This window comes from Sphingoaurantiacus capsulatus (genome assembly GCF_042648405.1).
GTDB lineage: Bacteria > Pseudomonadota > Alphaproteobacteria > Sphingomonadales > Sphingomonadaceae > Sphingoaurantiacus > Sphingoaurantiacus capsulatus.
In genome coordinates, this window is record NZ_JBHRXV010000010.1 from 217,852 (window position 1) to 273,547 (window position 55,696).

General features: G+C 67.7%; 51 protein-coding genes and 1 tRNA gene (2 of these 52 running past the window's edge). 26 read left to right on the forward strand and 26 right to left on the reverse strand.

Features of this window, described 5'->3' with window-relative positions; all coding sequences use genetic code 11:
- On the reverse strand, positions 1-783 hold the 5' portion of the coding sequence (gene lgt, locus ACFOMD_RS11735; RefSeq protein ID WP_380861549.1) for a prolipoprotein diacylglyceryl transferase. Its footprint begins 84 nt before the window's first position; 783 of the gene's 867 nt are visible here — the first part of the coding sequence; its start codon is at positions 781-783; its stop codon lies off the left edge, out of view.
- A gap of 72 nt (positions 784-855) precedes the next feature.
- Between lgt and ACFOMD_RS11740 the strand changes: the two genes are divergently transcribed.
- The 6 genes from ACFOMD_RS11740 to ACFOMD_RS11765 all read left to right on the forward strand — a co-directional run bounded on the left by ACFOMD_RS11740 (position 856) and on the right by ACFOMD_RS11765 (position 9,154).
- Positions 856-2,040 carry an acyl-CoA dehydrogenase family protein gene (locus ACFOMD_RS11740; protein ID WP_380861551.1) on the forward strand — a complete coding sequence of 395 codons (1,185 nt, stop codon included), beginning with the start codon at positions 856-858 and terminating at the stop codon, positions 2,038-2,040.
- Positions 2,041-2,192: 152 nt separating this feature from the next.
- On the forward strand, positions 2,193-3,329 hold the full coding sequence (locus ACFOMD_RS11745) for an acyl-CoA dehydrogenase family protein (protein ID WP_380861553.1): 1,137 nt from the start codon (positions 2,193-2,195) through the stop codon (positions 3,327-3,329).
- 167 nt (positions 3,330-3,496) lie between these two features.
- Positions 3,497-5,224: a class I adenylate-forming enzyme family protein gene (locus ACFOMD_RS11750; protein ID WP_380861555.1), complete on the forward strand. Its 1,728-nt coding sequence runs from the start codon at positions 3,497-3,499 to the stop codon at positions 5,222-5,224.
- A gap of 232 nt (positions 5,225-5,456) precedes the next feature.
- Positions 5,457-7,181 (forward strand): DUF1800 domain-containing protein, encoded by a 1,725-nt coding sequence (locus ACFOMD_RS11755; RefSeq protein ID WP_380861557.1) that lies wholly within the window; start codon positions 5,457-5,459, stop codon positions 7,179-7,181.
- A gap of 12 nt (positions 7,182-7,193) precedes the next feature.
- Positions 7,194-8,564 carry a DUF1501 domain-containing protein gene (locus ACFOMD_RS11760; protein ID WP_380861558.1) on the forward strand — a complete coding sequence of 457 codons (1,371 nt, stop codon included), beginning with the start codon at positions 7,194-7,196 and terminating at the stop codon, positions 8,562-8,564.
- Between the two features lie 47 nt (positions 8,565-8,611).
- Positions 8,612-9,154: an HD domain-containing protein gene (locus ACFOMD_RS11765; RefSeq protein WP_380861560.1), complete on the forward strand. Its 543-nt coding sequence runs from the start codon at positions 8,612-8,614 to the stop codon at positions 9,152-9,154.
- A gap of 256 nt (positions 9,155-9,410) precedes the next feature.
- On the opposite strand, the gene ACFOMD_RS11770 is transcribed toward ACFOMD_RS11765, so the two are convergent.
- The gene (locus ACFOMD_RS11770) at positions 9,411-10,751 is read right to left on the reverse strand and encodes a metal-dependent hydrolase family protein (RefSeq protein WP_380861562.1); all 1,341 of its coding nucleotides are present in this window, start codon (positions 10,749-10,751) and stop codon (positions 9,411-9,413) included.
- 185 nt (positions 10,752-10,936) lie between these two features.
- Entirely contained in the window at positions 10,937-11,326 is a 390-nt protein-coding gene (locus ACFOMD_RS11775; protein ID WP_380861564.1) for a DUF1244 domain-containing protein, read from the reverse strand.
- Positions 11,327-11,402: 76 nt separating this feature from the next.
- On the opposite strand from ACFOMD_RS11775, the gene pyk reads away from it, so the two are divergent.
- Positions 11,403-12,857: a pyruvate kinase gene (gene pyk / locus ACFOMD_RS11780; protein ID WP_380861566.1), complete on the forward strand. Its 1,455-nt coding sequence runs from the start codon at positions 11,403-11,405 to the stop codon at positions 12,855-12,857.
- Between the two features lie 123 nt (positions 12,858-12,980).
- Here the strand turns inward: pyk and ACFOMD_RS11785 are convergent, their stop codons facing one another.
- On the reverse strand, positions 12,981-14,954 hold the full coding sequence (locus ACFOMD_RS11785) for a serine hydrolase domain-containing protein (protein ID WP_380861568.1): 1,974 nt from the start codon (positions 14,952-14,954) through the stop codon (positions 12,981-12,983).
- Between the two features lie 176 nt (positions 14,955-15,130).
- On the opposite strand from ACFOMD_RS11785, the gene ACFOMD_RS11790 reads away from it, so the two are divergent.
- Positions 15,131-15,307 (forward strand): hypothetical protein, encoded by a 177-nt coding sequence (locus tag ACFOMD_RS11790; RefSeq protein WP_380861570.1) that lies wholly within the window; start codon positions 15,131-15,133, stop codon positions 15,305-15,307.
- On the opposite strand, the gene ACFOMD_RS11795 is transcribed toward ACFOMD_RS11790, so the two are convergent.
- Together ACFOMD_RS11795 and ykgO are read right to left on the reverse strand one after the other, a co-directional pair.
- Complete coding sequence (locus tag ACFOMD_RS11795) at positions 15,304-15,942, reverse strand: HAD family hydrolase (RefSeq protein ID WP_380861572.1); 639 nt, start codon at positions 15,940-15,942, stop codon at positions 15,304-15,306. The genes ACFOMD_RS11790 and ACFOMD_RS11795 overlap by 4 nt on opposite strands.
- A 5-nt stretch (positions 15,943-15,947) precedes the next feature.
- Positions 15,948-16,073 carry a type B 50S ribosomal protein L36 gene (ykgO, locus tag ACFOMD_RS11800; RefSeq protein WP_050599643.1) on the reverse strand — a complete coding sequence of 42 codons (126 nt, stop codon included), beginning with the start codon at positions 16,071-16,073 and terminating at the stop codon, positions 15,948-15,950.
- A 149-nt stretch (positions 16,074-16,222) separates the two neighbouring features.
- Here ykgO and ACFOMD_RS11805 point away from each other — a divergent pair, with 149 nt between their 5' ends.
- Positions 16,223-16,993: a metallophosphoesterase family protein gene (locus ACFOMD_RS11805; protein WP_380861575.1), complete on the forward strand. Its 771-nt coding sequence runs from the start codon at positions 16,223-16,225 to the stop codon at positions 16,991-16,993.
- 99 nt (positions 16,994-17,092) lie between these two features.
- On the opposite strand, the gene galE is transcribed toward ACFOMD_RS11805, so the two are convergent.
- The gene (gene galE, locus ACFOMD_RS11810; RefSeq protein ID WP_380861577.1) at positions 17,093-18,091 is read right to left on the reverse strand and encodes a UDP-glucose 4-epimerase GalE; all 999 of its coding nucleotides are present in this window, start codon (positions 18,089-18,091) and stop codon (positions 17,093-17,095) included.
- A 110-nt stretch (positions 18,092-18,201) separates the two neighbouring features.
- On the opposite strand from galE, the gene ACFOMD_RS11815 reads away from it, so the two are divergent.
- The 3 genes from ACFOMD_RS11815 (at position 18,202) to gpmA (ending at position 20,767) form a co-directional block, all read left to right on the forward strand.
- Complete coding sequence (locus ACFOMD_RS11815) at positions 18,202-18,810, forward strand: DUF4136 domain-containing protein (protein WP_380861579.1); 609 nt, start codon at positions 18,202-18,204, stop codon at positions 18,808-18,810.
- Positions 18,811-18,847: 37 nt separating this feature from the next.
- Positions 18,848-19,972 (forward strand): M14 family metallopeptidase, encoded by a 1,125-nt coding sequence (locus ACFOMD_RS11820; RefSeq protein ID WP_380861581.1) that lies wholly within the window; start codon positions 18,848-18,850, stop codon positions 19,970-19,972.
- Positions 19,973-20,080: 108 nt separating this feature from the next.
- Positions 20,081-20,767: a 2,3-diphosphoglycerate-dependent phosphoglycerate mutase gene (gene gpmA, locus ACFOMD_RS11825; RefSeq protein WP_380861708.1), complete on the forward strand. Its 687-nt coding sequence runs from the start codon at positions 20,081-20,083 to the stop codon at positions 20,765-20,767.
- Positions 20,768-20,915: 148 nt separating this feature from the next.
- Here gpmA and ACFOMD_RS11830 read toward each other — a convergent pair whose 3' ends face one another.
- The 5 genes from ACFOMD_RS11830 to ACFOMD_RS11850 form a co-directional block, all read right to left on the reverse strand.
- Complete coding sequence (locus ACFOMD_RS11830; protein ID WP_380861583.1) at positions 20,916-21,638, reverse strand: hypothetical protein; 723 nt, start codon at positions 21,636-21,638, stop codon at positions 20,916-20,918.
- Positions 21,639-21,684: 46 nt separating this feature from the next.
- Positions 21,685-22,137 (reverse strand): DUF983 domain-containing protein, encoded by a 453-nt coding sequence (locus ACFOMD_RS11835; RefSeq protein ID WP_380861585.1) that lies wholly within the window; start codon positions 22,135-22,137, stop codon positions 21,685-21,687.
- Positions 22,138-22,218: 81 nt separating this feature from the next.
- Positions 22,219-22,470 carry a hypothetical protein gene (locus tag ACFOMD_RS11840; RefSeq protein ID WP_380861587.1) on the reverse strand — a complete coding sequence of 84 codons (252 nt, stop codon included), beginning with the start codon at positions 22,468-22,470 and terminating at the stop codon, positions 22,219-22,221.
- A gap of 57 nt (positions 22,471-22,527) precedes the next feature.
- Complete coding sequence (locus ACFOMD_RS11845; protein WP_380861589.1) at positions 22,528-23,313, reverse strand: LytR/AlgR family response regulator transcription factor; 786 nt, start codon at positions 23,311-23,313, stop codon at positions 22,528-22,530.
- Entirely contained in the window at positions 23,310-24,908 is a 1,599-nt protein-coding gene (locus ACFOMD_RS11850; protein WP_380861591.1) for a glycosyl hydrolase family 18 protein, read from the reverse strand. The genes ACFOMD_RS11845 and ACFOMD_RS11850 overlap by 4 nt, the downstream gene beginning before the upstream one ends.
- Positions 24,909-25,298: 390 nt before the next feature.
- Here ACFOMD_RS11850 and ACFOMD_RS11855 point away from each other — a divergent pair, with 390 nt between their 5' ends.
- Entirely contained in the window at positions 25,299-25,652 is a 354-nt protein-coding gene (locus ACFOMD_RS11855; RefSeq protein WP_380861593.1) for a hypothetical protein, read from the forward strand.
- Here the strand turns inward: ACFOMD_RS11855 and parE are convergent.
- A complete protein-coding gene (gene parE / locus ACFOMD_RS11860) occupies positions 25,649-27,649 on the reverse strand; it encodes a DNA topoisomerase IV subunit B (RefSeq protein WP_380861595.1) in 2,001 nt (666 codons plus the stop codon). The genes ACFOMD_RS11855 and parE overlap by 4 nt on opposite strands.
- A 68-nt stretch (positions 27,650-27,717) precedes the next feature.
- On the reverse strand, positions 27,718-28,278 hold the full coding sequence (locus tag ACFOMD_RS11865) for a hypothetical protein (protein WP_380861597.1): 561 nt from the start codon (positions 28,276-28,278) through the stop codon (positions 27,718-27,720).
- Positions 28,279-28,565: 287 nt separating this feature from the next.
- Between ACFOMD_RS11865 and ACFOMD_RS11870 the strand changes: the two genes are divergently transcribed.
- Positions 28,566-29,309 carry a class I SAM-dependent methyltransferase gene (locus ACFOMD_RS11870; RefSeq protein ID WP_380861599.1) on the forward strand — a complete coding sequence of 248 codons (744 nt, stop codon included), beginning with the start codon at positions 28,566-28,568 and terminating at the stop codon, positions 29,307-29,309.
- 83 nt (positions 29,310-29,392) lie between these two features.
- Here the strand turns inward: ACFOMD_RS11870 and glnA are convergent, their stop codons facing one another.
- A complete protein-coding gene (glnA, locus tag ACFOMD_RS11875; protein ID WP_380861601.1) occupies positions 29,393-30,805 on the reverse strand; it encodes a type I glutamate--ammonia ligase in 1,413 nt (470 codons plus the stop codon).
- 44 nt (positions 30,806-30,849) lie between these two features.
- A complete protein-coding gene (locus tag ACFOMD_RS11880; RefSeq protein WP_380861603.1) occupies positions 30,850-31,188 on the reverse strand; it encodes a P-II family nitrogen regulator in 339 nt (112 codons plus the stop codon).
- 226 nt (positions 31,189-31,414) lie between these two features.
- On the opposite strand from ACFOMD_RS11880, the gene ACFOMD_RS11885 reads away from it, so the two are divergent.
- Positions 31,415-32,182 (forward strand): phosphocholine cytidylyltransferase family protein, encoded by a 768-nt coding sequence (locus ACFOMD_RS11885; RefSeq protein WP_380861605.1) that lies wholly within the window; start codon positions 31,415-31,417, stop codon positions 32,180-32,182.
- On the opposite strand, the gene ACFOMD_RS11890 is transcribed toward ACFOMD_RS11885, so the two are convergent.
- A complete protein-coding gene (locus tag ACFOMD_RS11890) occupies positions 32,179-32,625 on the reverse strand; it encodes an HIT family protein (RefSeq protein ID WP_380861607.1) in 447 nt (148 codons plus the stop codon). The two genes, ACFOMD_RS11885 and ACFOMD_RS11890, sit on opposite strands and share 4 nt — an antisense overlap.
- 56 nt (positions 32,626-32,681) lie before the next feature.
- Between ACFOMD_RS11890 and ACFOMD_RS11895 the strand changes: the two genes are divergently transcribed.
- Positions 32,682-32,758 (forward strand) — tRNA-His (locus ACFOMD_RS11895).
- Between the two features lie 173 nt (positions 32,759-32,931).
- A complete protein-coding gene (locus ACFOMD_RS11900) occupies positions 32,932-33,972 on the forward strand; it encodes a Leu/Phe/Val dehydrogenase (protein ID WP_380861609.1) in 1,041 nt (346 codons plus the stop codon).
- Positions 33,973-34,139: 167 nt separating this feature from the next.
- Here ACFOMD_RS11900 and ACFOMD_RS11905 read toward each other — a convergent pair whose 3' ends face one another.
- The 3 genes from ACFOMD_RS11905 to ACFOMD_RS11915 all read right to left on the reverse strand — a co-directional run bounded on the left by ACFOMD_RS11905 (position 34,140) and on the right by ACFOMD_RS11915 (position 40,551).
- Complete coding sequence (locus ACFOMD_RS11905; protein WP_380861611.1) at positions 34,140-38,336, reverse strand: translocation/assembly module TamB domain-containing protein; 4,197 nt, start codon at positions 38,334-38,336, stop codon at positions 34,140-34,142.
- On the reverse strand, positions 38,336-40,285 hold the full coding sequence (locus tag ACFOMD_RS11910) for an autotransporter assembly complex protein TamA (protein ID WP_380861613.1): 1,950 nt from the start codon (positions 40,283-40,285) through the stop codon (positions 38,336-38,338). The genes ACFOMD_RS11905 and ACFOMD_RS11910 overlap by 1 nt, the downstream gene beginning before the upstream one ends.
- Positions 40,286-40,347: 62 nt before the next feature.
- Positions 40,348-40,551, reverse strand: coding sequence for a hypothetical protein (locus ACFOMD_RS11915; protein ID WP_380861615.1), 204 nt, complete (start codon positions 40,549-40,551; stop codon positions 40,348-40,350).
- A gap of 194 nt (positions 40,552-40,745) precedes the next feature.
- Between ACFOMD_RS11915 and ACFOMD_RS11920 the strand changes: the two genes are divergently transcribed.
- Complete coding sequence (locus tag ACFOMD_RS11920) at positions 40,746-40,907, forward strand: hypothetical protein (protein ID WP_380861617.1); 162 nt, start codon at positions 40,746-40,748, stop codon at positions 40,905-40,907.
- Positions 40,908-40,914: 7 nt separating this feature from the next.
- On the opposite strand, the gene ACFOMD_RS11925 is transcribed toward ACFOMD_RS11920, so the two are convergent.
- The 3 genes from ACFOMD_RS11925 to wecB are packed head-to-tail and all read right to left on the reverse strand — an operon-like array spanning position 40,915 to position 43,873.
- Positions 40,915-41,562 carry a hypothetical protein gene (locus ACFOMD_RS11925; protein WP_380861619.1) on the reverse strand — a complete coding sequence of 216 codons (648 nt, stop codon included), beginning with the start codon at positions 41,560-41,562 and terminating at the stop codon, positions 40,915-40,917.
- A gap of 12 nt (positions 41,563-41,574) precedes the next feature.
- Positions 41,575-42,774, reverse strand: a complete 1,200-nt coding sequence (locus tag ACFOMD_RS11930; RefSeq protein ID WP_380861621.1) for a TIGR04063 family PEP-CTERM/XrtA system glycosyltransferase — start codon at positions 42,772-42,774, stop codon at positions 41,575-41,577.
- 7 nt (positions 42,775-42,781) lie between these two features.
- A complete protein-coding gene (wecB, locus tag ACFOMD_RS11935; RefSeq protein ID WP_380861623.1) occupies positions 42,782-43,873 on the reverse strand; it encodes a non-hydrolyzing UDP-N-acetylglucosamine 2-epimerase in 1,092 nt (363 codons plus the stop codon).
- 136 nt (positions 43,874-44,009) lie between these two features.
- Here wecB and ACFOMD_RS11940 point away from each other — a divergent pair, with 136 nt between their 5' ends.
- Both ACFOMD_RS11940 and ACFOMD_RS11945 read left to right on the forward strand, forming a co-directional pair.
- Positions 44,010-44,156 (forward strand): hypothetical protein, encoded by a 147-nt coding sequence (locus ACFOMD_RS11940; protein ID WP_380861625.1) that lies wholly within the window; start codon positions 44,010-44,012, stop codon positions 44,154-44,156.
- The gene (locus ACFOMD_RS11945) at positions 44,149-45,534 is read left to right on the forward strand and encodes a putative O-glycosylation ligase, exosortase A system-associated (RefSeq protein ID WP_380861627.1); all 1,386 of its coding nucleotides are present in this window, start codon (positions 44,149-44,151) and stop codon (positions 45,532-45,534) included. Before ACFOMD_RS11940 ends, ACFOMD_RS11945 begins: the two co-directional genes overlap by 8 nt.
- On the opposite strand, the gene ACFOMD_RS11950 is transcribed toward ACFOMD_RS11945, so the two are convergent.
- Positions 45,505-46,143, reverse strand: coding sequence for a TetR/AcrR family transcriptional regulator (locus ACFOMD_RS11950; protein WP_380861629.1), 639 nt, complete (start codon positions 46,141-46,143; stop codon positions 45,505-45,507). The two genes, ACFOMD_RS11945 and ACFOMD_RS11950, sit on opposite strands and share 30 nt — an antisense overlap.
- A gap of 74 nt (positions 46,144-46,217) precedes the next feature.
- Between ACFOMD_RS11950 and ACFOMD_RS11955 the strand changes: the two genes are divergently transcribed.
- Genes ACFOMD_RS11955 through ACFOMD_RS11970 form a run of 4 tightly spaced genes read left to right on the forward strand, consistent with a single transcriptional unit; the run spans position 46,218 to position 52,414 of the window.
- Positions 46,218-47,258, forward strand: coding sequence for an efflux RND transporter periplasmic adaptor subunit (locus tag ACFOMD_RS11955; protein WP_380861631.1), 1,041 nt, complete (start codon positions 46,218-46,220; stop codon positions 47,256-47,258).
- Positions 47,255-50,341 (forward strand): efflux RND transporter permease subunit, encoded by a 3,087-nt coding sequence (locus ACFOMD_RS11960; RefSeq protein ID WP_380861633.1) that lies wholly within the window; start codon positions 47,255-47,257, stop codon positions 50,339-50,341. The genes ACFOMD_RS11955 and ACFOMD_RS11960 overlap by 4 nt, the downstream gene beginning before the upstream one ends.
- A 38-nt stretch (positions 50,342-50,379) precedes the next feature.
- On the forward strand, positions 50,380-51,465 hold the full coding sequence (locus ACFOMD_RS11965) for a mechanosensitive ion channel family protein (RefSeq protein WP_380861635.1): 1,086 nt from the start codon (positions 50,380-50,382) through the stop codon (positions 51,463-51,465).
- A 58-nt stretch (positions 51,466-51,523) separates the two neighbouring features.
- Positions 51,524-52,414: an SDR family oxidoreductase gene (locus ACFOMD_RS11970; protein WP_380861637.1), complete on the forward strand. Its 891-nt coding sequence runs from the start codon at positions 51,524-51,526 to the stop codon at positions 52,412-52,414.
- 75 nt (positions 52,415-52,489) lie between these two features.
- Here the strand turns inward: ACFOMD_RS11970 and ACFOMD_RS11975 are convergent, their stop codons facing one another.
- Entirely contained in the window at positions 52,490-53,728 is a 1,239-nt protein-coding gene (locus ACFOMD_RS11975) for a tetratricopeptide repeat protein (protein WP_380861639.1), read from the reverse strand.
- Positions 53,729-53,907: 179 nt separating this feature from the next.
- Here ACFOMD_RS11975 and ACFOMD_RS11980 point away from each other — a divergent pair, with 179 nt between their 5' ends.
- Both ACFOMD_RS11980 and ACFOMD_RS11985 read left to right on the forward strand, forming a co-directional pair.
- Positions 53,908-54,363 carry a DUF488 domain-containing protein gene (locus tag ACFOMD_RS11980; RefSeq protein ID WP_380861641.1) on the forward strand — a complete coding sequence of 152 codons (456 nt, stop codon included), beginning with the start codon at positions 53,908-53,910 and terminating at the stop codon, positions 54,361-54,363.
- The gene (locus tag ACFOMD_RS11985; RefSeq protein ID WP_380861643.1) at positions 54,360-55,025 is read left to right on the forward strand and encodes a lysoplasmalogenase family protein; all 666 of its coding nucleotides are present in this window, start codon (positions 54,360-54,362) and stop codon (positions 55,023-55,025) included. The genes ACFOMD_RS11980 and ACFOMD_RS11985 overlap by 4 nt, the downstream gene beginning before the upstream one ends.
- A gap of 10 nt (positions 55,026-55,035) precedes the next feature.
- On the opposite strand, the gene ACFOMD_RS11990 is transcribed toward ACFOMD_RS11985, so the two are convergent.
- Positions 55,036-55,696, reverse strand: the final stretch of a protein-coding gene (locus tag ACFOMD_RS11990; protein WP_380861645.1) for a hypothetical protein. Its footprint extends 851 nt past the window's final position; the window shows 661 of its 1,512 coding nt (coding positions 852-1,512); its start codon lies beyond the right edge, outside the window; the stop codon is at positions 55,036-55,038.

Here is a 55,696-nt window from a genome sequence, read left to right on the forward strand (position 1 = left end):
GATCAGCGGCAGGCTCAGCCACTGGCCCATGTGGAGACCGGTGCTCGCGGCGAACTCCACGAGTTGCGAATCGGACTCGCGGTAGAACTCGACGAAGAAGCGGAAGGCGCCATAGCCGAGCGCGAACGTCCCCATCAGCTTGCCGGGCTGGTAGCGCGCATCGGTCTTCCAGAACATCCACCACAGGATGACGAACAGCACCAACCCCTCGAGGATCGCCTCGTAAAGCTGGCTCGGGTGACGCGGCAGGTCGCCGCCGGTCGGGAAGATCACGCCCCACGGCACGTCGGTGGTGCGGCCCCACAGCTCGCCGTTGATGAAATTGGCGAGGCGGCCAAAGCCCAACCCGAAGGGAATGGTGACGGCGATATAGTCGGCGAAGCGCAGGAAGCTGAGGCCGTTCGATCGGGTGAACCCCCACATCGCGATCACGACGCCCAACAGGCCGCCGTGGAAGCTCATGCCGCCTTCCCAGACCTTGAGGATGTCCACCGGGTTCGCGAGATATTTCGCGGGTTCGTAGAACAGCACATAGCCGAGCCGTCCGCCGAGGATGATGCCGAGCGTGATCCAGGTGATGAAGCTGTCGATGTGCTTCGCCGAGGCCGGGGCGCCGGGCGCCTTCAGCATGCGCAATATGTACCACCAGGCGACGATGATGCCGCCGATATAGGCAAGGCTGTACCAGCGCAGCGCGAACGGACCGATCTCAAAGATGATCGGGTCGAGGCCCAGGTCGGTGAACTGGATCGCCGTCTGCGCGAAGTTGATAGGGTCCACCATTTCCCCCTTTGCCGGTCAGGTGCCGCGCACCATAGTTGCCCCCTGTCATTAAGCTAGTGGGGAGATGGAGCGATGACTGAATCGCTCGACGCGTTCCGCGCCGAAGTCCGTGATTATCTCGCGGCGAACTGCCCGCCCGAAATGCGGACGCCCTTCCAGTCGGAAGACGATGCGCCCTGGGGCGGCCGCCACTTCAAATGGACCGCGCCGCAGAAGGCGTGGCTCGACGCGATGGCCGCGAAGGGCTGGACGGTGCCGACCTGGCCGAAGGAATATGGCGGCGGCGGCCTGTCGAAGGAGGAGGCCAAGGTGCTCGCCGACGAAATGCGCCGCCTCAAGGCCCGCCCGCCGCTGCAGTCGTTCGGCATCTGGATGCTCGGGCCGGCGCTGCTCAAATATGGCACCCACGAACAGAAGCTCGAATATCTCCCCCCCATCGCGCGCGGCGAGATTCGCTGGTGCCAGGGCTATTCGGAGCCGGGCGCGGGGTCGGACCTCGCCAGCCTCAAGACCCGCGCCGACGATCATGGCGATCACTGGATCGTCAACGGGTCGAAGGTGTGGACCAGCTATGCCGATCAGGCCGACTGGATCTTCTGCCTCGTCCGCACCGACTTCACCGCGACCAAGCACAACGGCATCAGCTTCGTGCTGTTCGACATGACCACGCCGGGCGTCACCACCAAGCCGATCAAGCTGATCTCCGGCTACTCGCCCTTCTGCGAAACCTTCTTCGACGATGTGAAGGTGCCGAAGGCGCACCTCGTCGGCGATCTCAATCGCGGCTGGGACATCGCCAAATATCTGCTCACCCACGAGCGCGAGATGATCGGTGCGATGGACACCGGCGGCAGCGGGCCGGGCCTCGGCCAGCTCGCCGGCAAGCTGATCGGCGCCGATGCCGAAGGGCGGATGAACGACCCGATCCTGCGCGGCGATATCCTGCGCGCCGACATGGACGGGCTCGCCTTCATGCTGACGATGGAGCGGGTGAAGGACGAGGCGAAGGCCGGGCAGGGCGTCGGCGCGCTGTCCTCGATGCTCAAATATTATGGCACCGAGCTCAACAAGCGCCGGCAGGAGCTGTTCATGTCGGTGCGCGGTACCGACGGGCTGATGTGGGAAGGCGAGGAGAGCAAGAACGGCGCACAGCCGCGCAACTGGCTCCGCAGCCGCGCCAACTCGATCGAGGGCGGCACCAGCGAGGTGCAGCTCAACATCATCGCCAAGCGCGTGCTGGAATTGCCGGGGGCGTAGTTTCTTTCCCTCTCCCTGGAGGGGAGAGGGAGGGGCCCATGAAATGGGAGGGAGAGGGTGGTCGCAGGGACGCCACGGCGCGCGTACCGACCACCCTCTCCCCGGCCCTCTCCCCTCTAGGGAGAGGGAGAAGAGACGGGGAGAATATCGAAGTGGCACTCGTACTGACCGACGAGCAGGCGATGATCCGCGACAGCGCGGACGGCTTCTTTGCCGAGAAGGCGCCGGTATCCGAACTGCGGCGCCTGCGCGATGCGAACGATGCGACCGGCTTCAGCCGTGAGTTGTGGAAGGCGATGGCGGAGATGGGCTTTGCCGGCATCCTCGTGCCCGAGGAGCAGGGCGGCGTCGGCCTCGGCTACGTCGCCGCCGGCCTCGTGCAGGAGGCGATCGGCCGGAACCTCAGCGTCACGCCGATGCTGTCGACCGCCGTGCTCGGCGCCACCGCGGTGATCGCGGCGGGTACCGACGAGCAGAAGGCGGCGCTGCTGCCGAAGCTGGCGAGCGGTGACCTGCTGCTCGCGCTCGCCGCCGAAGAGAAGTCGCGCCACACGCCCAACCAGGTCGAAACCCGCGCCGAGGCGTCGGGCAACGGTTTCAGGCTGACCGGCCGCAAGAATTTCGTGCTCGACGGCCATGTCGCCGACAAGCTGATCATCGTTGCCCGTACCGACGGCGAGATCGACGACACCAAGGGCCTGACCCTGTTCCTCGTCGACCGCGAGGCCGCGGGTGTTACGGTCGACCGCACGGTTATGGTCGACAGCCGCAACGCCGCGCGCGTCACGCTCGAGGCCGTTCAGGTCGATGGCGCCGACGTGCTCGGCGAGGTCGGTGGCGGCTGGGCGGTGCTCGAGAAGGTGCTCGACGCCGGCCGCGCGTGCCTTGCCGCCGAACTGCTCGGCGTGTCGGGGGAGAGCTTCCGCCAGACGGTCGATTATCTGAAGCAGCGCGAGCAGTTCGGCGTGAAGATCGGCAGCTTCCAGGCGCTGCAGCACCGCGCCGCGCACCTGTTCTGCGAGATCGAGCTGGTGCGATCGGCGACCCTCCGCGCGCTGCAGGCGCTCGACGAGGGCGGCAATCCGGCGCTGTTCGTCAGCCTCGCCAAGGGCAAGGCCGGCGAAGTGGCGAAGCTCGCCACCAACGAGGCGGTGCAGATGTACGGCGGCATCGGCATGACCGACGAGTTCGACATCGGCTTCTACATGAAGCGCGCCCGCGCCGGCATGGAGACCTTCGGCGACATCGCCTTCCATGGCGATCGCATGGCGCGGTTGATGGGGTACTGACGCCGCCCTCTCTTTTGCGTCATCCCCGCGAAGGCGGGGACCCAGCCCTTCAATGAGCGCCCGCCAGCGGCGGGCAATATTGTCGCTGGACTGGGTCCCCGCCTTCGCGGGGATGACGATCAGGTGTAGCGTGGTGAAACGATAAAGGACCGGGGGAGGGACTGGGGATGCTGAGCGAGCTCGACAAGGCGCTTGATGCCACCGTGGAGGTGCTGATCGCGCCGGGCGCGCAGCTCGAGGTGACGACCGCCACCGTGCGCGGCGTAGACCTGCCGGTCTTCAAGGGCGCGCCGCCGTCGATGCGCGAATATCTCGGCTTCTTCCTTCAGGCGAACGCCGACAAGGAGTTCGTCGTCTATCGCGACGAGCGCTACACCTTCGCTGACATCTACCAGCAGGGCATTCGCATCGCCGCGGCGGTCCAGCACAAATATGGCATCGCCAAGGGCGACCGCGTCGCCATCGCGATGCGCAACTATCCCGAATGGATCGCCGCCTTCGTCGGCCTGCTGCACCTCGGCGCCGTGGTGGTGCCGATGAACGCCTGGTGGCAGCCGGAAGAGCTGCGCTACGGCGCCGAGGATTCGGGGACGCGCCTCATCATCGCCGACGAGGAGCGCGCCCGCCGCTTCGCCACGCTCGATAAATTCAGCACGCCCGTCGTCACCGTGCGCACCGGCGCTGGTGTCGCCGACGAGCTGGGCGATTGCCGGCTGGAGGATCTGCTCGCCAGCTCGCCGCCGACGCCCTGGTATCTGTCGCCGATCGCCCCGTCGGACGATGCGACGATCATGTACACCTCGGGCTCGACGGGTTTCCCGAAGGGCGCGGTCGCGACGCATCAGGGCGTCGTCCACGGCGCGATGAACTACCTCGTGCAGGGCCTCGCCATGCTGCAGCTGGCGCAGACGGCGGGCGTGTCGCTGCCCGAACAGCAGGTGATGCTGCTAAACGTGCCGCTGTTCCACATCACCGGGTCGGTGCCGATCCTGCTGGTGTCGATCGCCATCGGCCGCCGCATGGTGATCATGCACAAATGGGACGCGGGCGATGCGCTGAAGCTGATCGAGAAGGAGCGCGCGACCTATTTCGTCGGCGTGCCGACGATGAGCCTTGAGCTGATGCAGCATCCCGACCGCGACAAATATGACATCTCGACGCTGCTCGACATCGCCGGTGGCGGCGCCGCCCGCCCGGCGGAGCATGTCGAGCGGCTGGCCGAGGCCTTCCCGGGGAAGCATCCGGCGATCGGCTATGGCCTCACCGAAACCAACGGCGTCGGCGCCGGCAATCTGCGCGAGAATTATCGCGCCAAGCCCGCCTCCACGGGGCGCGCCTCGAAGCCGATGGTCGAGATCAAAATCGCCGATGATGACGGCAATGCGCTGGCGGCGGGTGAGATCGGCGAGGTGTGCATCCGCTCGGTCGCCAACGTCCGCGGCTATTGGGGCAAGCCCGTCGAGACGGCGAAGGCGTTCACCGCCGACGGCTGGTTCCTCACCGGCGATCTCGGGCGCCTCGACGAGGACGGCTACCTCTATATTGTCGACCGCAAGAAGGACATCATCATCCGCGGCGGCGAGAATATCTCCTGCCAGGAAGTCGAAGCCGCGATCTACGGCCACCCGGCCGTTGCCGAGGCCTGCGTGTTCGGCCTGCCCGACGAGCGGCTGGGCGAGATCGTGGGCGCAGTCGTCTATCTGAAGCCAGGCGAGATGGTCGAGCCGGCGGCGCTCATCGACTTCACCCGTGACAGCCTCGCCGCCTTCAAGGTGCCGGCAAAGCTCTGGGTCTCGGCGGAGCCGCTGCCCAAGCTCGGTTCGGCGAAGATCGACAAGGTGTCGCTGCGCAAGCAGTACCGCGAACTCGTCGTTGAGCGTTCGGCGGCGGAATGAATCTCGTTTCGAGGCGATAACAAGTAATCGTTCATTTTCGATTAAGTAAAAACGCCTCCGAAACGAATTGTGGCTTGACAGTCACGCGAGATCGACTTGATCGATCGTGACATCAACACACCGTAATTCCACCTATTGTCTAAAAATCCCGAATCTGGTTAGTGCTTAACCCTGGTTAACAGCCGGGCGGGGTGCGCCGGCGTTTGCCTGGACCATCGGGGGGTCCCTCAACATGAACGAGCTTCTCCTTGATCAGGAGTCGCTGACGGCTGTGCCGTCGGCAGCGGCGGACATGACCGCCGACAGTGCAACCTTGTCCGCTTCGCCGGCCGCGGCGCTGACTGCGGCGGCGCTGATGCTTGCTGCCTGCGGTGGCGGCGGCGGTTCGAGCAGCGGGTCGAGCGGCCCGCAGGTCGCGGCGCCCACCGGCCCGCCGCCGCCCACGCCCGCCGACATGGGCCGCTTCCTCGGCCAGTCGGCGATGGGCGCCAACCGCGCCGAGGTCGACCGCGTGCTGTCGATCGGCATTCCCGCCTGGATCGACGAGCAGATCGCGATGGCGCGCCCCACCAGCCATTGGAACTGGCTGGTGGCGAACGGCTTCAACGTCATCGCCAACCAGGGCAACACCGCCGGCTTCGACCCGGCGATGTGGCAGCAGTTCATTTCCTCGCCCGATCAGCTGCGTCAGCGCGTCGGCCTCGCGCTCCTCGATTTCATCGTGGTCAGCATCGATCAGGTCGGCGGCAGCTGGCGCCAGTTCGCGATGGCCGCGTTCATCGACATTTTGTGGGACAACGCCTTCGGCAATTTCCGCACTCTGCTCGAGAAGATCTCGACCAACGCGGCGATGGCGCAGTTCCTCACCTTCCTCGGCAACAACAAGGCGAACACGCAGCGCGGCACGATTCCCGACGAGAATTATGCCCGTGAGCTGATGCAGCTGTTCGCGCTCGGGCCGCAGAAACTCAATTCGGACGGCAGCGTCCAGATGGAAGGCGACCGCGCCGCCGAGACCTACACGCAGGACGATGTCTCCGGCCTCGCCCGCGTGTTCACCGGCTGGAACCTCGATTCGACCGACAACACCATCCCCGACCGCTACGGCCGGCCGCTGGTACCGAACGCCAACCAGCATGAGATGGGCGTGAAGACCTTCCTCGGCACCACGATCCCGGCCGGGACGGCGGGCGCCGACAGCCTGCGGCTCGCGCTCGATGCGATCTTCGCGCATGCCAACTGCCCGCCCTTCGTGTCGAAGACGCTGATCCAGCGCCTCGTCACCAGCAACCCGTCGCCGGCCTATATCGCGCGCGTCTCGGCGAAGTTCGAGAATGACGGCGCCGGCGTGCGCGGCAACCTCGCCGCGGTGGTGAAGGCGATCCTCCTCGACGACGAGGCGCGCAGCAAGACGGCGATGGCGAGCGCGAACGCCGGCAAGTTGCGCGAACCGGTCACCCGCCTGACCGGCTGGGCGCGCGCCTTCGGCGTCACCTCGCCGTCGGGCGCCTGGGCGATCGGCGACACCAGCAACCCGACCAACCGGCTGGGGCAGGGCGCCGGTCATGCGCCGAGCGTGTTCAACTTCTTCCGGCCCGGCTACGCGCCGCCGAACAGCAGTCTCGCGACGCAGAAGATGGTCGCGCCGGAGATGCAGATCACCAACGAGCCGTCGGTGTTCGGCTATCTCAACTATATGATGGGGCTGATCCAGAACGGCACCGGCGACGTGAAGGCCGAGTATACCGACTGGCTGACGCGCACTGCCACCTCCGCCTCGCTGGTCAACGACATCAATATCGTGCTGGCCGGTGGGCAGGTGAACGCCACCACCGTCGCGCAGATCGTCCAGGCGGTCGACAGCATCGACAACACCACGCTGACCGGGCCGAACAACCGCCTCTACACCGCGATCATGCTGGTGATGGCGTCGCCCGAATATCTGGTCCTGAAGTAGGAAATCGCGGTCATGACCGACAATCAATCGCGGCGCGCCTTCCTGAAGCGCGCGGGCGCCTTCAGCCTGATGGGCACCGCCGGCTCGTTCGTCACCAACCTCGCCGGCATCGGCGAGGCGGCGGCGGCGACGGCGGCCGACTACAAGGCGCTGGTCTGCGTGTTCCTGTTCGGCGGCAACGACAACGGTAACACGCTCGTCCCGTACGACCAGACCAACTACAACAGCTACGCGACCTTGCGGCAGGGCCTCGCCACCGCGCGCGGCAGCCTGACGCCGACCTTGCTCAATCCGTCGACCGCGCTGCCGGGCGGCCTGCAGTTCGCGCTGGCGCCGGCGCTGGCGCCGCTGCTGCCGCTATTCGACGCCGGCAAGATGGCGGTGATGCTCAACACCGGCACGCTGATCGAGCCGCTGACCAAGCAGCAATATCAGGCCAAGAGCGCGCGCATCCCGCCGAAGCTGTTCTCGCACAACGACCAGACCAGCTACTGGCAGGCCGGCGCCGTCGAAGGCGCGCCGTCGGGCTGGGGTGGGCGCATGGGCGACCTGTTCCAGGCGGGCAACGGCACCTCGACGCTGACCTGCATCAACGCCAGCGGCAACGCGGTGTACCTGTCGGGCCAGACGGCGGTGCAGTACGCCGTGTCGACCGGCGGGCCGATCGCGCTCAATGGCAACCGCAGCCAGCTTTTCGGCTCGACGGTCGCCAATCAGGCGCTGCGCAACATCATGGCGGCGCCGACCGGAAATTTGATCGCCGACGAGCATGCCAAGGTCGCGAAGCGCTCGCTCGACGCCTACAGCCAGGTGACGTCGGCGCTGGGCGCTGCGCCCGCGATGACCGACATCTTCCCGACCAACAACTCGCTCGCCGACCAGCTCCGCGTCGTCGCGCGGCTGATCTCAGTCAGCCAGGAACTGGGCGCCAAGCGGCAGGTGTTCTTCGTGTCGATGGGCGGTTTCGATAACCATAGCGCCTTGAACGGCACTCATCCGACGCTGCTGGGGCGTGTCGCCGCGGGCATGAAGGCCTTCCATGACGCGACGGTGCAGCTGGGGGTCGCCGATAAGGTGACCGCATTCACCGCGTCGGACTTCGGCCGTACCATCTCGGTCAACGGCGACGGCTCCGACCATGGCTGGGGCGCGACGCACTTCGTCGTCGGCGGTGCGGTCAACGGCAAGCGCTTCTATGGCACCGCGCCGACGATGGCGCACAACGGCCCGGACGATCTCGGCCTCGGCCGCTTCATCCCGACGACGTCGGTCGACCAGTACGCCGCGACCCTGGCCAGCTGGTTCGGCGTCGCCGAAAGCGACCTGCCGACGGTGCTGCCGAACATCGTCAACTACACCAACAAAAATCTCGGGTTCGTCTGAGGCGCCGGCAGGCCTATATTGGGCCCGTTGCAGAGAGGGATGCGCCGATGTTCACGACGATGCTCGAAGGAACGCCGCAGGATTGGGCGCATATCGCGGCCGAACATGGCAAGCACCAGAAGTCGGCCGCGCCGCGGCAGATCATGGAAAGCCTTGCGCGGCTGAAGGACATCGAGGTCGGCTTCGCCGCCGACCAGCTGACCCACAGCCTGATGGCAGCGACCCTGGCGCGGCGGGCGGGGGCGAGCGACGAGGAGGTCGTCGCGGCCCTGTGTCACGACTTGGGAAAACTTTTCTCAATCCCTAACCACGGCCCGATCGCCGCCGAGATGCTGAAGCCCTACGTCTCGGAAGACCTGTACCACACCATCTACTGGCACCAGGATTTCCAGGGTCGCTATTATTACGAATATCTCGGCCAGCCGGCGAACAAGCGTGACCGCTTCAAGGACGAACCCTGGTTCGCCACCGCCGAGCGGCTGGTCGACGAATGGGACGCCCCGGCGTTTGATCCTGATTTCAACGTCGATCCGCTCGAAAGCTTCGAACCGGAGGTGACGCGGGTGTTCACCCAGCCGAAGCGGATGTAGCGGCGGCGCGAGGCAGCGCAGCGCCGCTTAGCCCCAAACCCAAAACATGCGTCATCCCGGCGAAGGCCGGGATCCACACCACCGTTGGTATGGATCCCGGCTTTCGCCGGGATGACGGCATTTGCGTGCGGAGAGCCCTGCTCCTTTTTTTCATCGTCATCCCCGCGAAGGCGGGGATCCATTAACTCAGGCGTCGGCGGTAATGGATCCCCGCCTTCGCGGGGATGACGATGTCATGTGCATTCAGGGCTGTTGATCAGTCCACCAGCACCTGCTTCCCCGTCAGCTTGTGCACCGTGCCGCGCTTCATCACGAAGTCGACGGTCTGCAGGCGCGTCACGTCGGCCACCGGGTCGCCGGTCACCGCGATGATGTCGGCGTCCTTGCCGACCTCGATGGTGCCGATCTGCGCCGACCGGCCGAGCAGGTCGGCGGCGTTGACGGTGGCGGACTTCACGGCCTCGGCGGGCGGCAGGCCGGCGTCGACCATCAGCTTGAACTCGCGCGCGTTGATGCCGTGGACGCCGACGCCGCTGTCGGTGCCGAAGGCGATGCGCACGCCCGACTTGATGGCGTGGCTGATGTTCTTGGTCGCGATCTTCTCGACCTCGAACGCCTTGTTGGCCGAGGCGACCGGCCGCTCGCCGCGCTTCGCCTGCTCGACCACCGACTGGAAGGCGAGCATCGTCGGCACGAAATAGGCCTTGCCCGACTTGAACATGCCGATGGCTTCGTCGTCGATGTAGGAGCCGTGCTCGATCGAATCGACGCCGGCCTTCAGCGCCGCCTTGACGCCGTCGGCGCCGTGCGCGTGCGCCGTCACCTTGCGGCCGAACAGCCGCGCGGTGTCGACGATCGCCTTCATCTCGTCATCGAACATCTGCCGGCCGAGGCCGCCCGCGACGTTCGATCCGACGCCGCCCGACGCGGCGAACTTGATCACTTCGGCACCGTGGCTGACCTGGCGGCGCACCGCGCGGCGGCAGTCGTCGGCGCCGTCGCAGACATTGTCGCGCTCGGCCATATAGGCCTTGGTCAGCGTGCGGTTGTAGCCGTTGACGTCGCCGTGGCCGCCCGACACCGAGACCATCCGCGCCGCCGGCACGATGGTCGGCCCGGGCAGGTCGCCGCTGGCGATGGTGTCGCGCAGCGCGATGATCGCCGGGCCTTCGCTGCCGAGGTCGCGCACGGTGGTGAAGCCCGCCATCAGGGTGCGCCTGGCGTTGCGCATGCCCTCGAACGCGTCGTCCTCATTGTCCTGCGACGAGGCGGCGAGGCGGCTCTCGAGCGGGCGACCGGTCGAGAACAGGTGCACGTGCATGTCGATGAGGCCGGGCAGCACGTACTTGTCGCGCAGGTCGACGACCTTCGACCCCGCTTCGCCGCCGACGAAGCCGTCGCGCACCTCGGCGATCTTGCCGCCGCGCACCACGATGGTGGAATTGCCGCGCGCTCGCGAGCCGGGTTTGTCGAGCAGCGCGCCCGCCTGAATATAGGTGACGACTTCGGCCGGTGCCGCCGCGGGCGCCTGTGCCCAGGCTGTCACGCCCGCCGCGATCGCCATCGCTGCTGCTGCGCCCAACATCATCCGCTTCATGCCCAACTCCCCTTGAGATTATGGTTTGGAGCGGACCTTAGCGGGGCGGGGGAGGGCGTCCATCCCCATTCATCGTCATCCCCGCGAAGGCGGGGATCCAGCCCATAAGGAATGCGCCGGCGAAGCCGACACGCTGTTTGACGGACTGGGTTCCCGCCTTCGCGGGAACGACGGAATGGAAGCGCTCAGCGCCCTGGCTGGGTCTGGCTGGGAGGATCACTGGCCGGGAAGCTCTCGTCCAGCTCCTCGTCGAGCAGCGCCTGCCGGTAGGCCTCGTTCTTCTGCAGGCTCTCGTCCATGCGGCGGAGCTGCTCGTCGGTCGCCGGCGCCTGATGCTTCGCCTTATAGTCGGCATAGGGCATGCCATAGACCCACTCGCGGGCCTCGTCCTTGGTCAGCGCCAGCCCGTCGGCCGAGGCGGCATCGAACAGCCAGTCGGACAGGCAGTTGCGGCAGAAGCCGCCGTGGCCCATCAGATCGATGTTCTGTACGTCGATGCGGCCGCGCAGATGGGCGACCAGCTGACGGAAAGCCGCCGCTTCGAGCCGTTCGCGGGTCGCTTCGTCGATGGGCATCACGTTCCTCCGGTTGCAAGCTTCGCTGAGCAGTATAGAGCTACGCCGCCCCCGAACCAGCCCGAGAGGCCATATCTTGCCCACCCATATCGAGCCGCGCCGTCGCAAGGTCCGCGTGCTGGCCACGCTGGGCCCCGCCTCGAACACGCCGGAAATGATCCGCGAGCTCTACCTCGCCGGCGCCGACGCGTTCCGCATCAACATGAGCCACGGCAGCCACGAGGGGCATGCCAAGGTGATCGGCCACATCCGCGCGCTCGAAAAGGAGCTCGGGCGGCCGATGACGATCCTCGTCGATCTGCAGGGGCCGAAGCTGCGCGTCGGCGCCTTCGCCAAGCCGGTGGTGCTGAAGAAGGGCGCGAAGTTCGTCCTCGACGACGACAAGACGCCGGGTGACGAGACGCGCGTGCACCTGCCGCACAAGGAGATTTTCGCCGCCCTGCGCCCCGGCGCGCGGTTGCTGCTCAACGACGGCAAGGTGGCGCTGCGCATCACCGCTGCCTCGCCGACGCGCATCGATACGGTGGTCGAGGCGGGCAGCGAGCTGTCGAGCAACAAGGGGCTGAACGTCCCCGACGTGGTGGTGCCGATGGCGGCGCTGACCGAGAAGGACCGCAAGGACCTCGCCTTCGCGCTCGAGCAGCATGCCGACTGGATCGCGCTGTCGTTCGTGCAGCGGCCCGAGGATGTGGCGGAGGCGCGGCGGCTGATCGCCGGGCGCGCCGCGCTGCTGGCGAAGATCGAGAAGCCGGCCGCCGTCGAGCGGCTGATCGAGATCGTCGAAATCTGCGACGCCGTCATGGTGGCGCGCGGCGACCTCGGCGTCGAGCTGCCGCCCGAGGAAGTGCCGCCGGTGCAGAAGCATATCGTGCAGACCGCGCGGCGGATGGGCCGGCCGGTGGTCGTCGCGACGCAGATGCTCGAATCGATGATCACCGCCCCGACGCCGACCCGCGCCGAGGTGTCCGACGTCGCCAACGCCATGTACGATGGCGCCGACGCGGTGATGCTGTCCGCCGAGAGCGCGGCGGGCGACTATCCGATCGAGGCGGTGACGATGATGGATGCCATCGCCCGGCAGGTGGAGGCGGACCCCTCCTATGCCGAGCGCGTCCACTTCACCGAAACGCTGCCCGAGGCGACCACCGCCGACGCGCTGTCGGCCGCCGCCGCCGACATCACCCGCACGATCGGCGCGCGCGCCATCTGCTGCTTCACCACCTCGGGCTCGACCGCCCGCCGCGCCAGCCGCGAGCGGCCGCCGGTGCCGATCCTCGTGCTGACGCCGAAGCTGGCGACGGCGCGGCGCCTCGGCCTGGTCTGGGGCGTGCACGCCGTCCACACCCGCGACGTCGACAGCTTCGAGGAGATGCTGTCGAAGTCGAAGCGCATGGCGCTGCGCACCGGCATGGCGGCGGCGGGCGACCGGCTGATCGTCATCGCCGGCGTGCCGTTCGGCACCCCGGGCTCGACAAACGTCCTCCACGCCGCCCGCCTGACGGGCGACGAGCTGAAGGGCTACAGCAAGTAGGGCGCGAGGCGCCGTTTCCTCACCATCGTCATACCGGCGAAAGCCGGTATCCAGACGGACGGTCGGATTGGATTCCGGCTTTCGCCGGAATGACGGATTGGGGTTGGAAGCGGGCGGTCGGCGCTAGAAGCTGAGCCCGAAGGTCAGCAGCTCGAACTGGACGATCGCCCACAGCAGCAGCACCGCCGATGCGCTGGTGGCGATGACGCCCAGCCGGCGCGGCCAGCCGCGCGTCGGGTCGCCCCAGGCGATGATGCCGTCGATCAGGATGATGACCAGCATCAGCGCACCAAGGCCGGTGGCGATGCGGAGCAGCAGCAGGTTGGTATCGGACGCGCTGGTCAGCAGCGCGATCTCCTGCTCGGCCCGGGTCAGGTAGACGATCCACGCCACCGCGACACCGACGACGATCCACACGCCGAGGCGGGCGAGCGGCAGCGTGCGGCGCGACAGGCCGTAACGTGGCAGTTGCGGCCGGCGGTAGCCGCTGCGCAGCAGCCAGCCGGCAGGCACGCTGAGCGCCGCCAGCACCATGACGCCCATCGCGGCGCCGAGGATGATGCTGGCCGAGCCGACCCAGTTGGGTGCGCGCTCCAGCACGGCGACGGGCGACAGCATCTCGCCGCCGATGCGCGTGACCCGGCCGTCGGCGCCGCGCACGAGGACAAGCGGCGAGCCGGTCTCCTCCTCGGCGAAGCGGTCGCGTGCGATCGGCACCCAGCGGCGCAGCGAGCCGTCGCTGCGCTTGGCGGTCGAGACGGTCAGCGCGCCGTCCTTCTCGGGCGTCACCTCGACATAGCCGAGCGCGTCGGCGAGCTTCAGGAAGCCGTGATGGATGCGCCGCGCCGACAGGTAGATGCCGGCAGCGTCCTTCGCGGTCGACTGCGCCGCGGGGATCGGGCGCAGCGGCACCTGCTGGCGGGCGAAGCGGTCGGCCATCAGGCGGCCGAGCTCGCCGCGCACGCGGTTGGCGGCGTTGCCGTTCGCGCCCTGGCCGTTGAACGCGACGTACCAGCCGATGCCGTGATCGGGCAGCACGCCGATATAGGTGGCGGTACCGGCGAGGTTGCCGCCGTGGCCCGCGTGGCGCACGCCCTTGTGCTCGCCGACCATGAAGCCGAGGCCATAGCCGCCCGAGGCGCCCGCCGCGACGGGGCGCTGCAGCCGCATCATCGTGGCGATCGACTGCGGCGACACGATGCGAACGTCGTTCAAGGCGCCGCCGCCCGCCAGCATGGCGAGGAAGCGGCCCATGTCGGCAGGCGTCGCCGACATGCCGCCCGCCGAGGTCGTCGCCACCCATTCGAAGTCGAGCGCCTCGCGGCTGCCGGGCAGATAGCCTTTCGCCACCGCGCCGCCCAATGAGGCAGGCACCGGCTGGCGGAAGGTCGATCGGGTCATGCGCAGCGGGCGGAAGATGCGATCTTCGACGAGCTGCTCGAACGGCACGCCCGCCGCCCGCTCGGCGATATAGCCGCCCAGCGCCGCGCCATAGTTGGAATAGGCCATGGTGGTGCCCGGCGCATATTCGCGGCTAGGGATGTTGCCGCTCATCGTCTGGCGGATCGGCTTCGGCACGCCGGGATCGAACACGCCGCGCAGCCGCTCGTCGAAGCCGGGGGTGTGGGTCATCAGGTCGCGCAGGGTGATCGGCTTGCCGAAGGCGGGCGGGATGCGGAAATCGAGATAGGTGTTCACATCGCGGTCGAGGTCGAGCTTGCCCTGCTCGACCAGCTGCATGACCAGCAGCCAGGTGAACAGCTTGGAGATCGAGGCCTGACGATAGAGCGTCGCGTCGGTGCTGGCGGCCAAGCGCTTCTCGAGGTCGGCATAGCCATAGGCTTTCGACAGGATGATGCGGCCGTCGCGGACCAGCACGATCGAGGCGCTGGGCAGGCCCTGCTGGTCGACGGCGGCGCGGATATAGCCATCGACGAAGCCGGCGATATCGTCCTGCGGCGGCGCGACGCTGACCTGCGCGGGGGCGGTGGTCGGGGCCGCGGCGGGCGGTGACAGCAAGGCCGGCTGCGTTTCCTGCGCCGGCGCGGCTGCGCCCGCCAGCCCGACCGCCACGATCGCTAACCGCCACCACCGCATGGCTGGACCCCTTTGTTTCCCCACCGGAACTATTGCAGCGCAGCAAGAGGTTGGGAAGGGGGAGACCGAAATGATTTCCGACACATCCGGCCGGCGGCCGGCTCAATCACACTTTGTTGCAAAAGCATGAACCGCTAGTTTAGTAGTTACTTCATAAGAAAATTCGGGGAGATTTCATGCTGAGGTGGACGATCGTCCTTGCCGGCGCCGCAGTGATCGCCGGCTGTGCGACTAAGCCCCAGTCGTTCGGCGAAGTGCCGCGCGATACGCGGGGACAGCCGATCTGGTCCGAGGTGATGAAGAAGGCCACGCGGCCCGATCTGGCGCCGCCGCAGGCCGACCCACAGAGTTAGCCGAGCAGCCTTAGCTCGCGCAGTCGGGCGCGGAGGTTGCTCGCCCCGTCAAACACATGACCGACGAAGCCGGCGGCTTCCGACGCGGCGACATTGTCGGCGCGGTCGTCGATGAACAGCGCCTCGCCGTCGCTCACGCCGAAGCGCGCCTTCGCCAGCGCGAAGATGCGCGGGTCGGGCTTCACCATGCGCTCGTCGCCCGACACCACGATTTCGCGGAAATGGCGGAACACCGGCGCGGTCGCGATGAAACGCGGCCAGAATTCATGGCTGAAGTTGGTGATGGCGTAGAGCGGGATGCCGGCGGCGGCGATCTCGTCGACCAGGTCGATCATGCCGGGGATGGGGCCGGGAATCGTCTCCAGCCAGCGCGGGTTATATGCCTCGATCAGTTCGCGATGTTCGGGAAAGCGCGCGATCAGTTCGGCGCTGGTCTCCGCAACCGGCCGGCCTTCGTCGTGCTGGAAATGCCACTCATGCGTGACAACCCGGCTGAGGAAATCCTCGAGCCGGGCCGGATCGTCGATCAGCTTTTCGTAGAGATAGCGCGGGTGCCAGTCATAGAGCACCCCGCCGACGTCGAAGACGATGCTGGTCGGTGCCGCGGCCGCATGCACGGCCAGGGCGTCCGACACGCGCTTTAGCCCTGGCGGGCCTTGAAGCGGCGGTTCGTCTTGTTGATGACGTAGGTGCGCCCGCGACGGCGGATCACGCGGCAATCGCGGTGACGGCCCTTGAGCGACTTCAGTGAATTGCGGATCTTCATGGTCCGTCCTGATCGGTAAGCGGTTATTCCGGAAAGCGCGGCTACCTACGGTCGGGCCGGGGGGAAGTCAAGGCGCGCGGGCGGGAATCTCGGGTGTTTCGCCGGGCTTTTTGCCTTTTCGCCGCCGCTTCGCCAAGCTGGCGGCGCCCATGATCGCCCGAACGTTGCAGAAACTCCTCGGTCGCGCCCCGGCGAGCGCCCGATCGGTGCCCGGCGGCACGCGAATCTACGCCGTTGGCGACATCCACGGCCGGCTCGACCTGCTGTCGGCGCTGGTGAAGCGAATCGAGGCGGATCGGGCCGGGTTCGGCGGCGCGGTCGAGGTGGTGCTGCTCGGCGACTATATCGACCGCGGGCCGCGCTCGGCGGACGTGCTCGACTGGCTGGCGGCCGGCCTGCCCGACTGGGCCACCTGGACCCTGCTGCGCGGCAATCACGAACAGGCGATGCTCGATTCGATCGACGGCACCGGCGGCCAGCCCCGCCTCGACGCGTGGCTTGAATATGGTGGACGGGAGACGCTGCGCAGCTACGGCGTTTCGGCGCGTGTGGCGCTCGGCAACGACCGCGCGCCGATCGTCGCGGAGATGCACGCCCGCGTGCCGGCGGCGCACCTCGCGCTGATGCGCGCGATGCCGCTCAGCCGCCGCATCGGCGACTATCTGTTCGTCCACGCGGGCATCCGCCCCGGCGTGCCGATGGAGCAGCAGGAGGACCGCGACCTGATGTGGATTCGCGGCGAGTTCCTCGACTGCAAGGACGATCATGGCTGCATCGTCGTCCACGGCCACAGCATCACCCGCGACGTGACCGAGCGGCCCAACCGCATCGGCATCGACACCGGCGCCTATGCCACCGGCCGGCTGACCGCGCTGGTGCTGGAAGGCGACACGCGGCGCTACATGGCGACGGATGACTGATCCCACAGTTCCGTCATCCCGGCGAAGGCCGGGATCCATTCGAACCGCTGCGTGGATCCCGGCCTGCGCCGGGATGACGAATAAGGGGTGGGCGAAGGCTCAGCCCTTCGTCGCCAGCTTCTTCTCCCACGCCAGTGCATGGCTGACGATGGTGTCGAGGTTGCCGTAGCGCGGTTGCCAGCCGAAGGTTTCGACGATGCGGCGGTTGTCCGCCACCAGCGCGGGCGGGTCGCCGGCGCGGCGGTCGGCCATTACCCGCTTGACCGTCGCGCCCGCCGCCCGCTCGACGGCGTCGAGCACTTCCAGCACCGAGAAGCCGCGGTTGTAGCCGCAGTTGAGGGTCAGCGAGGTCTCGGGCGCCTCGATCAGGTGGCGCAGCGCGATGACATGCGCCTCGGCGAGGTCGGCGACGTGGATATAGTCGCGCACGCCGGTGCCGTCGGGCGTCGGGAAATCAGTGCCGAACACCGCGATGCTGTCACGCTGGCCGAGCGCGGTCTGCACCGCCACCTTGATCAGGTGGGTGGCGCCCGCCGTCGATTGGCCGACGCGGCCCTGCGGATCGGCGCCCGCGACGTTGAAATAGCGCAGGCAGCCATAGTTGATCGGATGCGCCGCCGCGACGTCGCGCAGCATCATCTCGGTCATCAGCTTGGAATTGCCATAGGGGTTGATCGGCGCGGGCGGCACGTCCTCGTCGACGGTCACCGTCTCCGGGATTCCGTAGATCGCGGCGGTCGAGGAGAAGATGAAGTGGCGGACGCCGTTGCGCACCGCCGATTCGATCAGCGACCGGCTCTTCACGGTATTGTTGTCGTAATATTTGAGCGGGTTCTCGACCGACTCCGGCACCACCACCGATCCGGCGAAGTGCATGATCGCGGCGATGCCCTGCTCGGCGACGATGCGGTCGAGCAGCGCGCCGTCGGCGATGTCGCCTTCATAGAAAGGCACCTCGTCGGGGATCGCCCAGCGAAAGCCGGTGACCAGATTGTCGATGACCGTGACGGGAAAGCCCGCGTCGCGCAGCGCCAGCACCGCGTGGCTGCCGATATAGCCGGCGCCGCCCGTGACCAGTACCGGTAGCTGATCGGCCATCGTCTTCTCCCCCACGCGCCGGCTCCATTATCCCTGACGCGCGTGAAGAACAAATGTAGCGTCGCGCGTTTCCATGGAAAGAAATACCAAGATCGAGGAAGATGCGCGCCATGAAGACCACCGCCCTCCGCACCGCCGCGCTCGCCGCCACCGCGCTGCTCGCCGCCTGTTCGACCACCGGCGGCAGCAACCGCGCCGACGTCACCCGCTTCCACCTCGGCCAGCCGGTCGCCCGCTCGACGGTGTTCGTGACGCCGGTGAACGCGGCGGACGCAAGCAGCCTCGAATTCCGCACCTATGCCGGCACCGTGACCTCGGCGCTGGGCCGCACCGGCTTCACCCCGGCCGCCGTCCTCGGCGAGGCGGAGATCGTCGCGGTGTTCGGCGCGACGCAGACGACGCGCGAGGCGCTGTCGGGCGGCGGCAGCGGGCTGTCGGTCGGTATCGGCGCCGGCACCTTCGGCCGCAACGTCGGCCTGGGCGGCAGCGTCAACATCCCGGTCGGCGAGCGCAAGCCCAACGAAGTCGTGGTCAGCCTGATCGAGCTTCAGTTGAAGCGGCGGTCGGACAACAGCGTCATCTGGGAAGGCCGCGCCATGACCGAGGCGCGCGGCGGCAGCGCCAATGCCTCGCTCGGAACGGTTGTGCCGGCGCTCACCGACGCGCTATTGCGCGACTTCCCTGGCCCGTCGGGCCAGACCGTTCGCGTCAAACTATAAGCGGCCGTTCCCAAGCGGCCCGAAGCGAGGCCCGCCAATGACCATCGCCGTCTCCGCCGCCTTCGACAGCGGCAACATCGTCGTCCACCGCGTCGACGGCCCGCAGGACATCGAACTTTCGATCCGCAAGGATCACCAGTCCGATTTCTTCCAGTGGTTCCACTTCCGGCTGACCGGCGCCGCCGATCAGGACGTGACGATCCGCATCGTCGGCCTCGATGCCAGCGCCTATCCGCTCGGCTGGCCGAACTATCGCGCCTGCGTGTCGGAAGACCGTATCCTGTGGACGCGCACCGAGACGAGCTATGCCAACGGCACGCTCACCATCCGCCACCGCCCGCATTCGAACGGCGTGTGGTTCGCCTATTTCGCGCCCTACAGCATGGAGCGGCACCACGACCTCATCGCCGAGGTCGCACAGGAGCCGGGCGTCGATGTCGAGGTGCTGGGGCAGACGCTCGACGGCCAGGACCTCGATCTGGTCACCTTGGGCGAGGGCGAGCGCAATGTGTGGCTCTATGCCCGCCAGCACCCCGGTGAATCGATGGCCGAATGGTGGATGGAGGGTGCGCTGGAGCGGCTCTGCGACCCGTCGGACCCGGTGGCGCGGCGGCTGCGCCAGAAGGCGCGTTTCTACATCGTGCCCAACATGAACCCCGACGGCTCGCGCCGCGGCCATCTGCGCACCAACGCCGCCGGCGTGAACCTCAACCGCGAATGGCATGAGCCGACGCCGGAGCGCAGCCCGGAAGTCCTCCATGTGCTCGAAAAGATGAAGGCGACCGGCGTCGACTTCGCGCTCGACGTGCATGGCGACGAGGCGATCCCGCACAATTTCATCGCCGGCTTCGAGGGCATCCCGTCGATCACCGACAAGCAGCTCGGCCTGCTCCACCGCTACAAGCAGGTGCTCGAGCGGATCACCCCCGACTTCCAGACCGAGAAGGGCTATGAGGTGGCGTCGGCCGGCACCGCCAACCTCACCATGAGCACCAACGCGGTGGCCGAACGCTTCGGTTGCCTCGCGATGACGCTCGAGATGCCGTTCAAGGACGAGGACAATCATCCCGACGAGCTGCAGGGCTGGTCGCCCGAACGCGCCAAGGCGCTGGGCCGCGACTGCCTCGCCGCGCTGCTTGAGGTGATGGACGAGCTTCGCTAAGCCCGCCTGCGATCTTCCAATCCGTCATACCGGCGAAAGCCGGTATCCAGACCGGCCGTTGGACTGGATACCGGCTTTCGCCGGTATGACAACTACAGGAGCAAGATGTTGCCGCAGCTCGTCCTCATCCGCCACGGCCAGAGCGCCTGGAACCTCGAGAACCGCTTCACCGGCTGGTGGGACGTCGACGTCACCGAGCAGGGCGTCGCCGAGGCGCGCGCGGCGGGCGAGCTGCTGAAGGCGAAGGGGTTCGACTTCGACCTCGGCTTCACCAGCTTCCAGACGCGGGCGATCAAGACGCTCAACCTGGTGCTGGAGGCGATGGATTCGCTGTGGATCCCGGTCACCAAGGACTGGCGGCTGAACGAGCGCCACTATGGCGGGCTCACCGGCCTCAACAAGGCCGAGACGGTGGCGAAGGTCGGCGAGGAGCAGGTGAAGATCTGGCGCCGCTCCTTCGACATCCCGCCGCCGCCGATCGAGGCGGGCACCGCCTTCGACCTGTCGAAGGATCGCCGCTACGCCGGTATCGCGATTCCGGGCACCGAGAGCCTGAAGGACACCATCGCGCGTGTGCTGCCCTATTGGAACAGCGCCATCGTCCCCGAACTGAAGGTGGGCAAGCGCGTGGTGATCTCGGCGCACGGCAATTCGCTGCGCGCGCTGGTGAAACATCTGTCGGGCATCTCCGACGAGGAAATCCCCACGCTCGAAATCCCGACCGGCCAGCCGCTGGTCTATGAGCTCGATGCCGAGCTGAACGCGACGGATCGCTACTACCTGAAGGACCGGTAGGGACCGGCGCCCGTTCTCCTTCTTTTATCGTCATCCCCGCGAAGGCGGGGATCCATTACGGCCGACGCTTCGGAGTATGGACCCCCGCCTGCGCGGGGGTGACGATGGTGGGGGTGGTGGCGCTCAGCGATGGGGCGGGTTGGAGGCGTCAGCCCTCCAGCTCGGCGGCGATCCCTTCGAGCACAGCCTGCACATCGCGCGTGATCGGGTCGCCGTGGCTGACGATGATGCGCGTCAGGTCCGGCTCCGCCGCCCACGCCCTGAACGCCGCCGCCAGCGCCTTTTCGTCCTCGACGAACATGCGCTTGCCGACCCACGGCATCTTCGGGCGCGACACGCCAAACCCCATCAGCCGCGCCAGGACATGCGCGCCGAGGCCGTGCGGGTGCTGGACGTTGGCGAGGATATCGTTGAGCAGCAGGCTGAGCTTGCCGCCGCGGCGGACATGCATCGCCAGCTCGCGTTCGCCGACGCCCGGCACTATTTCCAGCCGCACTTCCGCATCGTCGAAACTGTCGAGGCCGTCGGCGGGCAGCACTTCCTCGACCGCTTCGCGTGCACCTGGCGCGCAAACGATCTTTGCCGACGGGTAACGCTGCTTCCACGGCTTCAGGTCGAGCCGGTGCCCGACGCCGGGGACGATCAGGAATTTGGGGTCGCCCAGCGCCTCGATCTGCCGCATCTCGGGCTCGCGCAGCGGGATGCCGCTCCAGATCGCGGTGCCGCCGCCGGCCAGCCGCGCCACCGTCATGCGGCGCGGAAAGCGCCCCAGCGGCATCACGATCTCCCCCTCAACGGTCAGCAGCCCATCGTCGATCGCCTCCAGCGGGCCGTGCGGCCCCACCGTCCATTCCTCGTTGAATTTCGCCATCGCATCACCCGTGCATCGTGACTGCGGGTGAAAATGAGCGAGCCGGCTATTTGGCTCCGTCGTCGCGCTCGCTGCGCACCCGGTCGAGCTCGTCGAACAGCTCCTCGGTGCCCGCTTCCTGCGCCTTGTTGACGTATTGCGAGGCGACCAGCCAGCCCTTCAGCGGTCGCAAGCCCAGCACGCAGGCGCCGATCATCAGCGGGCCGGAGGTGGCGATATGCACCCAGAAGGGCGGCTCGAACGCCAGCTCGACCCACATGGTGAAGAAGATCAGCGGAAAGGTGATGAAGCAGAGCGCGAAGAAGGCGGGGCCGTCGTCGGGCGTCGCGTAGCCGAAGTCGAGCCCGCAGGCGTCGCAGGTCTTGGCGATGGACAGGAAACCGCTGAACATATGGCCCTTGCCGCAGCGCGGGCAGCGGCCCTTCAGGCCGGTGGCGGCGATCCAGCGCAGCCGGTCGTTGCCTTCGAGCTCACGGACGTTGACGGTGGGGTGATCCACAGCGGCTGTCCTTTCGGCGGCAGACGCGTGGCATGTAGGTCATTACGCCCGCGATTCCACAGCGCGCGTTGTCGCAGCCGCTCAGCCGCCTTGCTTGCTCGTCAGCTCGTCGATCATCCGCACGGTGCCGCGGCGCTGGGATTCCGCGATGCGGTCCCATTCGGCCTTGGTGAAGCAGTGCTTCTGCTTGCGCACCAGCGACCCGGTCTCGTCGATCTTCCGGCAGATGAGCCGATTGTCGTCGATGCCCGATGGCGAGGGCGGCTTGGTCTGGGCGATGGCCGGCGATGCAGCACCGAGGGCCAGGGCGGCGGCGAGGGCGTGGCGGATCATTTCGCCAGCGGATCGCGAAGACGCCATCGAGTCAATCACTGAGCGACGAACGGCCCATCACCGCATCGCGATCAGCGCGCGTAGCTGGCGAATGTAGGTCCGCCCGGCGCGCAGCTCGGCGGCGTTCGTCAGCTGCACGCGGAAGTCGCGGTAGCCGGGGCGGCGGATCGCGGCGATGCGGTCGCGGCGCACCAGCGCCGAGCGGCGGATGCGGATGAAGATTTCGGGGTCGAGCCGCGCCTCCATGTTGGAGATGGTCTCGCGCAGCAGGTAGGAAGCCTCGGCAGTGTGCAGCCGCACATAGTCGCGCTCCGCCTCCACCCAATAGATGTCCTCGACACGCACCGGCACGAAGTCGCCGTAACGCTCCGCCCAGATGTCGCGCTCATAGCGTTTGCCGGCGTTCTCGGGCGCCTGCTCGCGCAGCGCAGCCACGACCTGGCGAAGCTCGGCAATGCGCGTGTCGGCATCCTCGGCGACGATCGAGGCGCGGGCGCGGTCGAGCGCGCGCGACAGGCGATCGAGCTCGACCGGCTTCACCAGATAGTCGATTGCCGCCACCTCGAAGGCGCGGGTGGCGAAATGGTCGTAGGCGGTGACGAACACCACGCGCGGCATGTCAGGGCCGATCAGCGCCTCGACCAGCTCGAACCCGTCGATGCCGCCCATGCGGATGTCGAGCAGCAGCAGATCGGGCTTCAGCTTGGCGACGACGCCGATCGCCTCCTCACCGCTGCGCGCGGTGCCGACCAGTTCGGCGCCCGGGACATGGCGCAGCATGAGCTCGACACGGCGGAGCGCCAGCGCCTCGTCATCCACCGCCATGACCCGGAGCGGCCTCATCGCGCGAGGAAGTGACGCTTGACGCTGGCGAGCAGCGGGTTGGTCTTCGACGCCGGCAGATAGCCGTAATTGACCGTCCACAATATGGTGCCGCCGACGCCGGTGCTGCGCACCCATTCGCCCTTTGCCGCGATCGAGGCGTCGTCCTCGTAGGACAGGAAGCCCGCCGGGTTGCGGCGCGGATCAGCTGTGGGGATGTAGCCGCCCGCGCCATAGACTCGGTACGACGACTTCGCCGTATCGTCGAAGCGATAGGTGCCGTTCGACAGATAGCCCATCCGGTCCAGCTCGGCGTAGCGAAGGGCCACGTCGTCCACCTCGAAGATATTGTTGCGCTCGGTCGACTGGCGCGGGCCGGTGATCGAGGGGCCATAATAGATGCCGTAGAAGCCGATGCCGATGCCGATCTTCGAACGCGGCACGCCGGTCGCGACATAGGCCTTGATGCTGCTGTCGAGGTCGATCGGCGTCGCGCCGGTGGCGCCGAAGATCGGCCCGGTAAACCAGCTCGACCAGCCGGCGCCGTTGAAGGCGGTGCCGATGCCGTAGGACATGAGGTTATACTGGTCGACCATGTTGGCGACCTCGGCCTGCCATGCCTCGACCTTGCCGCCGGGCTCGAGGAAATTGATGCTGACCGCATAGCCGGGGAAGGTGACGAGCACCGGCGCGTTGCTGCCGCGATAGCGCGGGCGGGCATTGGCCTCGGCGCGCACCTCGGTGATCAGCGCCTTCAGGCGGCGCCGCGCCTCGGCGGCGCTGATATTCTGCTCGGGCCAGCCTTCCAGCCGGTTCTCCCAGTCGATGTCGACGCCGTCGTAATTGTGCAGCACGAGGTAATCGACGATGGCGCGGACGAAGCCGGGGCGCACGTCGTCGGCGGTCGAGCGCAGGAAGCCGTCGCCGTCGGCGCCGTCACCGCCGAGCATCAGCAGCGCCTTGATGCCGGCGTCATGCGCGCGCTTCACCAGATAATCCTCGACGCTGCGCGACCCGTCTGGCGACAGCCCGGACTGGTGCGCGGTGCCGGCGCCCTCGACGACCTGGCCGGGGCGGCCCTGCAGCGAGCCGCCGCCCGGCGCAACGCGGCCGAACACGAAATGAGTCATCGCGCTCATGTCGACTTCCTGCGGCGGGTACATCTGGTCCCAGAACCAGCCGGCGTAATAGCCGGTGACCCACGGCGTGCTGCCGCCCGGCGCGGGCGGTGGGACGGTGCCGCCGGCGACGCGCACCACCGCGCTGGCCGTCGCGCTCTGGTTGGCGACGGCGCGCACGGTGACACGATAGGTGCCGGCGGTGGCGGGCGCGGTGTAGACGCCGCCATCGGTGATCGAGCCGCCGCCGCTGTCGACCGACCACAGGCAGCCGGTCTGCGGGCTGTTGGTGACGGTGCAGGCGAAGGTCCGGCTTTCCCCTGTGGCCAGCGATACCTCGGTCGGCGCGATGCTGATCTGCACCGGCAGCGGATCGACGACCGGGCCGCCGCCAGCCCCGGTCGGCGTCGAGCCACCGTCCTCGCCGCCGCAGGCCGCGAGCAGCAGCGCGAGCGCGAGAGGGGTGGCGCGGGCGAGGGGGGAAAGCGCAAACAACATGGGACACCTCTGGGGGCAGTAACTACTGGACCCGCAGAAGCATGAGCGCCGAGGGGCAGGCGAGCGCTGCTCGACGAAGCGGCCAATCGGTCGACGAACGGACAGACGTTTCGGACGACCTTTCATCGGCGGATACCGCCCGTTTGTCGCAACCGGCGCCCGCTGAACAGACCGCCGGACGCGTCCGTCGCGCGTCGCTTTAGTAAGGGTCGGCGCGACCTAAAAGGAGGTGACGGAAGCCATCGGCCCAACGCTCCCGCAGCGGGTCGTCCCTCAGCTTCCGGCCGGGCGCCCACGCCCGGTCGGGGCCGCCGCCGGGTCCTGCTGCCGCGACAAACATCAGACCCCGGCGGCGGCCTCCGTCCCCAATCCTCACGGAGCTTTCGATCGATGCGGTGGATGACCGGCTGGTGGCAGGCGCTCAAACTGCGTCCCCGGCGGCCGTCGATCGAACTGCGGCCGATCGCGCTGACCGTCGCCGCACTGGAGGGGCCGGTCGCGGCTGCCTATCTGGTGATCGCCGACGGTCGCACCGTCGCCTACGCCGCGCGACGACGCGGGCAAGGCTGGAGCTTTTACTGCACGCGCCGGGTGCGGCTGACGCCCGAGATGGTGGCGCATCGCGTCGGCTTCGGAGAACCGGTCGGCCCCGTGGTGCGCGATTGCCTGCGGAGCGTCGGCGATTTCGTTGCCGCGGTTCCGGCGCTGCTCGCGCTGGGTGTAATTGAGGCCGTGGATACCTAGGCGTCGATCGCCTCGGCCTCGACCTTCTTGGCATTGGCCTGGATGAAGGTGAAGCGGTGCTCCGGGTTGCGGCCCATCAGCCGCTCGACGAGGTCCTTCACCTCGGCCCGTTCCTCATATTCCGACGGCAGCGTCACGCGGATCAAGGTGCGCCGCGCCGGGTCCATGGTGGTTTCCTTCAACTGGCCCGGGTTCATCTCGCCGAGGCCCTTGAAGCGCCCGATCTCCAGCTTGTTCTTGCCCTTGAAGATTGTGCGTTCCAGCTCCGCCTTGTGCGCGTCGTCGCGGGCGTAGGCGACGGTGCCGCCGCTTGCCAGCCGGTAGAGCGGCGGCTGCGCGACATAGAGGCGCCCGTCCTTCACGAGGCCGGGCATCTCCTGGAAGAAGAAGGTCATCAGCAGCGTGGCGATATGCGCGCCGTCGACGTCGGCGTCGGTCATGATGATGACCCGCTCATAGCGCAGCGCCTTCGGGTCGTAGCGGTCGCGGGTGCCCGAGCCGAGTGCCTGGATCAGGTCGGTGATTTCCTGGTTCGCCAGCACCTTCGCTGTGTTCGCGGAGGCGACGTTGAGGATCTTGCCGCGGATCGGCAGGATCGCCTGCGTCTTGCGCTCGCGCGCCTGCTTCGCTGAGCCGCCGGCCGAGTCACCCTCGACGATGAACAGTTCGGTGCCGTCGGCATCGTCCGAGGCGCAGTCGGTGAGCTTGCCGGGCAGGCGCAAATTGCGCTTGGAGGTGGCGGTCTTGCGCTTCACCTCCTTTTCAGCGCGGCGGCGCAGGCGCTCGTCCATCCGCTCCAGCACGAAGCCGAGCAGCGCCTTGCCGCGCTGCTGGTCGTCGGCGAGGAAATGGTCGAAATGGTCGCGCACCGCCGCCTCGACGAGGCGCGCGGCCTCGGGCGAGGTCAGCCGGTCCTTGGTCTGCGACTGGAACTGCGGCTCGCGGATGAACACCGACAGCATCACCTCGGCGCCGTTGAACACGTCGTCGGCGGCGATCTCGGTCGCCTTCTTGGCCTGCCCAACGAGGCCGGCGAAGCTCTTGATGCCCTTCGACAAGGCAGCGCGCAGGCCGCTTTCGTGGGTGCCACCGTCGGGCGTCGGGATGGTGTTGCAATAATAGCTGTAGGCGCCCTCGCCATAGAGCGGCCAGGCGACCGCCCATTCGACGGAACCCTGGCTGTCGGGGAACTCGGCGCGGCCGGCAAAGAAGTCGGTGGTCGCGCATTCGCGGTCGCCGATCTGCTCGCGCAGATGGTCGGCAAGACCGCCGGGGAACTGGAAGGTGGCGGTCGCCGGCGTGTCGTCGGTGATCAGCTCCGGCGCGCATTTCCAGCGGATCTCGACGCCGCGGAACAGATAGGCCTTCGAGCGCGCGAGCTTGTACAGCCGCGCCGGCTTGAACTTCGCGGTTTCGCCGAAAATCTCGGTGTCGGGAACGAAGCCGACGGTAGTGCCGCGCCGGTTCGGCGCCGCGCCGAGCTTTTCGAGCGACGAAGTGGTGATGCCGCGCGAGAAGGTCTGGCGGTACAATTCCTTGTTGCGCGCCACCTCGACGACGAGCTGTGAGGAAAGGGCGTTGACCACCGAGACGCCGACGCCGTGCAGGCCGCCCGAGGTCGCATAGGCCTTGCCGGAGAATTTGCCGCCCGAGTGCAAGGTGGTGAGGATGACCTCTAGCGCCGACTGGTTGGGGAATTTCGGATGCGGGTCGACCGGGATGCCGCGGCCGTTGTCCGAGATGATCAGCATGTTGTCGGCGGCGAGGCCGATCTCGATGCGCGTCGCGTGGCCGGCGACCGCTTCGTCCATCGCGTTATCGAGCACTTCGGCGGCGAGATGGTGCAGCGCGCGCTCGTCGGTGCCGCCGATATACATACCCGGGCGACGGCGTACCGGCTCCAGCCCTTCGAGGACCTCGATATGCTGGGCGTTATAGTCTTCAGGCGTCGCGTTCGCGGCGAACAGATCGATCATGCGCTTCTTATAGGGCTGCATCGGCTACTCGAATAGAGAACGAATAGCGAACGTATAGCGCGGAAGCGTCCGTCGGGAGTGGAAAAATCCTAGCGGAGGAACATCGAGTCGACGAAGCCCTGGCTCGGGCGGCGGCGACCGGCGTGGATCAGCGCGTCGAGCCGATCGAGATGCGACCGCAATTCCTGGCTCAGCGCCTCGGCGGCGGGGGCGACGGCGGCCTCGGCGCCGGCGGTGCGGCAGTTCGACAGAAAGGCGAGACCCTGTGCTAGAATGTCGGCCAACTCGCCGCACAGCGCATCGAAGCGGCGGCGGGTCAGCGGCGGCGACAGCTGATAGGCTTCGAGCACGAGGTGTCGGTCGGCAAAGCCGCTGGCCGCGAAATGGGCGATATAATCGCGTGACCGCCACGCCTCGAGATCATCGAGCAGCGATGCATCGCTGGCGATCATGTCGAGCAGCATCGACACTTCGTTGAACTGATTGAGGAAATCGGTGGCGAGGCCGGTGACCGAGTCGACGCCGATGCGCGCCTGTGCGGCAATCTCGGCCACACGCGACGGTGTCGGCGCGCGGCGCGGGCGGCTCTGGGAGGTGCCCGAAAGGCTGGCCCCCTCGCCGAGGAAAGTCTGGCTGAAACTGCTGTCCACGCCGCAAGGCTAGGGGGAAGAGGGTGAAGAAGCGGTTAAGATGTAAATTCGCCGCCGGACCTATCATTTTTTGCATTGCAACATCTTTGCTGCGGTGCAATAAGGGTTCTGCCATTTATGGCGATCCTCCCCAAGGATTTCAAACTTTAAGGGCCGCTCTTCGGGGCGGCCCTTTTTTCGTCCGCGCGCTTGCGTCCTATTGTGCGTCGCAGCGTTGCGCCGAATTCACCGATCCGCCCGTGTAACGCCGCTTGCCGTTGGTCGGCGGCTCGCCTATCGGCCAGCCGGTGATCGGCACCTATCCCCTCGCGCGCACGCTCGACATCGTCGGCAGCGTCGGCCACCGCTTCCAGGTCTGGGGGCGCTGGCTCTCCGCCGCAGCGGGCGGTGCCACGACGTTCCGCGCCCATCGCGAAGGTCAGGTCGCCCGCGCCAGCGCGCGCCGTGAGCTGCTGTCGCTGATCCGGCTTTCGGACGCGCAGGTGCCGCCAGACGGCGGCTGGGTCGCCGGTGCCGATTTCCTGCTGCTGCTCGCTCGCCAGGTGCTGGCGCAGAAGCCCGGCCTCGTCGTCGAGTTCGGCTCGGGCGTGTCGAGCGTCGTCATCGGCCGCTGTCTTCAACTGAACGGCCACGGCCGCCTTGTGAGCTTCGACCACGACGCGGGCTTTGCCGAGCTGACCCGCCGCCGCCTCGCGCGCGCCGGCGTGCCGGGCGAGGTGCATGCCGCGCCGCTGAAGCCCGGCGTCGATGGCTATGGCGGCAGCTGGTACGGCCATGGCGAGCTGCCCGATGGCATCGACCTCCTCGTCATCGACGGCCCGCCGGCGTGGCGCGAGGAGCAGGCGGAATCGCGCGGCAGCGCGGCGCCTGCGGCGTTCGGCAAGCTGGCGCCGGGCGGCATCGTCCTGCTCGACGACGCGGCCCGCCCCGGCGAGCAGCGCGTCGCGCAGCGCTGGCGCGCCGAGCATCCCGAGATCGCCTTCGAGGATGCCGTCACCCAGAAGGGCGTGCTGATCGGCGTGCGCGCCTAAAGAAAAAGCCCCCGCCGCGAACGGCAGGAGCTTGTTCTCGAACCGACCGGCCGACGCTTTTGCAAGCGCCGGCCGAGCTGGCCTCAGGCCGAATAATACATGTCGAATTCGACCGGCGCCGGGGTCATTTCCCAGCGCAGCACTTCCTGCATCTTCAGCTCGATGTAGGAGGTGATCTGGTCATCGGTGAACACGCCGCCCTTGGTGAAGACCGCGCGCGACTTGTCGAGGCTGGTCAGCGCTTCGCGAAGGCTGGCGCAAACGGTCGGGACCTTCTTCAGCTCCTTCGGCGGCAGGTCATAAAGGTTCTTGTCCATGGCCTGGCCCGGATGGATGCGGTTCTCGATCCCGTCGAGGCCGGCCATCAGCAGCGCCGAGTAGGCAAGGTACGGGTTCGCGGTCGCATCGGGGAAGCGGACCTCGACGCGCTTCGCCTTGGGCGAGCCGCCGTAGGGGATGCGGCACGAGGCCGAGCGGTTGCGGCTCGAGTAAGCCAGCAGCACCGGCGCCTCGAAGCCCGGCACCAGCCGCTTGTAGCTGTTGGTGCTCGGGTTGGTGAAGGCGTTGCAGGCCTTGGCGTGCTTGATGATGCCGCCGATGAAGAACAGCGCCATCTCCGACAGGCCGGCATAGCCGTTGCCGGCGAACAGCGGCTTGCCCTTGTTCCAGATCGACAAATGGGTGTGCATGCCCGAGCCATTGTCGTCCTTGATCGGCTTCGGCATGAAGGTCGCGGTCTTACCGTAGGCGTGCGCCACCTGGTGCACGACATATTTGTAGACCTGCATGCGGTCGGCGGTCTCGACGAGCGTACCGAAGGTCAGGCCCAGCTCGTGCTGGGCGGCGGCGACCTCATGGTGATGCTTGTCGCAGGGCAGGCCCATTTCGAGCATCGTCGCGACCATCTCGCCGCGCAGATCTACTGCCGAGTCGACCGGGGCGACGGGGAAATAGCCGCCCTTGGCGCGCGGGCGGTGGCCCATGTTGCCTTCGTCGTAGCGGCGGCCCGAGTTGCCCGGCAGCTCGATGTCGTCGAGGTGATAATAGCCGGCGCCATACTCGAGGCCGAAGCGCGCGTCGTCGAACACGAAGAACTCGGCTTCCGGCCCGATATAGGCGGTGTCGCCGATGCCGGTGTTCTGCAGATAGGCCTCGGCACGCTTCGCGGTCGAGCGGGGGTCGCGGCCGTAGAGTTCGCCGGTCGACGGCTCGACGACGTCGCAGACGAGGATCATCATCGGCGTCGCCGAGAAGGGATCGATGTAGGTCGCGTCCAGATCCGGCTTCAGGATCATGTCCGACTCGTTGATCGCCTTCCAGCCTTCGATCGACGAGCCGTCGAACATGAAGCCGTCATCGAGCATATCCTCGTCGATGACCTTCGAGACCATCGTCAGATGCTGCCACTTGCCCTTCGGATCGGTGAAGCGAAGATCGACCCATTCGATCTCCTTTTCCTTGATCTGCTTCAGGATATCGCTCGCAGTGGTCGCCATGAATTGTCCCCTGGCTCAGTTGATTTGCAGAAGTTGGTAGGTGGTTAGATCGCGTCGCTGTCGCGCTCGCCGGTGCGGATGCGCACCGCCATCTCGACGGGCGTGACGAAGATCTTGCCGTCGCCGATGCGGCCCGTGCGAGCGGCGCCGGCGATCGCCTCGACGGTGCGCTCGACGAGATTGTCCTCGACGACCACCTCGAGCTTCACCTTCGGCAGGAAGTCGACGACATATTCGGCGCCGCGGTAGAGTTCGGTATGGCCCTTCTGCCGCCCGAAGCCCTTGGCCTCGACGACGGTGATGCCCGACACACCGATCTCGTGCAGCGCTTCTTTCACTTCATCGAGCTTGAACGGCTTGATGATCGCTTCGATCTTTTTCACGTGAACCCCCGTGATGTCCTAAGCGCGCGTTCTGCATGAGCCGTGCCAGAAGCTCGCGTCAGGGGCGAGGGGCTTCGCGGCAGGCTGGATGCCCAAGCCGACAGCACGCATGCCCAAATTTTGGGCATCATACATGGGTATGATGTCACGGGATTGCCCTTTATCCGCCACAAACGGACCCGACATCGCACTCTCGGCGTTCGTGCCGGTTGTGAATTCGGAGAGTATGATGAAGGCGATCATTCTGAGTGCAGGTCAGGGCTCGCGGCTGCTGCCGTTGACGGCCGACCGCCCGAAGTGCCTCATCGACTTCAACGGCAAGACCCTGCTCGACTGGCAGCTCGACGCGCTGATCGCCAATGGCCTTACCGATATCCTTGTGGTCGTCGGCTTCAAGTCGGATGCGGTCGAGGCGCATCTCGCCGCGCGCGATGAGCGCCGCGCGATGATCCGCACGCTGTTCAATCCCTTCTTCCAGGTCGCCGACAATCTCGGCTCGGTGTGGCTGGCACGTCCGGAGATGGACGGCGACTTCCTCATCCTCAACGGCGACACGCTCGTCTCGCCGGCGCTCGTCGAGAAGGTGCTGCGCGACGCGCGTGCGCCGATCACCGTCACCGTCGACCAGAAGGCCGGCTATGATAGCGACGACATGAAGGTGCGCCGCGAAGGCCCGCGCCTCGTCGCCATCGGCAAGACCCTGCCGCTCGACGAGGTGAACGCTGAATCGATCGGCATGCTGGTGTTCCGCGGCGAAGGCGCCGGGATCTTCTCAAGCACGGTCGACGCGGTGATGCACACCGCCGAGGGCACCAAGAGCTGGTATCTGAAGGTGATCAACCGCATCGCCCAGGAAAGCTACGTTGGCACCGTGTCGATCAAGGGCCACGAGTGGGGCGAGGTCGACTTCCCCGCCGACGTGGTGAGCGCTCGCGCGCTGACCGCCGGCTGGGCGAACCCGGACGCCGAAACGGAAACCCGCCGCACCGCCTAGCGGGTCGCGGTCGGGTCCGGCCAGAATCTCTTCAGCCAGATCGCCAGATCGCTGATCTGCGCGGGCGTCAACGCGACGGCCTCGCCGAGCGCCGGCGCCTTCGGCCAACCCTTGTCGGGCACCTCGATGCCCACCTCGCTGCGGCCGCCTTCATAGCGCGGCAGCACATGGAAATGGACGTTCGGGTCGACCATCATCAGCATCAGATAGTTGATGCGCGCATAGCCGACCGCTCGCTCCAGCGCCGATTCGATATGCCAGGTGACGGTCGCCAGCTCGGCGAAGGCGGCGGGCTCCAGCGCGGAGAAGGCGGTGGCGTCCGACTTCGCCGCGAGCACGAGGCTGCCGAGCGTCGGCTGCTCGGGGCGGAGCAGCACGACCCAGTGCCGATAGTCGGCAATCAGCGTGTCGGGATGGCCGAAACGGCGGATGGTATCGTTCATCTTTGCACCTCCTTGACGCTCAACGCCCCTGCACGTATGTCCGCCCCCTCGTTGTGGCGACCTTAGCTCAATTGGTTAGAGCGCCGGTTTGTGGTACCGGAGGTTGCGGGTTCAATCCCCGTAGGTCGCCCCACTTCCCCCCTTGATAGACGTGTTTGCGCGGCGGCGCCCATCCAGTGCGTGTGATGACGCGTGGAGCCGGCTCAAGCGAGGGGCGTTCACCTCGGTACAGTACCCGGCGGTTGCAAATCGGCGCATTTCGTTTATTGCGCGACCCGGCAACATTATTACGCGAGGAGTCTCGGCATGGCGGTGTTCGACGCGGTCGATTTCGACGCGCACGAAGGCGTTCATTTCTTCGATGATCCGAAGACGGGGCTTCGCGCCATCATCGCCATTCACTCGACGCATCTCGGGCCGGCCGCCGGCGGCAGCCGCTACTGGACCTATGCCAGCGACGATGCCGCGGTGACCGACGCGCTGCGCCTGTCGCGCGGCATGAGCTACAAGAACGCCATGGCCGAGCTGCCGATGGGCGGCGGCAAGGCGGTGATCCTGAAGACCGCGGCGCCGAAGAACGACGCCTATCTCGAAACCTTCGGCCGCGCCGTCGACTCGCTCGGCGGCCGCTACGTCACCGCCGAGGACGTCGGTATCTCCGACGCCGACATGGTCGTTGTGTCACGCCAGACCCGGCACGTCTCGGGCCTGCCGGTCGCCGGCGGCGCCGCGGGCGGCAACCCGGGGCCGTCGACCGCCGAGGGCGTATTCCGCGGCATGCGCGCGGCGGTGAAGCACAAGCTCGGCCGTGACGGCTTTGCGGGTGTCCATGTCGCCATCCAGGGCCTCGGCTCGGTCGGCTATGCGCTGGCCGGCAAGCTGGCGGCTGCGGGTGCGAAGCTGACCGTCGCCGACATCGACGAGGCACGGGCGGCCAAGGCCGCCGCCGAATTCGCCGGTCGCCATGTGCCGGTCGACGAGATCATGGCGGTCGAGGCTGACGTGCTGTCGCCCTGCGCATTGGGCGCCACGCTCAACGCCACCTCGATCGAGGCGCTGAACGTCGCGATCGTCGCGGGCGCGGCAAACAACCAGCTTGCGACCCCGGCCGATGGCGCGCGCGTCCATGCGCGCGGCATTCTCTACGCGCCCGACTATGTCATCAACGCCGGCGGCATCATCAACGTCGCGACCGAATATCTCGGCAGCGGCGATGCCGAGGCGGTGACCAAGCTGATCGCCAAGATCGAAGGTCGCCTCGCCGACATCTTCGTCGAGAGCGACCGCACCGGCACGCCGACCGACGTCGTCGCCGACCGCATGGCGCAGAAGCTGATCGGCCGCTAAGCGCGGCCGGCTTCGCGCCAGCGCCGAAGTCGTCCGAACCGTCGCCTGCTATTCCATCTACATCGTCACCCCCGCGCAGGCGGGGGTCCATTAACGCCGACGCTTCGGAGTATGGATCCCCGCCTGCGCGGGGATGACGAGGTTGGAGGATGGTCTGCGGCGGGCTTCTAATAATCCTTTGACCAGCGCAGGTTGACGCTGGTGCCGCCCTGCGTTGCCACCTGGCTCAGGATCGACAGGCTGCGCGTCAGCTCGACCTCGATCTGCGTCGCGGTATAGCCCTGCGCATCTGTGGCGACCTCGACATAGACGCGGTCGCCCAGATACTCGCCCGCCGCCACCGAGGCGCCGCGGCCCGTCGTGGTGTTGCCGGGCAGGATACGCAGCCGGTCAACGCCGATGCCTTTCCTGAGCACGTTGAACACATCGAGGCTGGCGCCGCTGCCGCCGCGCAGGCTCGCGACGGCGCCGGCGAGCTGCAGCGCCTCCGGCGCCGACAGGTCGGTGATCGAGGCGCCGAACAGCACGCGCGACAGCACCTCGTCCTCGGGCAGCGCCGGGATCGAGCTGAAGGCGATCTCCGGCTGCTGCGCGGTGCCGGTGATGCGCAAGGTCGCGGTCAGCCCCTCGACGCGCGCCTCGGCGGCGATATCGACGATCGGGTCGGGCGGATAGGCGCCGCCGCCGGTGAAGCGGAGCAGGCCGCGCGTCAGTTCGAAGCGGCGGCCGGCGAACTCATAGGAGCCGCGGATCAGCTCGGCGCGGCCGGCGATGTTGAAGGCATCGGCCCGGCCGGTCAACTTCAGATCGGCCTGCCATTCGGACTCGAGCCCCATGCCGTCGACGTCGATCTTGTTGTCGGCGTCGATGCCCATGTCGAGCCGCCAGACGGTCGGTTTGACCGCGGCGGTGCTGGCACGGCGAACCAGCGCGGCGTTGCGCTCGGTCACGATCAGCTCGGGCACTTCCTCCACCGCTGTGCGGCCGATGCGGAAGCGGGCGCGGTCGATCTTCAGGTTGCCGGAAATGAGGCCGCCGTCCTCGCCGCTGCTGATGCGGATCGGGCCGGTGCCGGTCGCCGACAGGTCGTCGCGGCGCAGCAGTTGCGCATTCTGCGCCTGCAACCGGATGTCCATCGGGAAGCCGCGGACGATCGACAGGTCGATATAGCCGTTGCCGGTGACGGTGCCGCCATTGCCCGCCTGGCCGGTGAAGTTGGTGAACTCCAGCCGGGAGCCGGAGAAGCGGCTGTCGAGTTTGATGTTTTCGACGACGGTGCCGAGCAGCGTGCTCTCGAAGCGCAGATCCTCGCTGCGCATCACGCCGCGCACCGTCGGCTCGCCGAGCTTGCCGCCGAGGTCGGCGGAAATGGCGATCGGCCCGCGCACGTCGAACGCCTCGATGCCGGTCAGCGGCCATAGGGCGCCGGCAGGGCCGTTGAAGCGGAGCTGCGCGGTGAGCGGCGCGGCGAGCAGTCGGTCAACCCAGGGGTCCGACGCCTCGCCGGGAATCGGGCGGAGCTGCGCCTGCATGCGGCCGAGCACACGGTCGCGGCGCTGGAACACCGCCACCATCGCCGCCGAATTGCCCTCGATCGCGGCGGACAGCCCGACATTGACCGGCAGCGACACGGTGGCGAGGCCGCTACGCGTCAGCCGCGCGATCTGGAGGCGCGCGCGGCCGCGGGGCAGTGCGCCGCTGGCCGGGATGACGAGGTTGACGGTGCCGGTGGCGCGGCCGTCGATCTCCAGCGGCGAGATGATGTTGATGAGCTGGAGGCTGAGCCCGTCCAGCCGCGCATTGATTGCGGTGTCGGCGCCGAAGGTGCCCGACAGCTCGGCCGAGCCCTGTGCCAGCTGCAACGTCGTGGGCAGCAGGCGCCAGCCGCCGGTCACGGGTTCGAGGATCGCCGGCGCCGCCAGTTTCACCGCCTCGCGGTCGACCGAGCCGTTGCCGGTGACGGTGATCCGCTCGGGCTCGAAGCCGACGCGGCCGTCGAAGGTGAAGGGCGCGCCCTGCTGGCCGCGCGCCTTGATCGTGGCGCTGCCGCGGCCGGCACGATATTCGACATCGGCAGTGGCGGTCTCGATTTCGAGCCGCGCGCGCTGCACGCCGCGCATCGTCGTCTTCGCGGTGATCGCCGGCGCCGCTTCATAAAGGACCAGCGTCGCATCGAGATTGCCGCGCGCGATGCTGGTCGGCTCGCCCATGATCTGCAGTCGGCCGTTGCGCGCGGTAAGCTTCGCCTCCATCCGCTGCACATTCTCGAACGGCGACAGGCGGATGGCGCCGGTGACGCCGGGGCCGGCCACCGAGAGGATGCCGGTGAAGGCCGGGCCGGTCTGGGTCAGCGGCCCGTCGGCCGTCAGCCCGACCGCGTTCAGCTCGGTCACGTCGACGACCAGAGGTTGGCCGGGGCGGGTGATCAAGCGGGCGCGCATCGTCGTCGGGCCATAGGTCGTCTGCCCGTTGGCGACGACGGCCCAGCCTTCAGGCAGCGGGGTCACGCGGGCGCGGACATCGGCAAGGCCGACGCCGAAGCCCGGCGACAGGAGCCGCACATCGACATTTGGCTTGTCGATCGGCCCTTCGAGGCTGACTTCGAAAGGACCGTAGGGCACCGATCGCCCGCGCCCCTGCATCCGGAACAGGCCGTCGACGCGACGCGAGCCGCTGCCGGTCATCGTTACCGCCGGCGAGGTGAGGCGCGCGTTGCGGAAGCTGGTGTCGCCGTTCGGCGCCACCGCGATGTCGGCGGTGATCGTCGGTCGGCCCTCAAGCAGCCAGGCGAAGAAGCTATTGTCGAGCCGGGTGACGCGCGCCGTTGCCTTGCCCGCAACCTGCGGATTGCGGCCGTCGGCGGACGGCAGCACGCGCAGGTCGGCATCGACATCGACGAGGCCGAGGCCGGGCACCTCATAGCGCGGCAGCTTCCCCGCCAGCGCGACATTGTAGCGGCCGGTGGCGAGGTCGAGCGCGGCGATGGCACGCGCGTTGACCCTATCGGAGCGCAATAGCAGCGCGTTCGACGTGATGTTGAGCCCGTCCACGAACAACGGGCCTTCGACACGCACGTTGGTGAGCAGCGGCGTCAGGAAACCGCCGACGCCGGTGATCCGCCGCGCGGTCAGGGTCAGCGGAATGGTCAGCGGTCCCTCGCCGACCTCGATGCGCCCGCTGGCGCGCAGGTCGTCGAACACGGTGGCGGCGAGCGCCGCCTGCTTCGACGTCAGCAGATAATCGACCGTCGGCTGCGCGAACGCGCCTTCGAGGCGGGCGGTCAGCGCGAGGTCGCGGCTGGTGAGCCGCGCCATCAGCGCTTCCGGGCGCAGCAGGCGCGCGCTGACCGACACACCACCAAACTCGCCGGCGCCGAGGTCGATGACGCCGGTGGCGCCCAGCGCCAGCGCGCGGCTGTTGGCACTGATCGTGCCGTCGAAGCGACGCTCGGTGAAGGCGCCGTCGATGGTCAGGCGCAGTTGCGGCTCGGCCAGCGTGCGCACTACGCCGCCGACGACCAGACCCGGGGCGGCGGTGCCGGCGAGCGTGAAGCGGCCGTCGCGCACCGCGAGGTCGAGATCGGCGAGGCTGGCCCCGCCGAGGGTGCCGTCGACATTACCCTGCCAACGCGTCCAGTTGCCGTCGCCGACGACGCGCAGCGCCAGCGGCTGCTTGAGGCCGAGCATCGCGGTGACGACGCCGGTTGCGGGCGACTGCACGTTGGCGGCGATGTCGAACTGGTCGCGGTCGGGCGCGGCGTCGAGCTTCAGGATGACGCGGTCGCCACCGGTCGAGGTGGCGTTGGCGTCGACCAGCGCGCGCTGGTCATGGATATCGATCTTGCCCTCCAGCCGCGCGAGTTGGCGGCGGCCAGTGACCGGCGCCTCGATAATCACCCGCTCGAACAGCAGCTTGCCGATGTAGATATCGATGTCGGGCAGGATCGGCCCGGTGGGGTCGGTCTTGTTGAGCTGCGGCATGCGCAGCCAGCGCACCGTGTCGGCGGTCAGCGAGTTGATCTGTACGCGCCGCTGCACGAGCAGCGCCGGTCGCCAGTCGAGCTCGACGCGCGGCGCGGTGACGAAGGTTCCTTTCGGGTCGCCGACGCGCAGATCGTGAATGATCAGCCGCCCGTAGATCGAGCCCTCCAGCCGACCGACCGAGATGGTGAGGCCCGATTTCGGCGCGATACGGTCAAGCTGCGCGGCGAGGAAGCGCTGGCCGGGCGCGGTGTTGAGGACCTGCAGCCCGATCAGCGCCAGCGCGACGAGTCCAAACAGTCCGATACCGAGAATCGCGAGGATGCGCCGCAGCGGTGCGCCGCCGCCGGGGGTTTCCGAGACCGAGGTGGGCTCTTCAGCCATCAGAAGGCCTGACCGATCGACACATAGACACCGACCTTGGGGTCGCCGCTGCGCGGATCGAGCGGTGTTGCCACGTCGAAGCGGATCGGGCCGAAGGTCGTGTAGTAACGGGCGCCGATGCCGGCGCCGAAGCGGAAAGTGTCGAAGCGCGGCAGGGTCGAGGTGTAGATCTGGCCGGCATCGATGAACGGCACCACGCCGAAATCGCCGAAGCGGATGCGGGCCTCGATCGACGCTTCGGCGAGCGAGCGGCCGCCGATCGGGTCGTCGAACGGATCGCGCGGGCCGATTTCCTGGAAGCCGAAGCCGCGAACCGAGCCGCCGCCGCCCGAATAGAAGCGGCGCGACGGCGCGATGCGGTCGCGGTCGGCGCCGAAGATCGAGCCCGCCCGCACGCGGCCGGCCAGCACCACGCGGTCGCCGAAGGGCTGGTAGGCGCTCGCGTCGATCTGCCCCTTCAGATAGCCGAAGGCGCTGCCCTGGAACGAGGCTTCTGGGCTGACGCGCGCCGACAGGCGGAAGCCCCCGGTCGGGTCGAGCAGATCGTCGGTGCCGTCATAGCTGAGCGAGCCGGGCAGGGCGCCGATGAAGAAGGTGCGGCGGCGGCTCATGCCGGTATCGAGATTGGTGTCGCGCTCGTCGGTCGCCACCAGTTCGGCGCCCAGCGAATAATACCATTTCTTCTGCCAGATGAAGTTGGTCTCACGCGCAAGGCTGGCGCCGAGCGTGAAGGTGCGCGCCTGATAGGCGTCGCGGTCCTCGTTGCTGATTTCGGACCTGAGCAGCAGGATGTTGTCGCGCTGGCGGAAATTGTTGAAACGGATCTCGCCGGCAAGGCGCTGTTCCTCGGTGCCGAGCACCCCGCGGGCGGTCAGCGCGCCTTCGGGCGGGAACATATTGCGGTGCTGCCAGCTCGCCTCGACGCGGAAGCCCTCGCCGGTCGAATAGCCGGCCTGGCCGGCGAGCGTGCGCAGCGGCGCGGCCTGCAGCGCGACGATGATGTCGACGACGCCCGGTTCGTTGGCTTCCGACGCGCGGACGCCGACGCTGCCGAACAGGCCGGTGGCGACCAGCGCGCGGCGCAGATCCTCAAGCTCGGCGGAATTGAACGTCTCTCCGCGGCGGAAACGGGTCAGCCGCTCGATATGCCGAGAGCTGACGAGCTGGTCGCCCTCGACGCGGATATCGCCGATCACCGCCGCCTGGCCGGTGACGATCGGCACGCGGTAGCTCGCCTTCTGCGTCTCGTGATCGATGCCGATCTCGCGGTCGCCGACCGAGGCGAAGGGGTAGCCCATTTCGGGCAGCTTCACTCGGACCCGGTCCTCGGCGTCCTGCACCGCTTGCGCCTCGACCGGATCGCCGACCTTCAGGCCGAGCGTATCGAGGATCAGCTCGCGCGGGGCGCTCGGCGGGGTCGCCACTTCGATACGGTCGAACGTGTAGCGGTTGCCCGGGGCGACGCTGATCGCGACCTTGGCGGCGCCGCCTTCGGCTTCCGCCGGGGTGATGTCGATGTCGACGACACCGCCATAATAGCCCTCGGCGCGCAGCAGCTTGTCGATCAGCGCGCTGTCCTCGCGGGCGCGGCGATCGAGCTGCGCGAGATTGTCGAGCGAGTCGCCGGTCTCGAGCGCCGACAGCTCGCGGAAGCGACCTCCCAGGCCGACCTCGGACAGGCCCTTGACCTCGACGGTGTAGCGCAGTGCCACGCGGTCGCTGTCGTCGCGGCGCGGCGGGCGGGCGCCGTCGGGGCGCTGGCCGGCGTTGGGAAACTCGACCTCCAGCTCGGGCAGCGGCGCCAGCGGCTGGTCGGGATCGATCTCGGGAACGTCGGGGAGCGTTTCGGCGACCGGCGGCGCGGGAGGCGGCGTCTGCGCGCGCAGCGGTTCGAACGCGACAGCGCACAACAGCAGCGCCGCGAACCTACGAACCGGAGGAGAATTCATGCCCACGCTCTAGCGGAACGCCGGTGGTTCCGCAAAGTGCCGCGTCCGGAACGAGCTGACGTTTAGTGCAGTTCGCCGACCACGTCCTGCAGTTGCAGCAACTCGACCGCGCGCTCGATCTGGCGCCATCGGCAGAAGAGATCGATATCGCCCGCATCGCGGAAGCGATCGGCGCGCGTCGCCGCCTCCACAACCGCGTCCTCGCCGAACGCGGCGATCAGCAGCGATGCTTCCTCGAGCGACGCCCGGCCGTTGATGATCTGCATTGAGCCCCCCATCAGGCTCAGAATGCGCGCGCCTCATGCCCCCGGCAAGAAGAACCGCCCCCTGAATGGCTGATTAATGCACAGGCGTGGCGCGCGCGCACTGAATGATTCCACGGCGAAACGACGCGGCCGCGCGACTTTCCACGCGCGAGAAGGCGTGGCAGAGGGCGGCAAGGGATTTCGGAAAGCAATTTATGAAGCGCAGCACCGGCGGCGGCATTTTCATCGCGATCGGGCTGATCGCTGGCCCGATCATCGGCGTGATCTACGGCCAACCGTCGCTCGGCCTGATCGGCGGCCTCGTCGCCGGCATTGTGATCGCGGGCGTGATCGCGTTCTGGGAGATGCGGCGCTGATCGCAGGTTAGTTGCCGCCGCCCTCGATCGAGCGGCGGATGTCGGCGATGGTCTTCTCGGCGTTGGCCGGCTTGCGCAGGCCCCCGACACTGCCCTGCACGCCCTGCATCGCCAGCCGGCCATCGATCGCTGCCAGCCGTTCCGAAATCTGCGCTTCCAGCGCTTCGACGCGCGCCAGCACATCGCCGCCGCCGATCTGTCCGGGCAGCGCGGCCAGGGCTGCCTCGATCCGTGACAGACGGTCGTCGAGATCACTCGGCGCCGCGGCGAGGCGGGCCGGGGCCACCGGGGCAATCACCTCAGGCGCGGGGTAAACTGCAGGCGGCGCGAGCGGCGGCGCATAGGCCGGCTCGGTGATCGTCTCGCCGCTATCCATCTGCTCGGCGGCCGAGAGCGGCGCCGGCTCATAGTCGTCGTCGACATCCCATTCGTTCCGCCGGCGGCGGATAAGCCAGAGGGTCAGCAGAAACGCCGGCAGGAAGGCGGCGAAGGCAAGCAGCCCGCGCGCGGTCATGCCGAGCGGCGGCGCGGCGGCGGGCAGCACCGACGCGAGGCCGATGCCGACGGTGATCGCGCCGAGTACGCCGTCGGGCAGGAAGAAGATGATGGCGGCCAGCACCAGGCCGATGAACAGACCGCGCTTCAAACCGCTCATGCGAACCCCTGCTTATTTCTGGCCGCGGCGCGACGCCGTCAGCCGTTCATATACCGGAACATATGCCGTAACCGAACGATCCCAGGTCCGCTCCCTGGCGACATAGTCCTTCGCCACCTTACGCCGTGCCGGCCAACTCTCGCGATCGGCGAACAACTGCGCCAGCGACGCGGCGAGCGCGGCCGGATCGTCGGCGCGGAACAAGGTGCCGGTGACGCCGTCCTCGATCAGCTCGCGGTGGCCGCCGACATCGCTCGCCGCGACCAGCTTCTCCTGCGCCATCGCTTCCAAGGGCTTCAGCGGCGTGACCAGATCGGTCAGCCGCATGTGCTTCCGCGGATAGGCGAGCACGTCAACGAGGCTGTAGTAGCGGTCGACCTCGCTGTGCGGCACCCGGCCGACGAAATGGATGCGGTCGCCGACCGGCGAGGCGGCCGCCTGCGCCTTCAAGGCCGCCTCCATCGGGCCGCCCCCGACCAGCAACAGCTGCGCTTTCGGCCGCGCCGCGACCAGCGCCGGCATCGCCGCGATCAGGTCGTCGAGGCCTTCATAGTCGTAGTAGGAGCCGATGAAGCCGACGACATCGGCGCCGTCGAGCCCGAGCTGTTTCGACAGTTTCCTGTCGCGCGGCAGCGGCGTGCCGAACTGGTCGAGGTCGACGGCATTAGGCACCGCGAACAGCTTGGCCGGGTCGATGCCGCGCTGGCGCAGATCGCCCAACAAGCCGTCGCAGATCGCGCCCACGGCATCGGCGCGGCGACAGGCCCAGGTCTCCAGCATCCGCGTGGCGCGGTAGCGCAGCGATCCTTCGGTGCCGGTACCGTTGCCGACCGCGGCATCCTCCCAGAAGGCGCGGATTTCATAGACGAGCGGCAGATTGTGCCGCCGCGCGACACCCACTGCGGCGAGCGCGGTCAGCACCGGCGAATGGGCGTGGATGATGTCGGGCCTCACCTCGGCGACCAGCCGGTCGAGCGCGCGGGCGCTCGCCTGCACCTCGCCAAGGATCGGCGGGCCGCCGGCGGGACCGGTGCGGTGGAAGGCGAGGCCGTCGACCACCTCGGGGCTCGGCCCGTCCTTGAAGTGCCGCGGCGTCGTCAGGTGCACCGTCTCCCAGCCGAGCCGGCGCTGGCCGAGCAGCAGCGCGCGGGTGCGGAAGGTGTAGCCGCTGTGCAGCGGCAGCGAATGGTCGAGAACGTGAAGGATGCGCACGCTTGGGTCAGGCGCTCCGGCGGGCGCGCAAATCGGCGACGCAGCGATCGGCGGTGCCGCCGTCCCACAGGTCGGGGCGGCGCGATCGGCTGCTGGCGAACATCGCGGCGTTCACTTCCTCGATCAGCGTCTCGGGCTTCACCAGCCGGTTGGTGCCCTCGGTGACGGTGATCGGCCGCTCGGTGCTGTCGCGCAGGGTCAGGCAGGGGATGCCGAGGTAGGTGGTCTCCTCCTGCAACCCGCCCGAATCGGTGATGATCGCGCCGGCGCGGCTGACCAGTGCCATGAACGGCAGGTAGGACAGCGGCTCGACGACGCGGACGCCGGCTTCCTCGAGCTTGATGCCGAGATTGTAGCGGCCAAGCCGCTGGCGGGTGCGCGGATGGACCGGGAACACCAGCGGCAGGCCCTGCGCCACCTGGCACAGCGCCTCGACGATGCGCGCCAGCTGGCGGAAATCATCAACGTTGGACGGGCGGTGCAAGGTGACGACGCCATAGCCGCGCGGGCTGAGGCCGAGCCGCTCGGTGATGTCCTCCGCCTCGATCCGCGGGCGCACCAGTTCGTAGCTGTCGAGCATGATGTTGCCGACGCGGGTGATGCGTTCGACCGGGATGCCCTCGGCGGCGAGATTTTCGTCGGCGTCGGGCGACGGGGTCCACAGCACGTCGGCGAGCACGTCGGTGACCAACCGGTTGATCTCTTCGGGCATCGCCCGGTCGCGCGAGCGCAGCCCTGCCTCGAGATGCACCGTGCGGATGCCGAGCTTGGCGCCGACCATCGAGCAGGCGGCCGTCGAGTTGACGTCGCCGACCACGACCAGCCAGTCGGGCCGGTCCTCCATCGCGATCTTTTCATAGGCGATCATCACGCCGCCGGTCTGCTCGGCGTGCGTACCCGAGCCGACGCCGAGATGATGGTCGGGGGCAGGGAGGCCCAGATCGGCGAAAATATCGTCCGACATGTTGGCGTCGTAATGCTGACCGGTGTGGATCAGCACGGGCGTGAAATCGCCCGACGCCTTCAACGCATGGTAGAGCGGCGCCACCTTCATGAAGTTCGGCCGGGCGGCCGCGATCAGATGTACGCGCTCGGGCATCAAGAGGCTTTCGCTGGCGACACCTTCGCCGCTTAAAGCCTTGGCCTGCAACCGGCAAGCCGAGCGCGCGGCATCGCTGTGCGTTGCTGGCAGGCGGGGCCAATGTTAAGCCGGTCGGCGAACGGTCGAGGGCCCGATGGTCGACGCGCTATCCCTGCTGATCTCCCACGGCATGCTGGTCTATGTGATCTGGCGGCTGATGGGACTGCGCGACCCCGACGAGAAGAGCGTGCTGCGGCACCGCAAGGGCGGCTGGAAGGCGAACCGGGACCCCGATGCGTGACATCTTCATCCTGCTGATGCTGGTGTTCCTGTTCGTCGCGGCGTGCAAGCGGCCGTTCCTGATGACGCTCGCCTATCTGTACGTCGATCTCTTTCAGCCGCAGCAGGTCAGCTACTACCTCGTCAACACCGTCCCCGTGTCGATGATCTTCGGCGCCGCGGCGGTCGGCTTCTTCCTTGTGTTCGACGAAAAGCGCGACATGGGCTTCACCAGCCTGCAGGGCATGATGATGCTGTTCCTGGGGTGGGTGACCTTCACGACCTTCAACGCCCAGATCGACGACGCCTGGACCAAGTGGGATCCGGCGTGGAAGGCCATCATCTTCGGGGTGTATCTCCCGTTCGTACTGAAAACGCGGCAACGGCTGGAGGCGGCCGTGCTCACACTGATATTGTGTGTGGGGGCGATCACCGTGACCGGCGGTATCAAGACGATCCTCGGCGGCGGCGGCTATGGCACGATCAGCCTGCTCGTCGACAGCAATACTGGCCTGTATGAGAGCAGCACGATCTCGGCGGTCTCGGTCGCGCTCATTCCGCTCGTCATCTACTCCTACCGGTTCAACAAGATCGTGCCGAAGAGCCGCCTGACGCTGCTGGTGGCGATGGGGCTGATCTTCTCCTCGGCGCTGATCCCGGTCGGCACGGAAGCGCGCACCGGGCTCGTGTGCCTGGGCGTGCTTGCGGCGCTCAACTTCCTGCGCGCCAAGCGGAAGGTGGTCTACGCCGCGGTCGTCGGCGTCTTCGTCATCGCGGCGATCCCGCTGCTTCCTCAAAGCTTCACCGAGCGGATGGGGACGATCAAGACCCACTCCTCCGACAATTCGGCGTCGACGCGCGTGGCGGTGTGGATGTGGACGATGGACTTCGTGAAGAGCCATCCGTTCGGCGGCGGATTCTATGCCTACAAGCTCAACGAGATCGAAGTGGTGCTTCATGAGACGGTGGGCGAGGGCAACAATGCGCGGGAAGTGACGCGCACGGTGAAGGACAAGGCGCGTGCCTTCCACAGCTCCTACTTCGAGGTGCTGGGCGAGCATGGCTATCCCGGCATTACCATCTTCATGCTGATGCTGCTGATGACGCTGCTGCGCCTGCGATCGATATATGTGACCACGCGACAAAAGGCGGAGGATAACTGGAGCGCCGAACTGGCGATCGCGTTGTCGCACTGCATCATGATCTACATGGTCGGATCGCTGTTCCTCGGCGCCGCGTTCCAGTCGACGCTCTATTATCTGATCGGCATGGCCGCGTCGCTTCAGCTGATCGCGCGGCGCAGCCAGATCGCCGCCAAGCTGAAAGCGGATGAGGACAACATGGGCCGCCTTACCGCCCAGGCGCGAAACTCAATGCGGCGTCCAGGCTTTCAGGCATAGGTCGACGCAGTGGGTGACGTGGGTGGCGAGGCCATCCGCGTCCATCTCGCCGCTGCCCAGCTCCAGCATCATGAACGGCCGGCCGCGCCAGAGCGCGAGCAGGTCCTGCGCCGCCGCCAGCGGATCGTCGCCGGTGGCGATGTCGCCCGCCTCCTCGTGCCGCGCGATCATCACCGCCAGCTTGTCGCTGATCGGCCGCACCGCGCTTTCAAAGAAGATCATGCCGAGTTCGGGCACCCGCTCGCGCTCGGTGATGACCAGGTGCTGCACCGCCATCGCTTCGGGGTTGAGGATAAGCGACAGGAAGCCGTTGCCGAACGCCAGCAGGCACTCGCGCAGGTCATGGCCGGCGGAATGGTCGATCGCCAGCTGCCCCATCACCGACTCGCACTTCGCGGCAACCGACTGGGCGAACAGCTGCTGCTTGCTGCCGAAATATTTATAGGCGGTGAGCTTCGACACGCCCGCCGCCTCGGCGATCGCGTCCATGCTGGTGCCGGCGAATCCGTTGGAAATGAACAGCTTCTGCGCCGCCTGCATCACCGCGACGCGCTTGCCGATATCGACGGGCCGGCCGGCGCGCTTTTCGGGGGCGGAATTCATATCCATCGCGCAACGATATCATTTGTAAACTGTACCGTACAGTATTAGGAAGTGAGTCACGGTCAAAAGGCGAGGCGGCAATGAGCGCGGGTCGATCCATCATGGCGTTGGGCGCGCTGGCGCTGCTGGCCGCGTGCGGCAGCGATGCGCCCGCCGCCAAGGCGCCCGAAAGCCGACCCGTTCTCGTCGCGTTGGCCGCTGCGCAGCCCGCCTCGGCGGACGGCGGCCTGCTCGCCAGCGGCACGGTGCGCGCCAAGCGCGAGACCGCGCTCGCCTTCGTTTCCGCCGGCCGTATCGCCGAAGTGCTCGTCGAGGACGGGCAAGCGGTGCGCCGCGGCCAGTTGCTCGCCCGGCTCGACATGAGCGCGATCAGCGCTGGCGGCGCCTCGGCGCGCGCCGAGGCTGCCCGCGCGCAATCCGAACTGAAGCGCATGGAAGCGCTCGCCGACAAGGGCTGGGTGACCCGCTCGCGCCTTGAATCGGCGCAGGCGACCGCCGCCGCGGCGCAGGCACAGGCCTCGGCGCGCGGCTTCGACGAACGCTTCGCGCGCATCTACGCGCCGACCGACGGCGTGGTGTTGCGCCGTCATGTCGAATCGAACCAGATCGTCACCGCGGGTTCGCCGGTCATCACGCTGGGCGAGGCGCGCGACGGCTATGTGATGCGCGTGCCGCTGCCCGATGCCGACGTGCCGCGCGTGCGGATCGGGCAGGGGGCGGCCGTGACCATCGCCGCGCTCGGCGATCAGCCGCTCGCGGCGACCATCACCGAGGTGGCGGCGCGCGGCGACGACCGCACCGGCACCTTCGAGATCGAACTGGCGCTGCCCAACCGGGCGGGCCTGCGCTCCGGGCTGATCGGCCAGGCGCGCATCCGCGTCGCGGGTCGCGGCGATGCCGTCGCCATCCCCGCGAGCGCGATCTGGCAGGCCCGCGCCGACGAGGGCTTCGTCTATGTCGCCGACAGGGGCGTCGCGAAGGCGCGCATGGTGCAGCTCGGCCCGGTCGATGACCGCGAGGTGATCGTCACCGGCGGACTCACCGCCGGCGAGCAGGTCGTGCGCTCGGGTGTCGAGCGACTCCGCGACGGGGTGAAGATCACGACGCGGAAAGCGTCATGAACGGGCTGATCGAATTCGCGGTTCGTCGCTGGCAGATCACGCTCGTCGTCTTCGCGATGCTCGCGGCGATGGGGCTGTCGGCGCTGCTGTCGATCCCGCGCTCGGTCGACCCGCATTTTCCGATCCCCGTGGTGGCGATCATCGCCGTGCAGCCGGGCGCCGACCCCGCCGACATGGAGCAGACGGTCGCCAAGCCGATCGAGGATGTGCTGCGCGGCATCGATAATATCGACGAGATCAGCTCGCGGTCGACCGATGGCTCGTCGGTCATCACCGCCGAGTTCGATTGGGGCGGCGACACCGAGAAATATTATGACGAGGTCGTCCGCGAGGTGAACGCCATCCGCGGTACCCTGCCGTCGAGCCTCCAGCGCCTCGAATTCCGCAAGGTGCGCACCACCGAGTCCGCGGTGCTGCAGCTCGCGCTGGTCAGCGACACCGCGAGCGTGCGCCGCCTTGAGAAGATCGCCGAGGATCTGCGCGACCGTATCACCCAGGTCGACGGCATCCGCCGTTCGCAGGTGTTCGGCATCGCCAAGCCGGAAATCCGCGTGTCGATCGACAGTGGTCGGCTCGCGCAGATCGGCCTCCCCGTCACCACGGTCACCGATGCGCTGCGCGCCGGCGGTAGCGACCTGCCGGCGGGCGCCGTGCATTCGGCCGGGCAGCGGCTGAACGTCGAGGCCGGCGGCGCCTTCCGCTCGCTGGCCGAGGTGAAGGAAACGCCGGTGCGCGCCGCCGACGGGCGCGTGGTGCGCGTCGGCGACATCGCCGATGTCGCCTGGTCGACCGAGGAGGTGACCCACGTCACCCGCTTCAACGGCCAGCGCGCGATCTTCGTCACCGCGCTGCAGAAGGACAATATCAACGTCCTCGATGTCCGTGATGGCGTGATGGAGGCGGTCGAGGAGTTCCGCGGGCAGTTACCGCCCGACGTGAAGCTCGAGGTCGGCTTCGACCAGTCGCGCGATATTTCGAGCAAGCTGCGCATCCTTGCGCGCGACTTCACCATCGCGCTGGCACTCGTGCTCATCACGCTGCTGCCGCTCGGCACCCGCGCCTCGATCGTGGTGATGGTGTCGATCCCGCTCAGTCTTGCGATGGGCGTGATGGCGATGCAGTTGCTGGGCTTCACCTTGAACCAACTCGCGATCACCGGCTTCATCGTCGCGCTCGGGCTGCTGGTCGACGATTCGATCGTCGTTGCCGAGAACATCTCCCGCCATCTGCGCATGGGGAAACCGAGGTTGCAGGCGGCGCTCGACGGCACCAAGCAGATCGCCGTCGCCGTGCTCGGCTGTACCGCGACCCTGCTGCTCGCTTTCCTGCCGCTGGTGTTCCTGCCCGAAGGCGCGGGCATGTTCACCCGTTCGCTGCCGCTCGCCGTGCTGGTGACGGTGGCGGCGTCGATGGTGGTGTCGCTGACCATCGTGCCCTTCCTTGCCAGCCGCATGCTGCCGCGTGACGAGGATCCGCACGGCAACCGCATCCTGCAGGCGGTGCAGGGCGGCATCCACCGCTTCTACGGCCCGGTGCTGCACTGGTCGCTGACCCACCCGCGCCGCGCGCTGCTCGCGGCGATGGCGCTCTGCTTTTCGGCCTTCGCGCTGGTCCCGGTCATCGGCACCAGCCTGTTCCCGCCCGCGGACGCCACCTATTTCCTCGTCGAGGTCGAAGGCGGCGAGGGCGCGTCGATCGAAAAGACCGACCAGGCAATCCGATATGTGGATTCGGTGCTGGCGAAGGAGCCGCTGATCACCTCGCGCATGGCCAACACCGGCCGTGGCAACCCGCAGGTCTTCTACAACGTCCGCGAGGAAACGCAGGCTACCAACGCCGGCAATGTGCTTGCCGTGATGGACCATTGGGACACCGATGAATCGCCGGCGCTGCTCGCCCGGCTGCGCGCGACCTTCGACGCCTACCCGGATGCGCGCATCCTCGTCCGCGAATTCCTCAACGGCCCGCCGATCGACGCGCCGATCGTGGTATTCGTCAACGGCCCAGAACTCGACGAGCTGAAGCGGCTGGCTGGCGAGGTCGAAGGCATCCTGCGCGAGACGCCGGGCACCCGCAACATCGAGAACCCGCTGTCGGTCGACCGCATCGACCTTAATCTCGGCCTCGACGACGAGAAGGCGGCGCTGCTCGGCGTGCAGGCCGGCTCGGTGCGCCGCGCCGCACGGCTTGCACTCGCGGGTGAGCCGGCAGGCCGCTTCCGTGACAGCGAGGGCGATGCCTATGACGTCGTCGTGCGCCTGCCGATGGACGGATTCCAGCGCGTCTCGGCGCTCGAATCAATCTACATCCCGTCATCCAGCGGCGGCGCCATACCGCTGCGCCAGATCGCGACCCCGCGCCTCGAAAGCGCGCCGGCGCAGATCAACCGCTATCAGCAGCAACGCTCGGTCAACATCTCCTCCTACATCGACAAGGGCTATCTGACCTCGGCGGTGAGCAAGGACGTCTATGCCAAGCTCGACAGCCTGAAGCTGCCGCCCGGTTACACGATCACGCAGGGCGGGGAGGCGGAGGCGAGTTCGCGCAGCTTCCAGGGCATGGGCCGCATCGTGCTGCTGGCGATCTTCGGCATCCTCGCCGTGCTGGTGCTCGAATTCGGCCGCTTCCGGGAAACCGCGGTGGTGGCGGGCGTCATTCCGCTCGGCATGTTCGGTGGCCTGCTGGCGCTGCTGCTGACGGGCAACTCGCTGAGTTACAACGCCGTCATCGGCTTCGTCGCGCTCATCGGCATCGAGATCAAGAACTCGATCCTGCTCGTCGATTTCACCACGCAGCTGCGCCAGCAGGGCGTCGAACTGCGCGACGCGATCGAGCAGGCGGGCGAGGTGCGCTTCCTGCCCGTGCTGCTCACCAGCATCACCGCGATCGGCGGCCTGATGCCGCTGGCGCTCAGCGGGTCGGGGCTCTACTCGCCACTCGCCTGGGTGATCATCGGCGGCCTCGTCTCCTCGACCCTGCTGTCGCGCGTCGTCACCCCGGTGATGTATCTGCTGCTGGTGCGGCACGCGCCGGCGCTCGATCCCGGCGTATCGCCCGAAATGAACGGCCGAGCATCCGACTAGGGATACAAACCGGGGGGCTTACGCGTTAGCAACGCCCGATGCAGAAGACCGCGACCACCAACACGATCAACCTCACCGACCAGACCACCGAGATCGCCCAGAGCTTCTACGGCTGGCTGCGCAACGACAGCCTCGAGGCGCTGATCGCCATCGGCGTCGGCGTCGGCCTGTTCCTGCTGCTGCGGCTGCTGCGCGGCATGGGCTGCCGGCTGCTCGAGAAGCGCGAGGATCCCGCCGCCTGGCGGTCGGTGGTGGCGCGCGTCGCGCGGCGCACGCACAGCTTCTTCCTCGCCGCGCTGGCGGCCGACATCGTCACCAACGTCGTCGCGCCGCCCGGCGGGCTGCTGACCGCCGTCGATTTCATCTTCACCGTCTCCGCCGTCATCCAGGGCGCGATCTGGGTGCGCGAGCTGGTGCTGGTGGCGATCGCGCACCGCGCCGAGCAGGGCGATGCCGACCATTCGGCGCTCGCCAACGCGATGGGCGTCATCCGCATCCTGGTGAACATCGTCGTCTGGGCGATCGCGCTGATCCTCGTCCTCGACAATCTCGGGGTGAACGTCACCGGCCTCGTCGCGGGTCTCGGCATCGGCGGCATCGCCATCGGTCTCGCCGCCCAGGGCATCTTCTCCGACCTGTTCGCCGCCCTTTCGATCATCTTCGACCGGCCGTTCCGCCGCGGCGACACCATCCAGTATGGCACCACCACGGCGCGGGTGGAGGCGATCGGCATGAAGACCACGCGCCTGCGCGCCGTCTCTGGCGAGCAGGTGGTGATGGCCAACACCAAACTGCTCGAGCAGGAGGTGCGCAACCTCCGCCTGATCGACGAGCGGCGCGTGCTGCTGATCCTGCCGCTGCAGCCGAACACCGAGGCCGACAAGCTCGCGCAGGTGCCCGACCTGCTGCGCGCCGTGGTCGAGGCGCAGCCCTCGACGCGCTTCGAACATGCGGTGGTGATCGGCATGAACGGCAACTCGATCGACGTCGAGCTGATGTTCTTCATGACCGATCCGCCCGCCGAGATCATGGCGCAGACCCGCCACCGCGTCCTGCTCGACACCATCCGCACGCTGCACGGCGTCGGCATCGAGTTCTCCGACCTCACACCGCCGCGAGGTTGACGCCCCCGGCATGGGCGTTAATCCCTCCCGCAAGCCTATTCGGGAGGAGAGGATTTCCGTGACCATTCGTTTCGACAATCGCGTTGCCATCGTCACCGGCGCCGGTGGCGGCCTCGGCCGCGCCTACGCGCTGGAACTCGCCAGGCGCGGCGCGAAGGTCGTCGTCAACGACCTCGGCGGCGCCCGCGACGGCACCGGCAGCTCGCTGTCGATGGCGCAGCAGGTGGTCGAGGAGATCAAGGCGGCGGGCGGCGAGGCGTTTGCCAACGGCGCGAGCGTCACCGATGAGGCGCAGGTCGCCGCGATGGTCGCCGAGGCCAAGGACAAGTGGGGCCGCATCGACATCCTGATCAACAACGCCGGCGTGCTGCGCGACAAGACCTTCGTGAAGATGACGATGGACGACTTCCGCTTCGTGCTCGACGTCCACCTGATGGGCTCGGCGATCTGCACCAAGGCGGTGTGGGACATCATGCGCGAGCAGGCCTATGGCCGCATCGTCATGACCACCTCGTCGACCGGCCTCTACGGCAATTTCGGCCAGGCCAACTACGGCGCGGCGAAGCTCGGCCTCGTCGGGCTGATGAGCACGCTGGCGCTCGAGGGCGCCAAGTACAACGTCCGCTGCAATTCGATCGCGCCGCTCGCCGCGACGCGCATGACCGAGGATCTGATGCCGCCCGAAATGCTGGCGAAGATGCAGCCCGACACCGTGGTGCCCGCGACCTTGTTCATGTGCTCGGAGGATGCCCCCAACAAGGCGATCTTCAACGCGGGCGCCGGCGGCTTCGAGCGCAGCTACATCACGATCACCAAGGGCATCCACCTTGGCGAGGGCGAGATGACCGTCGAGAACGTCGCGGCGCGCTGGGAAGAGATCAGCAACCGCGACGGCGAGATCGTGCCGGAGAACGGCTCGGCGCAGGGCCAGGTCGCCTTCCAGCGCTGATCGCGCGCTTCGGCTAAAGAGAAAGGGCGGCGCCTCGCGGCACCGCCCTTTTTCAATTGGCCTCAGCCGCCGGCGTTACGCCGCGCGGTTGAACCACATCAGCCAATACTGGGCGAGCTGCTCGCGCGCGCCGCCCTTGACCGAGTTGAGCGCGGTCGCGGCCTCGGCCTTGTTGCCGGCCTTGCCGAGCGCGATGCCGAGTCGGGTGTTCGCCGTCGCGGCGTCGATGCTGCCCTTCTGGATCGCGAGGCGATACAGCTCGGCGGCCTTCGCATAGTTGCCATGGCTCAGATAGGCGTCGCCGGTGATGAGCGCGTCGCGGCCGTTGGCCGCCTTCTTGGCATCAGCCTCGAGGCTGCCGAGCGACGCCTTGTCGCGCGCTACCTTCGGGTTCACCACCGCCTGCAGCTCCTTGGTGTAGGGCTTGGCGGTCGACAGCTTGCCCTTGGCGAGACCCTCGTCGATGATCGCCTTGGCTTCGCCCGGCAGACCGCGACGGTTCGCCGTCTCGGCGTACTCGTAATAGTCCTTCTCGCTCGCCAGCGCGCCGGCGTCGTGCATCAGACGGAACACGTCGAGGCTGCCCTGATCGTCGAACTTCGCGCCGTCGAGGAACAGCGCCAGCACGGTGCGCCAGTTCTCCGCAGTCGGATAAGCGCCGAGCCAGCCGGCCGACGAGGTCGCGAACTCGGCGTTCATGTTGTTGTCGAGCGCCAGCTTCGAGGCGGTCTTGTAGTAGTCCTCGGGGACGGTGCCCGATGCCTTGCCGACCTCGATCGCCTTGGCGACGGCGCCATAGGCTTCACGCGGCTGGCCGGCGAGCTGATACACCTGCGCCAGTTCGAACTGTGCCTTGGCGTCGGTCGGGGCGAGCGCGACGAGGCGCTGCGCCTGCGTGGCGGCGCCGCGATAGTCCTTCGACTGCAGCGCGAGGCCGCGGAGCGCAGTGCGGAAGCGTACCTCGTCGGCCGGCGAAACCTGGCCGGTCGCGAGCGAGCCCTCGACGGCGGTCTTCAGCAGCGCGTTGTCCTTGGTCGCCTGCGCCGTGTTCAGCATCAGGCGATAGATCCACAGCTTGTCTTCCTGCGTGGCCTTCGGCAGCGCCAGCGCCTCGTTCAGCATGACAAGCGCACCGGCATGGTCGCCGGCGCCCTGCGCGGTCTGCACCTTGGACAGGATCGAGGCGACCGGCTTCGACAGCTTCGGCGCCGGGGCTGCGGGCGCCGCGGCGGGCGCCTTCTGCGCGAGAACCGGCGCCGAGATGGCAACCGTCGACAGAATGGCGGCAACCGCCAGATGGGAAATGCTCTTCATGGTGTCTCCCTCGGATTCATTCTTAGTGCCCGGACTCACGTCGCGAAGCGCGAGTAGCGATGTCGTAGATGGACGTGACGCCGTCAAGAAGCACGCGATGGCGCTTATGCTCCCGCGCGACTGAACGCCCGTTGAATGCGACGGCTTTCCGAAGCGCGGGAAGGGGCTATGCTCCCTGCATGACCCGGCTTTTCACCATCGGCTATGAAGGCGCGACCATCGACGCCTTCATCGACACGCTCGAAAAAGCGGGCGTGAAGACGCTCGTCGACGTGCGCGCGGTGCCGCTGTCGCGCAAACCCGGCTTCTCGAAACGCGGCCTCGCGGCGGCGCTGGCGGAGCGAGGCATCGGCTATCGCCATCTCCAGCGGCTCGGCACGCCGACCGAAGGGCGCAACGCCGCCCGCGCCGGCAACATCGCGAAGATGCGCGATATCTACCTCACCCACCTCGAAGCACCCGATGCACAGGCGGAAATGGCGATGCTGGCCGATCAGGCGCGCGAAAGCCCGTCGGCGCTGCTCTGTTTCGAGCGCGATCCCGGCCAATGCCACCGCTCGATCCTGTTCGAGCAGCTCGATACCGCCGACCTGACGGCCGAGCATCTGTTCGTGCCGCCGGCGGGCCGCGAATGACCGCCGACTGGCGCTCGCCGCTGCTGCTCGCCAGCCTCGTCGCCGCAATCGCCTATCCGCTGTTCTGGGGCTCAGGCCTGCCGCAGCCGGGCATGATCGCCCTGAAAGGGCTCGGCGTCGGCCTGCTTGCCGTCCTCGCCGCCACGCAGGCGCGCAGCCGCGATGGCTGGCTGTTCGCGGCGGTGATGGGCTTCGGCGCGCTCGGCGATGTGCTGCTCGACATCAGGTTCGAGGCCGGCGTCGCCGCCTTCGCGGTCGGCCATATCATCGCCATCGTCTTCTACCGCCGCAACCGGCGGGTCGGCGCACCGTTCAGCCGCCGTGCCTTCGCGGCGCTGATCGCGATCGCCGGCACGATATTGCCGTTCTTCCTGATCGACCTCGACGATCCGCGGCTGGCGGGGCTGGTCGTCTACTCGCTGCTGCTGACCGCGATGGCCGCCGCCGCCTGGCTCAGCCGCTTCCCGCGCGCGCTAACGGGTGTCGGCGCGCTGCTATTCGTATTCTCCGATGGCCTGATCGCCGCCCGCATGGGCCCGCTCGCCGACGCGGCCTGGGCCGGCTACGGCATCTGGGCGACCTATTATCTCGGCCAGCTGCTGATTTTCCTCGGCGTCAGCAGGACGCTGGAGGGCAGCCACCACTCGGCGACCGCCCTCTGACCGTCATTCGCTAGGCGGGATCGCCGCAAACGGTAACGACGATAACGGTGCCCGGCGCGCCGTCACCGCCGCCGCCCGCGGCAAAGCCGTTCTCGGCCAAGCCGCCGCCGCCGCCGCCGCCGCCGGGGAAGGCGCCGTCACCGCCGACGCCAGCGTTGGCGCCGAAGCCCGAACCGCCACCGCCGCCGCCATTGCCACCCCTAGGGTCGCCATTGCTCCGCGCCGTTGCGTTGGCACCGCTGGTGGCTACTGCGCCGCCAGCGCCGCCACCACCGCTGCTCGTCAGAGCGGACGACAACGTGGGATCGCCGCCGCCGGCGCCGCCGGCACCCGCGACATCGGGAGTGGTTTGGCCACCTCCGCCGCCACCGCCCGAGCCGCCGGCCATCGAGCGGTAGCCGTTCCCACCGGAGGTATTCGCGCCAGCGCCACCAGCGCCACCGGCTTGCAAGCCGATTCCGGCCAGGCCGGCGATGCCGGTACCTGACGCTTGGCCGCCAGTGCCGCCCGTCGCTGCAACCCAATTGCCGAACGACGAAGACGTGCCCGCGGTGCCGGGATTGCCGAAGCCGTTGTCCGCAACCGTTGGAAGGCCACCAGCGCCTGCAGAGCCGACCGTGATGGCTTCGGTGCCTCCAAGAAGAGCGGCGCTGATCTTGAGTTCGGAGTAT

What these genes read in the sequence shown, in the direction of transcription:
- ACFOMD_RS11765 (WP_380861560.1), top strand. Translation starts at nt 8,612, where the DNA reads ATGTTCACGACGATGCTCGAAGGAACGCCGCAGGATTGGGCGCATATC.
- ACFOMD_RS11750 (WP_380861555.1), top strand. Translation starts at nt 3,497, where the DNA reads ATGCTGAGCGAGCTCGACAAGGCGCTTGATGCCACCGTGGAGGTGCTG.
- ACFOMD_RS11945 (WP_380861627.1), top strand. Translation starts at nt 44,149, where the DNA reads ATGCGTGACATCTTCATCCTGCTGATGCTGGTGTTCCTGTTCGTCGCG.
- ACFOMD_RS11805 (WP_380861575.1), top strand. Translation starts at nt 16,223, where the DNA reads ATGATCGCCCGAACGTTGCAGAAACTCCTCGGTCGCGCCCCGGCGAGC.
- ACFOMD_RS11975 (WP_380861639.1), bottom strand. Translation starts at nt 53,728, where the DNA reads ATGAAGAGCATTTCCCATCTGGCGGTTGCCGCCATTCTGTCGACGGTT.
- ACFOMD_RS11820 (WP_380861581.1), top strand. Translation starts at nt 18,848, where the DNA reads ATGACCATCGCCGTCTCCGCCGCCTTCGACAGCGGCAACATCGTCGTC.
- ACFOMD_RS11980 (WP_380861641.1), top strand. Translation starts at nt 53,908, where the DNA reads ATGACCCGGCTTTTCACCATCGGCTATGAAGGCGCGACCATCGACGCC.
- ACFOMD_RS11855 (WP_380861593.1), top strand. Translation starts at nt 25,299, where the DNA reads ATGCGGTGGATGACCGGCTGGTGGCAGGCGCTCAAACTGCGTCCCCGG.
- ACFOMD_RS11920 (WP_380861617.1), top strand. Translation starts at nt 40,746, where the DNA reads ATGAAGCGCAGCACCGGCGGCGGCATTTTCATCGCGATCGGGCTGATC.
- ACFOMD_RS11890 (WP_380861607.1), bottom strand. Translation starts at nt 32,625, where the DNA reads ATGAACGATACCATCCGCCGTTTCGGCCATCCCGACACGCTGATTGCC.
- ACFOMD_RS11965 (WP_380861635.1), top strand. Translation starts at nt 50,380, where the DNA reads ATGCAGAAGACCGCGACCACCAACACGATCAACCTCACCGACCAGACC.
- ACFOMD_RS11790 (WP_380861570.1), top strand. Translation starts at nt 15,131, where the DNA reads ATGCTGAGGTGGACGATCGTCCTTGCCGGCGCCGCAGTGATCGCCGGC.
- ACFOMD_RS11770 (WP_380861562.1), bottom strand. Translation starts at nt 10,751, where the DNA reads ATGAAGCGGATGATGTTGGGCGCAGCAGCAGCGATGGCGATCGCGGCG.
- ACFOMD_RS11940 (WP_380861625.1), top strand. Translation starts at nt 44,010, where the DNA reads ATGGTCGACGCGCTATCCCTGCTGATCTCCCACGGCATGCTGGTCTAT.
- ACFOMD_RS11885 (WP_380861605.1), top strand. Translation starts at nt 31,415, where the DNA reads ATGATGAAGGCGATCATTCTGAGTGCAGGTCAGGGCTCGCGGCTGCTG.
- ACFOMD_RS11915 (WP_380861615.1), bottom strand. Translation starts at nt 40,551, where the DNA reads ATGCAGATCATCAACGGCCGGGCGTCGCTCGAGGAAGCATCGCTGCTG.
- ACFOMD_RS11955 (WP_380861631.1), top strand. Translation starts at nt 46,218, where the DNA reads ATGAGCGCGGGTCGATCCATCATGGCGTTGGGCGCGCTGGCGCTGCTG.
- ACFOMD_RS11900 (WP_380861609.1), top strand. Translation starts at nt 32,932, where the DNA reads ATGGCGGTGTTCGACGCGGTCGATTTCGACGCGCACGAAGGCGTTCAT.
- ACFOMD_RS11925 (WP_380861619.1), bottom strand. Translation starts at nt 41,562, where the DNA reads ATGAGCGGTTTGAAGCGCGGTCTGTTCATCGGCCTGGTGCTGGCCGCC.
- parE (WP_380861595.1), bottom strand. Translation starts at nt 27,649, where the DNA reads ATGCAGCCCTATAAGAAGCGCATGATCGATCTGTTCGCCGCGAACGCG.
- ACFOMD_RS11950 (WP_380861629.1), bottom strand. Translation starts at nt 46,143, where the DNA reads ATGGATATGAATTCCGCCCCCGAAAAGCGCGCCGGCCGGCCCGTCGAT.
- wecB (WP_380861623.1), bottom strand. Translation starts at nt 43,873, where the DNA reads ATGCCCGAGCGCGTACATCTGATCGCGGCCGCCCGGCCGAACTTCATG.
- galE (WP_380861577.1), bottom strand. Translation starts at nt 18,091, where the DNA reads ATGGCCGATCAGCTACCGGTACTGGTCACGGGCGGCGCCGGCTATATC.
- ACFOMD_RS11815 (WP_380861579.1), top strand. Translation starts at nt 18,202, where the DNA reads ATGAAGACCACCGCCCTCCGCACCGCCGCGCTCGCCGCCACCGCGCTG.
- glnA (WP_380861601.1), bottom strand. Translation starts at nt 30,805, where the DNA reads ATGGCGACCACTGCGAGCGATATCCTGAAGCAGATCAAGGAAAAGGAG.
- ACFOMD_RS11960 (WP_380861633.1), top strand. Translation starts at nt 47,255, where the DNA reads ATGAACGGGCTGATCGAATTCGCGGTTCGTCGCTGGCAGATCACGCTC.
- ACFOMD_RS11850 (WP_380861591.1), bottom strand. Translation starts at nt 24,908, where the DNA reads ATGTTGTTTGCGCTTTCCCCCCTCGCCCGCGCCACCCCTCTCGCGCTC.
- ACFOMD_RS11840 (WP_380861587.1), bottom strand. Translation starts at nt 22,470, where the DNA reads ATGATCCGCCACGCCCTCGCCGCCGCCCTGGCCCTCGGTGCTGCATCG.
- ACFOMD_RS11845 (WP_380861589.1), bottom strand. Translation starts at nt 23,313, where the DNA reads ATGAGGCCGCTCCGGGTCATGGCGGTGGATGACGAGGCGCTGGCGCTC.
- ACFOMD_RS11985 (WP_380861643.1), top strand. Translation starts at nt 54,360, where the DNA reads ATGACCGCCGACTGGCGCTCGCCGCTGCTGCTCGCCAGCCTCGTCGCC.
- ACFOMD_RS11760 (WP_380861558.1), top strand. Translation starts at nt 7,194, where the DNA reads ATGACCGACAATCAATCGCGGCGCGCCTTCCTGAAGCGCGCGGGCGCC.
- ACFOMD_RS11910 (WP_380861613.1), bottom strand. Translation starts at nt 40,285, where the DNA reads ATGAATTCTCCTCCGGTTCGTAGGTTCGCGGCGCTGCTGTTGTGCGCT.
- ACFOMD_RS11740 (WP_380861551.1), top strand. Translation starts at nt 856, where the DNA reads ATGACTGAATCGCTCGACGCGTTCCGCGCCGAAGTCCGTGATTATCTC.
- ACFOMD_RS11905 (WP_380861611.1), bottom strand. Translation starts at nt 38,336, where the DNA reads ATGGCTGAAGAGCCCACCTCGGTCTCGGAAACCCCCGGCGGCGGCGCA.
- ykgO (WP_050599643.1), bottom strand. Translation starts at nt 16,073, where the DNA reads ATGAAGATCCGCAATTCACTGAAGTCGCTCAAGGGCCGTCACCGCGAT.
- ACFOMD_RS11775 (WP_380861564.1), bottom strand. Translation starts at nt 11,326, where the DNA reads ATGCCCATCGACGAAGCGACCCGCGAACGGCTCGAAGCGGCGGCTTTC.
- ACFOMD_RS11785 (WP_380861568.1), bottom strand. Translation starts at nt 14,954, where the DNA reads ATGCGGTGGTGGCGGTTAGCGATCGTGGCGGTCGGGCTGGCGGGCGCA.
- ACFOMD_RS11755 (WP_380861557.1), top strand. Translation starts at nt 5,457, where the DNA reads ATGAACGAGCTTCTCCTTGATCAGGAGTCGCTGACGGCTGTGCCGTCG.
- ACFOMD_RS11830 (WP_380861583.1), bottom strand. Translation starts at nt 21,638, where the DNA reads ATGGCGAAATTCAACGAGGAATGGACGGTGGGGCCGCACGGCCCGCTG.